Source organism: Streptomyces sp. NPDC029159, assembly GCF_055564055.1.
Genome location: NZ_JBVHWT010000003.1, coordinates 505,469 through 562,226, shown reverse-complemented (window position 1 = coordinate 562,226; position 56,758 = coordinate 505,469). Strand labels below are relative to the sequence as shown.

The window sequence follows — 56,758 nt, the reverse complement described above, 5'->3', positions numbered from 1 at the left end:
GTTCCTCGGTGCCGATCTGGATCCGCTCCTCGGAGAGCACGATCTCGGGGACCTGTTCGCGGGTCTTCCCGGCCTCCGGGGTCTCGCCCTCCGCACGGCCGCGGGACATACCGGCCCCGGCCATCGGCCGGCCGGTGTGCTCGGTGCGGGCGGCGTGCTCGCCCTCGGCCATCGTGCGGTCGCGCTCCCCGGCCCGGGTGCGGTGCCCGGCGGCGGCCGTTCCGGCGGCGCCGGCGGCGGTCCCGGCGGCCACGCCCCCCGCCATATCTGTGCCCTTCATCGTCCCCGGCGTACCGGTCGTGGTGCCGGCCGGACCGCCGGTGCCGGCGCTCCGGGGACCGCCGGTCGTCCCCGGCCGGGTCAGCCCGTAGTGGCGGTAGAGCTCATCCTCCTCGGAGGGGTCGAGGTGCCCGTCCGCGTCGATCCGCGGCGCCTCCTTGATCGTTTCCTTCGTGTGCGGAACATGCAGTTCGTCGTCGACCCGCCGGGCCCCGGCGAGCGGGATGAAGGTCTCCTTCATGCCGAACAGCCCGGTCCGCACCGTGATCCACTCCGGGACGTTGGTGGCGTCGTCCCGGTAGACCTGCTGGACCGAGCCCACCTTGGCGCCCTCCGCATCGACCACGTTCAGGCCGGTGAGGTCCTGAGGGGTGTCACCCAGGGGTGCATTCATGGCGTCTTCTCCTTCCGCACGCGCCGGAGGGGGCACGCGCACTTCCCATTGCGCGTCGCCCCGACCCGCGCAGCGACTCGGGAACGGGCCCGCCGGGCGGCTCCGAGGCCCCCGGGACGGTCCTGACGGCGCTCCCGCCCACCCCGGTCGCTACTCCATACGGGTGAACGCGGGGGCCGGGAGCCGCCGGGCCGCTCACCCGGCCGGACGCGCACCGTTCGCGGCCCGCCGGCCGCGCGCCGAGGAGACGCCCGGGTACGCGAACGGGCCCGGACCCCGCCGCAGCGGAATCCGGGCCCGTCGGGGACGGTGCGGCTCAGCCGAGGTTCACGGCGCGCGCCGAGGAGGCCCCGATCTCGTCCGCGATCTCCGCGAGCACGCTCGCCGGGATGGTGTCGTCGACGGTCAGCGCGACCAGCGCCTCGCCGCCCACGTCCGCCCGCGAGACCTGCATCCCGCCGATGTTGATCCCGGCCTCACCGAGGATCCGGCCGACGGTGCCGACGACGCCGGGACGGTCGCCGTAGCGCAGGAACGCCATGTGGTCGGCGAGCGCCAGGTCGATGGAGTGCTCGCCGACGGCGACGATCTTCTGGGTGTTGCGGTGGCCGGAGAGCGTGCCGGAGATCGACACCTCCTGGCCGTCCGCGAGGGTGCCGCGCACGGTGACGACGTTGCGGTGCTCGGCCGACTCGCTGCTGGTCGTCAGCCGCACCTCGACGCCACGCTCCTGCGCGAACAGCGGGGCGTTGACGTACGAGACGGTCTCGTCGACGACGTCCTCGAACACGCCCTTGAGCGCGGAGAGTTCGAGCACCTTGACGTCGTGCTGGGTGATCTCGCCGTAGACCTCGACGTCGAGGCGGACCGCGACCTCACCGGCGAGCGCGGTGAAGATCCGGCCCAGCCGCTCGGCCAGCGGCAGGCCCGGCTTGACGTCCTCCGCGATGACCCCGCCCTGGACGTTGACGGCGTCCGGCACCAGCTCACCGGCGAGCGCGAGGCGCACCGAGCGGGCCACCGCGATACCGGCCTTCTCCTGCGCCTCACCCGTCGAGGCACCGAGGTGCGGGGTCGCCACGACCTGGTCGAACTCGAACAGCGGCGAGTCGGTGCAGGGCTCGGAGGCGTAGACGTCGAGACCGGCGCCGGCCACCCGACCCTCCTTGAGGGCGGCGGCGAGGGCCGTCTCGTCGACGATGCCGCCGCGCGCAGCGTTGACGATCCGGACCGACGGCTTGACCTTGTGCAGCGCGTCGTCGCCGATCAGACCGACCGTCTCGGGGGTCTTGGGCAGGTGGACCGTGATGAAGTCGGAGACCTCGAGCAGCTCGTCCAGCGAGAGGAGCTTGACGCCCATCTGCGCGGCGCGGGCCGGCTGGACGTAGGGGTCGTAGGCGACGACCTTCATGCCGAACGCGGACATCCGCTGGGCGACCAGCACGCCGATCCGGCCGAGGCCGACCACGCCGAGGGTCTTCTCGCTCAGCTCGACACCGGTGTACTTGCTCCGCTTCCACTCGCCGTTCTTCAGGGCGGTGTTGGCCTGCGGGATGTTGCGCGCGGTGGCCACCAGCAGACCGCAGGCCAGCTCGGCGGCGGTGACGATGTTGGAGGTCGGGGCGTTGACGACCATCACACCGGCCTTGGTGGCGGCGGAGACGTCGACGTTGTCCAGGCCCACGCCCGCGCGGGCGACGACCTTCAGCTTCTTCGCGGCGGCGATCGCCTCGGCGTCGACCTTCGTCGCGGAGCGCACGAGGATCGCGTCGACCTCGGCGATGGCGGGCAGCAGCTCGGCGCGGTCGGCGCCGTTGCAGTGCCGGATCTCGAAGTCGGGGCCGAGCGCGTCGACGGTCGCGGGCGACAGTTCCTCGGCGATGAGTACGACGGGTTTGCTCACGTGGTCTTCAGTCCTCACTAGTCCTTCGCGGACGGCCGTCCCGACGGCCGAAGGCGGTGGAGGGGGGCAGCCGCGTGAAGACGCACGACGTTGTGAGCCTGACGCGCTTGTGCCTGGCAGTGTAGTGGCGGCCCGGGGCTTCTCCTGCGCCGGAGCGTAAGGATCACCCGTGCGGGGTTCTACGCGGTGGACAAGGCGGCCGCGGCCCGCTCGTGCGGGCCCGCGGCCGCACGGGTGACGGGGGCCGCGGGCGGTGCCGCGACCCCCGTCACCCGGATGCTCACGCCTCGTCGTCGACCCAGCTCATGAGCTTGCGCAGCTCCTTGCCGGTGGTCTCCAGGAGGTGGTTCTCGTCGGCCTTCTTGTACTCGTTGTACTTCGGCAGACCGGCGTTGTACTCCGCCATCCAGTTGTTGGCGAAGGTGCCGTCCTGGATCTCGCCCAGGACCTTCTTCATCTCGGCCTTGGTCTGGTCGGTGATGATCCGCGGGCCGGTGACGTAGTCGCCCCACTCGGCGGTCTCGGAGATCGACCAGCGCATCTTCTCCAGGCCGCCCTCGTACATGAGGTCCACGATGAGCTTCAGCTCGTGCAGGCACTCGAAGTACGCGATCTCGGGCTGGTAGCCCGCCTCGACCAGCGTCTCGAAACCGGCCTTGACCAGCGCGGCGGCGCCGCCGCACAGCACGGCCTGCTCGCCGAAGAGGTCGGTCTCGGTCTCCTCGGTGAAGGTGGTCTTGATGACACCGGCGCGGGTGCCGCCGATGGCCTTGGCGTACGAGAGGGCCAGCGCGAAGGCGTTGCCGGAGGCGTCCTGCTCGACGGCGGCGATGCAGGGCACGCCGCGGCCTTCCTCGTACTGACGGCGGACCAGGTGGCCGGGGCCCTTGGGGGCGACCATGCAGACGTCCACGCCGGCCGGGGCCTTGATGAAGCCGTAGCGGATGTTGAGGCCGTGGCCGAAGAACAGGGCGTCGCCGTCCTTGAGGTGGTCCTTGACGGACTCCTCGTAGACCTTCGCCTGGATCGGGTCCGGCACCAGGATCATGATGACGTCGGCCTCGGCCGCCGCCTCGGCGGGGGAGACGACGCGCAGGCCCTGCTCCTCGGCCTTGGCCTTGGACTTGGAGCCCTCGTGGAGGCCGACGCGCACGTCGACACCCGAGTCACGCAGCGACAGCGCGTGGGCGTGGCCCTGGCTGCCGTAACCGAGGACCGCAACCTTGCGGCTCTGGATGAGGGACAGGTCGGCATCGGCGTCGTAGAACAGCTCGGCCACTTCGGGTATCTCCTTGGGATCTAGCTGGTTGCCCACACAGTACGTCGGGCAGTGCGCGGAAGGTTGCGGGGTCTCGCGATGCGAGCGGGGCGGGCGGCGTCCGCGCAGGTCGGACGGTGCCCGCGCGGGTCAGGCCGTGCGGTCCAGGGCGCGCAGCGAGCGGTCGGTGATGGACCGGGCGCCGCGCCCTATGGCGATGGTGCCGGACTGGACCAGCTCCTTGATGCCGAAGGGTTCGAGCATCTTGAGCATCGCCTCCAGCTTGTCGCTGGAGCCGGTGGCCTCGACCGTGACGGCGTCGGGTGAGACGTCGACGGTCTTGGCGCGGAAGAGCTGGACGATCTCGACGATCTGCGAACGGGTCTCGTTGTCGGCGCGGACCTTCACGAGGACGAGCTCACGCTGGATGGCGTGGCCCGGCTCCAACTCGACGATCTTCAGGACGTTGACGAGCTTGTTGAGCTGCTTGGTGACCTGTTCGAGGGGGAGCGACTCGACACTCACCACGATGGTGACGCGGGAGATGTCGGGGTGTTCGGTGACACCGACCGCGAGGGAGTCGATGTTGAAGCCGCGGCGGGAGAACAGCGCGGCGATCCGGGCGAGGATGCCGGGGGTGTTCTCCACCAGGACGGAGAGCGTGTGCTTGGACATGTCGTCTTCTCTCTATCTTCCGTGACGTCCTGGGCTCAGTCGTCCGCGCCGTCGCCGAAGTCGGGGCGCACCCCGCGGGCGGCCATGACCTCGTCGTTGGAGGTGCCGGCGGCCACCATCGGCCAGACCTGCGCGTCCTCGTGGACGATGAAGTCGATCACGACCGGGCGGTCGTTGACGGCGTTGGCCTTGGCGATGACGGCGTCCAGCTCGGCCGGGTCCTCGCAGCGCAGGGCGACGCAGCCCATCGCCTCGGACAGCTTGACGAAGTCCGGGACGCGGGTGCCGCGCGGCTTGCCGTCGGCGGGCTCGGCGTCGGGACCGCTGTGCAGCACGGTGTTGGAGTAGCGCTGGTTGTAGAAGAGGGTCTGCCACTGGCGGACCATGCCGAGCGCGCCGTTGTTGATGATCGCAACCTTGATCGGGATGTTGTTCAGCGCGCAGGTGGTCAGTTCCTGATTGGTCATCTGGAAGCAGCCGTCGCCGTCGATCGCCCAGACGGTGCGGTCGGGCATGCCCGCCTTGGCGCCCATCGCGGCGGGGACGGCGTACCCCATCGTCCCGGCGCCGCCGGAGTTGAGCCAGGTGGAGGGCTGGTCGTAGTCGATGAAGTGGGCGGCCCACATCTGGTGCTGGCCGACGCCCGCGGCGTAGATGGTGCCCTCCGGGGCGAGCTTGCCGATGCGCTCGATGACCTGCTGCGGGGAGAGGCTGCCGTCCTCGGGGAGTTCGTAGCCGAGCGGGTACGTCTCGCGCCAGCGGTTGAGGTCCGTCCACCAGGCGGCGTGGTCGCCGCGGTGACCGGCCTCGTGCTCCGCCTGGACGGCGACGATCAGATCGGCGATGACCTCGCGGGCGTCACCGACGATCGGCACGTCCGCGACGCGGTTCTTGCCGATCTCCGCCGGGTCGATGTCGGCGTGGATGACCTTGGCGTACGGGGCGAAGGAGTCCAGCTTGCCGGTGACGCGGTCGTCGAAGCGGGCGCCGAGGGTGATCAGCAGGTCGGACTTCTGGAGCGCGGTGACGGCGGTGACCGCGCCGTGCATCCCGGGCATGCCGACGTGCTGCGGGTGGGCGTCGGGGAACGAACCGAGCGCCATCAGCGTGGTGGCGACGGGCGCGCCGGTCAGCTCGGCCAGCACCTTCAGCTCGGCGGTGGCGCCCGCCTTCATCACGCCGCCGCCGACGTAGAGCACCGGGCGCTTCGACTCGACGATCAGCCGGGCCGCCTCGCGGATCTGCTTGGCGTGCGGCTTGGTCACCGGGCGGTAGCCGGGGAGTTCGGTGTGGGGCGGCCAGGCGAAGACGGTCTGCGCCTGCATCGCGTCCTTGGCGATGTCGACGAGGACCGGACCGGGGCGGCCGGTGGCGGCGATGTGGAACGCCTCGGCGATCGTCCGCGGGATCTCGGCGGGGTCGGTGACCAGGAAGTTGTGCTTGGTGATCGGCATCGTGATGCCGCAGATGTCCGCCTCCTGGAAGGCGTCCGTGCCGATGGCGCCGGAGGCGACCTGACCGGTGATCGCGACCAGCGGGACGGAGTCCATGTGGGCGTCGGCGATCGGCGTGACGAGGTTGGTGGCACCGGGGCCCGAAGTGGCCATGCAGACCCCGACCTTGCCGGTGGCCTGGGCGTATCCGACGGCGGCGTGGCCCGCGCCCTGCTCGTGCCGCACCAGCACGTGCCGGACCTTCGCGGAGTCCATCATCGGGTCGTACGCCGGAAGGATCGCGCCACCGGGAATGCCGAAGACCGTGTCGGCCCCCACCTCCTCCAGGGAGCGGATGAGGGACTGCGCACCCGTGACGTGCTCGACGGCGGCGGTGCGCTGCGCTCCTTGGGCGTGACGGGTCCGCGGCTGCGGATGGTGGGCCCCGGTGGCCTGCTCGGTCATCTGCGTCTCTTCTCGAAGCTGAGGGTTTTGGCGGGGTTTGGGGGGTCTGGTGCAACAAAAAACCCCTCGTGCCGGGAGGCAAGCGAGGGGAGCGCGTCGGTGCGGTCAGTTGGGTCGTTGCCCAGCTTCAGCCGACGCGCTGTCCAAGTACGAGAATTCGGGTGCGCATGGCACCGACCCTCCCCCCGGCGCGCCATGGGTGTCAAGTGGGTGGGACGGAGGTCTCACTATGTGAGCGGAGCGGAGGATGGACGATGGCGTCGGGACCCGACCCGCCGTGCCGAACGGGCAGGCCACTGCCGGTCAGCACCACCGCTCGGCTCGCTCCGGCCTGGCTCGGCAGCGGGGTCGAACCGGCCGTCAGTACGCGGCGCAGCCGGTGCTCGTCGAGCGGCCCGGAGAAGGCGGCGCCCTGCCCGTGGGTGCACCCCATCGCGCGCAGCGCGAGCACCTGCTCGGGCAGATCGACGCCCTCGGCGACCGACTGCATCCCGAGATCGGAGGCGATCCGCAACAGGCCGGAAGTGATCTTGTGCAACCGGGCGGACTCCGCCACGCCGTCGATCAGCCCGCGATCCAGCCGCAGGACGTCGATGGGGAGCCGGCGCAGCGCACCGATCGCGGCGTATCCGCTGCCGAAGCCGTCGAGGGCGATCCGGACCCCCAGCCGGCGCAGCGCGACCAGGCGGCGCTCCAGCTCGTCCAGCGGGGTCCGGGCGTCGCTCTCGGACAGCTCCAGGACGAGCGCGCCGGGGGGCAGGCCGTGCCGGGAGAGCAGCGTCTCGATGATCTTGGGCGGCAGGGAGCGGTCGAGGAGGCGGCGGGCGGAGAGCTGGACGGCGACCGGCACCCGGTGGCCCGCCCGGTGCCGGGCGGCGGCCTGCTCGACGGCGGCCTCCAGATGCCAGCGGCACAGCTCCGCGGTGCGGTCGCCGCTCTCGTCGGCGAGCCGCCCGCGCTCACCGACCCGCAGGAACTCCGCCGGGGTGAACAGGATGCCCTGGGCGGAGCGCCACCGGGCGTGTGCGGCGACGGCGGTGACCCGGCCGGTGGCCAGCTCGATCACCGGCTGGTGCAGCAGCAGGAACTCGCCGTCGTGCAGCGCGCTGCGCAGCCGGGTGGCCAGCTCGGCACGGCGGGCCACCTCGGCCTGCAGCTGCGGGGCGTACAGCTCGACGCGCCCCTTTCCGGCCTGCTTGGCGCGGTACATCGCGAGGTCGGCGTTGCGCATCAGCCCGGCCGGGGTGATGCCGGGCTCGGCGAAGGCCACGCCGATGCTGGCGGCGACCCGTACGTCACGCCCCTCGATGCGGTACGGCTCGGAGAGCGTGATGCGCAGCCGGTCGGCGATCTCGTGGATGCGGAACTCCCGGGTGGCGGGGTCGCAGGCGGCGTCGCCGGTGATCAGAGCGGCGAATTCATCACCGCCCAGTCGGGCCGCTATGTCGCCGGAGCGCACCGACTCGGCCAGCCGCCTGGCCGCCTGGATGAGGAGTTCGTCGCCCGCCTGGTGGCCGATGGTGTCGTTGACCTGCTTGAAGCCGTCGAGGTCGATGTAGAGCACGGCGGTGCCGTGGTCGCCGGCGCGGCGGCCTGCCAGCGCCTTGCTGACGCGTTCGGTGAACAGGGCGCGGTTGGGCAGGTCGGTGAGGGCGTCGTGGGAGGCGTTGTGCTGGAGCTGCGCCTGGAGGCGGACCCGCTCGGTGACGTCCCGGGAGTTGAAGATCAGGCCGCCGTGGTGGCGGTTGACGGTGGATTCGACGTTGAGCCAGCCTCCCCCACTCTCGGCTTCGCTCGAGCGGGAGGTGCCCCCTCCGCCCGGCCGCCGGTCACCGGCGCGGAAGCGGCATTCGATACGGGTGGTGGGCTCGTCCTTGGGCGAGGCGGCGAGGAAGCGGCGGACCTCGTGGAGGACCCGGCCGAGGTCCTCGGGATGGATGAGCGCGGAGAGTTCGGAGCCGACCAGCTCCTCCGCGTCGCGGCCGTAGACCCCGGCGGCGGCGGGGCTGACGTAGCGCAGCACACCGCTGGGCGCGGCGATCATGATGACGTCGCTGGAGCCCTGCACCAGGGAGCGGAAGTGGTTCTCCTTCTGCGCCAGCTCCTGGGTGAGGGTGAGATTGTCGAACAGCACGATGCCCTGGCGGATGACCAGGGCGAGGACGACGGTGCAGCCGGTGAAGAGGACGACGCGGTCCAACCGCTGTCCGTCGAGGACGTTGGTGAGGATGCCGAGGGTGCACACCCCGGCGGCGAGATACGGCGCGAGCGCGCCGAGCGAGCCCGCGAGCGGCCGGGCCCCGGCGTACAGGGGGCGGCGCGGCGCCCGTACGGCGTCCTCGGCGGCCTCCCCCACCCGGCGGGTGAACCAGGGGGCGTAGGCGAGGAGGATCGACCCGGCGAACCAGCCGGCGTCGAGGATCTGGCCGGAGCGGTAGTGCTCGCGCAGCAGCGGTGAGGTGAACAGCGCGTCGCACAGCACCGTCAGGGCGAGGGCGGCGATGGCGGTGTTGACCGCCGAGCGCTGGGCGCAGCCGCGCCGGAAGTGCAGCGCGAGGACCATGCTGACCAGCACGATGTCCAGCAGCGGATAGGCCAGCGCCAGCGCACACCGGGCGACCGAACGGCCTTGGAAATGGGCGGCGTTGGCGAGGGCGAGGCTCCAGGAGAGGGTGAGCAGGGAGCCGCCGATCAGCCAGGAGTCCAGCCCCAGGCAGACCCAGCCGGCGCGGGTGACCGGTCGTTTGGCGAGGACCAGCAGTCCGACGATGGCGGGCGGTGCGAAGAGCAGGAAGCAGAAATCGGCCGGGGAGGGGCTGGGCACCGGGGCGCCCTCGACGACCTCGTACCAGCCCCAGATGCCGTTGCCGAGTGCGGCCATCGCCGAGGAGAGGGCGAAGAGCGTCCAGGCGGGGCGGGTGTGGGAGCCGGTGGCACGGGCGTACAGTGCGCAGGAGACGGCGGCCACCAGCGCGGCGAAGCTGAGCCCGAAGTCCCCCATGACCAGCGCGACTTCGGGGGATCCCCAGCCGAGGGCGGAGCCCACGGCGTACCCGCCGCAGACCACCGCGAGCAGGATCTGCGGCAGCAGGCTCGGCGGCCGGTCGGCGGGGAGCCGCGGACGGGAGAGCACGGCGCCCGGCGCGCTCACCGGACCCTCCCGCAGGTCGCGGTCCGGCTGTGACGCGGTCGGCGCACCGGAGGCTGCTGCCCTATTCCCCCCGGTGCTCGTGGATCGCGTGTCTCGCGGTGTGCCCATCGGCCGTACATCGCCCGTCGCCCCCCTCGCGTTCCGGATGCTTCACGGGCGCCGCTTGCCTCGTCGGCGCCGTCCCCGCTCGGGACGATACACCAGATCGGTCACTCAGGGATATAGGTTCTCTACAGAGCGTAACTATGCGTGAAGTGCAGACACGCAGCGCATTCATACGGCCCCGTAGCGCTACTCCCGGGCATTCCGCTCCGCCGTGGCGACGGTGTTCCGCAGCGGCCGGCCGGCGGCGAAAAGGGTCAGCTGGTCACGGAGGAGCCGCTTAGCACGGGGCAGAAAAGCAGAACTGGGGCCACCGACGTGTGGAGTGATGAGCACACCGGGGGCGCGCCAGAGGGGGTGCGTGGCCGGGAGCGGTTCCGGATCGGTGACGTCGAGTGCCGCCCGCAGCCGCCCGGACGTCACCTCGGTGAGCAGCGCGGCGGTGTCCACGACCTTGCCGCGCGCGACGTTCACCAGCAGGGCGCCGTCCTTCATCCGGGCCAGGAAATCGCGTCCTACCAGGCCACGGGTGTCTTCGGTGAGCGGTGTGGCCAGTACGACGACATCGGCGTCCGGCAGGAGGTCACCGAGCGCGGGGAGTGGATGCACAGGGCCGCGCACGGTCTCACGCGCGGTGCGCGCGAGGCGCGTCACCCGCGCGCACTCGAAAGGAGTGAGCCGGTCCTCGATGGCACTGCCGATCGACCCGTACCCCACGATGAGAACGGATTTGTCGGCCAGCGCGGGCCGGAATGCGGGGGACCACTTGCCCGCGTCCTGGGCGCGGACGAAGTCGGGGACGCCGCGGAGTGCGGCCAGGATGAGCGTCAGTGCCAACTCGGCGGTGCTGGCGTCGTGCAGCCCGCGGGCGTTGCAGAGCCGGGTGCCGGGCGGGAGTTGGCCGAGGGCGGGCAGAATGTGCTCGACGCCGGCGGTCAGCGTCTGCACCACCCGCAGTCCGCTCATCCGGGCGAGCGGCCGCAGCGATGCCGATACGTCCTTCATGTACGGCACGGCGTAGAACACGCAGTGGGCGGGGTCGGCGGGGTACTCGGGGCCCGCGTCCCAGTGGACGTAGTTCAGGCCCGTGGGGAGACCGTCGATCTCTTCCGGGGGAATCGGGAGCCAGACGTCGTGCGGGCTGCCGTGCGGGTCTGCGGTTGCCATGGTCCGAGGCTATGCGAAGGACCGTTCCTCCAGACGTTAGTTTGGTCTGGCCCTTGACCGGGGGCGAGGGGACGGAGGCACGACCAGGTGGAGCGCAGGACAATCGGCGCGGCAACGCTCGAAGTAGGCGCAATCGGGCTCGGTTGTATGCCGATGAGCTGGGGGTACACCGAGTCGCAGCGGGACTTCGAGAGCTCGCTGCGGGCCGTGCACACCGCGCTCGACCGGGGGTGCACCCTGCTGGACACCGCCGACATGTACGGGCCGTTCACCAACGAGCTGCTGGTGGGCCGGGTGCTCAAGGAGCGGCGGGCGGACGCGTTCGTCTCGACCAAGGGCGGGCTGCTCGTGGGTGAGCAGCACATCGTCGCCAACGGGCGGCCCGGCTATGTGAAGCGCGCCTGTGATGCCTCGCTGCGGCGGCTGCGGACCGACCACATCGATCTGTACCAGCTGCACCGCGCGGACCCGGAGGTGCCGATCGAGGAGACCTGGGGGGCGATGGCCCAGCTGGTGGCCGCGGGCAAGGTGCGGTCGCTGGGCCTGTGTGCGGTGGGCGCGCGGGCGCTGCGGCCGACGCGGACGGACCGGCCGGTGCCCGGGGGCGGGCGGCTCCCCGGGGCGCGCACCCACCAGTTGACGCTGCGTCAGCTGGAGCGGATCCAGCAGATCTTCCCGGTCAGCAGCGTGCAGGCGGAGCTGTCGGTGTGGTCGCCGGAGGCGCTGGACGAGCTGGTGCCGTGGTGCGAGTCGCGCGGGGTCGGCTTCCTGGCGGCGATGCCGCTGGGCAACGGCTATCTGACCGGCACCCTCACACCGGGCCAGGGCTTCGAGCCGGAGGACATCCGGGCCCGCCATCCGCGCTTCACCGCCGAGATGATGGCGGCGAACCAGCCGGTGGTGGCCGGGCTGCGCCGGGTCGGCGCCCGGTACGGCGCGACGCCGGGACAGGTCGCGCTGGCCTGGGTGCTGGCGCAGGGCCGCCATGTGGTGCCGGTCCCGGGGACGAAGAAGGAGCGCTGGGCGGTCCAGAACGCCAAGGCCGCCGACCTGGTCCTGGACCGCGCGGACCTGGCGGAGATCGCATCCCTGCCGCCGGCCCGGCGCTCCTGGTACTGACGCGGGAGCGGGGCCTGCCGGCGGCTGCCGGGCACCGGTCGGGCGGAAGCCCCGTCCCTCGGTGCGGGCCTGACGCCGCCTCACCGCACGACGAACCCTGACGTCACGCCGTCCGCCCCGCGCGGCGCCCCCCGTACCGCCGCCGTGGTGGGCGTCCGTGCGTCGGCGGAGGGAATCGCGGTGTGGGCCGCCGCGTGGTGCGGTGCGGGTGTGGTGTCCTGGGGCGGGGCCGGGCTGCCGGGCGTTCCGGGTATCCGCGCAGCCGTACGGGCGGCCCCGCCGGCCTGGTGGCCGACCGGCCGGCTGCGGTCCGCCTCCCGACATCGCCGGGCCCGGCGCCTTGGGAGCGTTCGGTGGCCGGACGGCGCGCGGGCCCGGCGTGCGCGCCGCCCCGGTTCGGGCCGGGGCCGCCCGTGCACCGCTCCCCCGACGAGAGGAACCCGCCGTGCCACACCGCCCTTCGACCGCCGTGACGGCCGCCGCCGTGCTGCTCCTCGTGGCGGGCTGCTCCGCCGAGGGGGCCCGTCCCGTCCCGGGCGCGCCGTCCCCGGAGCGGTCCGCCGCCGCGGTCACCGGGCCGGGGCAGGCCGCCTCCCCGCCGCCCGCCAAGGGGTCGGCCGAGGTGACCCGCACCCTGGCCACCGGGCTCGACACCCCCTGGGGCGTCGCCGCGCTGCCCGGCGGCGATCTGCTGGTGGGCTCCCGCGACAAGGGCACGATCACCCGTGTCTCGGCCCGCGACGGGCACAAGACCGAGGTGGGGTCGGTGCCCGGTGTCGCCCCGGGCGGCGAGGGCGGACTGCTGGGGCTCGCCGTCTCCCCGTCCTTCCGCGGCGACCACCTCGTCTACGCGTACTTCACCACCGCCTCCGACAACCGCATCGCCCGGCTGCACTACGACGACACCCGGCACACCGGTGATCAGCTGGGGGCGCCGAGCGTGGTGCTCCGGTCCATCCCCAAGGGCCAGTTCCACAACGGCGGCCGGCTCGCCTTCGGGCCGGACCGGATGCTCTACGCGACGACCGGGGAGACCGGCCGCAAGGAGCTGTCGCAGGACAAGAAGTCCAAGGCGGGCAAGATCCTGCGGATGACGCCGGACGGCGCGCCCGCCCGCGGCAACCCCGATCCCCAGTCGGTGGTGTACTCCTACGGCCACCGCAACGTGGAAGGTCTCGCCTGGGACCGTGGAAGGCGGCTGTGGGCCTCGGAGTTCGGCGAGGACACCTGGGACGAGCTGAACCTCATCGAACCGGGCCGCAACTACGGCTGGCCGGCCCGCGAGGGCAAGGGCTCGACCCACGGCGGTTACGTCAACCCGGTGCTCCAGTGGAAGCCCGCCGACGCCTCGCCCAGCGGGCTGGCGTACGCCAAGGGGTCCCTGTGGATGGCCGCGCTCCGCGGTGAGCGGCTCTGGCGCATCCCGCTGAACGGGGCGAAGCCGGAGGCGGCCCCGCAGGCGTTCTTCACCAAGCGTTACGGGCGGCTGCGGACCGTCCTGCCGGCGGACCACGGGGCGCTGTGGCTGGTGACGAGCAACACGGACGGCCGGGGGCACCCGCGGAAGGGCGACGACCGGATCCTGCGGGTGGAGGTCGGCTGACGGCCCTCCCCCGGCACGCCCGAAGGCCCACCGGAGCGGACCGGTGGGCCTTCGGGGCGTCCGCAGCGGCTGGGCGCGTCAGCCCGCGGGGGCCTGCTGCATCGGGGCCTTGGGGATGGTGGGCAGGCTCGCCAACAGGTCGAAGTACATGCCCGCGGAGATGAGCAGCCCGAGGACGCCGAGCGCCAGACCGCCCCAGGCGACGGCGCGGGTCCAGGTGGCGCGCGGCCGGTTGACGAGGACCGCGGCGCCGATGGCCACGGCGAGCAGCGCGAAGACGCCGTTGATCAGTGCGGTGGTGTGCCAGGGCGCCCCGTAGACGGTGGCGATCTGGTCGGTGGCCTTGCCGGACTGGAGCTTGATCTGCCCCAGCAGGGTCTGCCGCTCGGCGAGCAGCGTGCCGAGCCAGGTGCCGGTCACGGAGGCGAGGCCGAGCCCCGCGGCGACGACGGCGCCCGCGCCCCGCTTCACCCCGGTCGGGGCGGGGGCGGCGCCGTCCTGGTCGGCGGCGTCCGCGGTGTCCCCGGCGTCCTCCGTGTCCGCGGCGTCCGCGCCGGTGCCCTCGGCCGGGTCCGCACCGCCCTGCTCCTCGGTGGCGGACGTGGTCGACGTGGCGGTCGCCGCGTCGTCGCGGTCTCCGGCCGGGGTCTCGGCGTCCTTCCCCTCCGTCCGCGGGGTCTCCGTGGCGGTGTCCCCCGTCACGGACGGGTCGTCGGTTCGCGTCGCGTCGCGCTCATCGGTCGTCGTCCTGGTCGTTCCCATGGGCGCGACCGTAGGGGCCGCGTCTGAGAGCGGGATGAGAGTCGGATGAACGCGGGGACAGCGAGGGGCGTGGGAGCGGGACGGGAGCCCGGTCGCACGGGGCCGCGCCGTGCGACCGGGCCCCCGTTGACGTCCCGTCAGCCCGTCACCGACTCCGCCCCGTTCTCGATGTGCCCCATCAGCCGCCGGCGGAACGATGTGTCCTCCGCCGCCGTCAGCTCCAGGTCGTACCAGCCGTGGGCGGCGGCCGCCGCATGGGCGACGGTGCGGGTGGATCCCGCCCGCACCGTCAGCGTGCGCGGGGCGGCGTCGCCGTAGGCGAGCGGGGCCAGGGTGAGGGTGAGGTCGGCGGAGCCGCCGTTGACGACGGTCAGATGCAGTTCGCGGCGGTCCGCGTCGAGGCGGGTGCGGACGGCCACCGCTGCGGCGGCGCCCCGGGCGCTCCCGGCGAACTCCCGGCGGAAGCCGTTCGGCCCGGTGACGGTGAAGCGGTACGCGCCGTCCTTGACCGGCACGTCCCAGGTGCCCTTGCCCGCCACGTCGCGGTGCTGGGGCGTGGCGTACTCCTTCGCGTACGGGTACAGCGCCAGATGGGCGGAGGCCGCGCCGTCGTTGCGGACGGCCAGCCGGAAGAGGCCGGCGTCCGCGTCCAGCGCGCCGTCGGCGTCCGGCTGGTAGGGCAGCGGGCGGGCCGGGCGGACACCGGGCTCCTGCGCCGGGAGGGCCTGGTGGGCGGGGGGCTGCGGCGCCCAGCGGCCGCTGAACGGCGGGATCGCGCCGGGCTGCGCGACCGACGGCTGCCTGCGGCCGCGGCGGAAGTCGAACGCGCCGGTCAGATCGCCGCAGACGGTCCGCCGCCAGGCGCTGATGTTGGGCTCGCGCACCCCCGTCCACTTCTCCAGGAACCGGGTGATCGAGGTGTGGTCGAACACCTGCGAGCAGGCGTAACCGCCCACCGTCCACGGCGAGATGACGAGCATCGGCACCCGTATGCCCAGGCCCGTCGGCTTGCCGTCCCAGAACTCCCCGTCGGTCCCGGGCGGCGGCACCGGCGGCGGGACGTGGTCGAAGAACCCGTCGTTCTCGTCGTACGTCAGGAAGAGCGCGGTGTGCCGCCAGACGTCGGGGTTGCGGCCGAGGGCGTCGAGGATCTTGTAGACGATGGTGGCGCTGGCGACCGGCGAGGAGGAGCCGGGGTGCTCGGAGTCGGCGGCCGACGGGACGATGTACGACACCTCGGGCAGCTTCCCGCTCGCCACGTCGGCGGCGAACGCGGTGGCGGTGGAGTCCGGCTCCCCGCGGCGCAGCGCCCGCTCGAAGAGGCTGCGGTCGGCCGCGCCGAGCGTCTGGACGCCCTTCTCCAGCCGGGCCAGCAGCTCCTTGCGTCCGGCGGCGTCGGCGGCGGCCACCTTCGCGTAGAAGGCGGTCATGTTCGCCGCGCCGTCCACCTCGGCCAGCGCCTTCCTCGCCACCGCCTTGAAGCGCGCGTAGAACTCCAGGTTGTTGTCGGTGAAGTTGTCCCACTCCTGGTAGATCCGCCAGCTGTGCCCGGCCTTCTCCAGCCGCTCCGGGTACGTCGTCCAGGTGTAGCCGGGGTGGTTGTCCTCGTCGTAGGCGTCGTTGCCGACGGCCCGCTTGCCGCTGCCCGGCTCGAAGCCCGTCCAGCCGCTTACCAGGTGGTTGCGGTTGGGGCTGGTGGAGGAGTGGATGGCGGAGTGGTACGCGTCGCAGACGGTGAAGGTGTCGGCCAGCTCGTGGTGGAGCGGTACGTCGCGGCGGTCGTAGTGGGCCATGGTGGCGGCGGTCTTGGCGGTGACCCAGTTGTTCATCCAGCCGTCGTTCCACGCCTTGGCGCCGCCGTCCCACTCGTGGTTCAGCGCGCCGATGTACTGGAGGTCCTTGTGCTGGGCGGCGGCCGCCTCGCGCACCGAGAAGGGCAGGACGGTGCCGACGCCGAGCAGCCCCGGCTGCTCGAAGACGGAGCGGCCGCCGGGGAGTTCGACGGCGTTGCGGTCGGCGTAGCCGCGGACGCCGCGCAGGGTGCCGAAGTAGTGGTCGAAGGATGGGCGAAGCCTCCTGTAGGTCCCGCCTGAGCTGGGAGAACGGCTGTCACGGCCCCCAGTGCAAGGCCGGGAACGCACTTTCCGGAGGAGCACCCGACCATGAGCACGGCCACCGCCACGCCCCCGGCCGACCCGGCGAAGCTGGTTGACCTGTACTGCCGCAAGTCCAAGGACCTGGGAGAGGACGACCCCCGCCGGGAGCTGTCCACCGACTCCCAGGAGATGCAGGGGCGACGGTGGGCCGCGCGGGAAGGGCTGACCGTCCGCAAGGTCTGGACGGACATCGCCTCCGGCTTTGACGAACGGGCCAAGCGCACCGACTTCGACGGCGCGCTGTCGGCGCTGGCGGACGGTGAGGCGGGCGCGCTGTGGTGCTTCACCCTGGACCGCTTCAGCCGCAAGGGCGCCGAGGACCTGCTGAAGGTCATCGGCAAGTCCCGCGTGTTCTTCGACCTGGAGCACCTGGACTCGATGAATCCGTTCGACCGGGAACGGATCATCACGGAGGCGGAGCGCGCCCGCTCGTTCTCCATACGCTTGTCCGCCAACGTCCGTCGGACCAAAAATCTCCAGCGCGAACGAGGACAGTGGGTATCCGGTCGACCGCCCTACGGCCTCAAGGTCGGGGAAGGCCGGAAACTCTGTGCCGACGACGCCCCGGCGGGCGGCGGCTTCACCAAGGGCGAGGCCGCGACCCTGACCCTTGAGAAACTGGCCGTCGGTACCTCCGGTCCGGACGTGGTGCGGTTGCTGGACGGGCACGGTATCGCCGGGCCTACAGGAGGCGGCTGGGCCCTCTCCACCCTGTACGCCATGGCCAGGCATGTCGCGTACGCCGGGTGGCAGGTAGCCAAGGTGGACCAGCCGTCCGGCCGGGTGCGTGTCCCCTATATGGGCAAGGACGGCAAGCGGGTCCGTGTAGGCGTGGCGCTGGTCTCGGATGACATGCTTCGCAACGCCCAGGCATCCCTGGCGGGCAAGACCGTGTTCCCGGCCCCGGCGGGCAGCACCACGGCACAGCACCTGTTGACCGATCTCCTGCGGTGCGCGGGCTGCGGCCGCTCCATGTCCCGGGTCGGCCGGTCGTACGCGTGCTGGGCCCGGTCGCAAGGATCGATCTGCAATGCCCCGGCGTCGGTATCCATGGCCGCCGTGGAGCGTTACGTGTGCTTCCTATGGGTGGAGCGCATCAGCGCGGCACGCATGGATGATCCGGTGTTGCACGCCGTGGCACAGCGCTGGGCGGCCCTGTCGGCACCGGAGATCACCCAGGAGGGGCAAGAGGCCAGGGCGGCCCTGGCCGCTGCGGAGAAGCGGCTTCGGCGCCTCCAGCAAGACCGTCAGAACGGCCTTTACGACGATCCGGAAATGGCCCGCCTGTACCCGTCGGCGCTGCGGGAGGAGTCAGCCCGTGTGGCGGAGGCTCGCAAGCGTGCGGAGCCGTTCGCCGCGCGGACGTTCGACATCGGGATCGCGACGGACTGGGACGCGCTGAACGACTCGTTCAGGGATGCGAACGTGGCGGTGAAGCGCGACCTTATCCGGCTGGCCATCGACCGCGTGACCGTCACCCGCGCTCCCTACCAGGGCGCCAAGTTCAACGGTGAGGCCCGTTGCCGCATCACTTGGGCCACGTCGGAGGCCAGCAACGACGCCAGGGCCCTGGCAGCGTAGGCAGCACTCGATTCTCTTCAAGGCCCCGGTGAGGCCACGACCCGCCGGGGCCTTTCGTATGCCCGCCCGGTCTCGCCGGGGGCCGTGAAGCACGACGGTGCACCGGGGTGTCACGCCTCCCAGTGCATGGCGAGTGATACCAACGCCGTCCCAGAAAGGGAATACCGCATGGGAGCCACGGCGCCGCCGAGTCGCGTGGAACAAGCACACGCGCGGATCACCGCAGTGATCACGTGGCTGGAAGACGCGCTAGGGGATATCGATGACCTTCTCTACGAGCAGACGGTTTTCAAGGACCCGTACCCAGATCCTGCTATCGGAAATAATCCCCACACCAGCCCCCGAAGCAGAAAGAATTCGGGAAGCCGCCGCAAGGTGATCGAAGCCTACAAGGGAAATCAGGGAGAGCAGTGGTGAAAACCGATCCCAAATGGCAAGACCGCCTCTCAAACAAGGAAGGAATTCGACACGTTGACTACGCACACTTCTGCGCGGATCGATTCAACGGACGCTTGCGTTTCTCCCCACAACTGGGCTGGATGCAGTGGAACGGAAACGTCTGGGAAATAGGCCACAAGCAGGCCCCCGCCATGGACGGCATGACCAAGGTGAGTAACGGCCTACTTGCCGAAGCGGGAAACGGCGGCGCTGAATGGCTGGCAGAAGCGGCAATGAACCTGCGCAGGGCGCACCACCGTAAGGCAATTGCCACGGAGTTGGAATCCCTATCAGAACTACACGTGAAAGCCTCAGAGGTAGACGCGCACCCGCATCTGCTCACATTCGCCAACGGTATCGTGAATCTTGATACTGGAGAATTCCAGTCGCCATACCCTGAGTGCCTACTCACGCAGGCCGCACCGACGAATTATGCCCCGGAAGCCGAGTGCCCGCGATGGCTTCAGTTTCTGAACGACGTGTTCCCCGGGCAGCCGGAAGTCATCGACTACATGCAAAAATTGATCGGGTACGGGATAACAGGCCACAACCGTGAGCACGCATTCGCGGTATGGTTCGGCGACAAGGGACGCAACGGTAAAGGCACCATCATACGCGCACTGAAGAATGTTTTCGGCCCCAGCATTGTCAAAGACGTGGATTTCAGCGTCTTCGAACGCGGCGGAAATTCGCACACCGAAGACATCGCCCGAATGCGGACGGCTCGCATCGTCACGGCATCTGAAGGTAGCGAGGGCACGCCGATGAACGACGAACTCCTCAAGCGCCACGCGGGTGGAGACTCCATACAAGCCCGGCACCTGTATCGGGAGACGTTCGAGTACGTCCCCCGGTACTTGATTGTGCTGCTGTCCAACTACCTCCCCCAGTTCCAAAGCCAGGGTGCAGCCATCTGGTCGCGTGTGCGGGCCGTGGAGTTCACCGAATCGTTCGCCGGGCGAGAAGACAGAAACCTGGACGACAGGCTGGCAGAAGAAGCAGAAGGGATCGCGGCGTGGTGCGTCCAGGGCGCCGTCCGCTACTTCCGTGAGGGACTTGACTCCCCGGAAGCCGTCAGCGCGACCACGCGAAAGCACAAGGAATCCGTGAACCCCCTGGCTTCCATGATCGACGACCTTTTCATCTTCGACCCAGACTCCAAGGTCCGCCGGGCGGAATTCAACCAGGCACTCAAGGAGTGGAAGGACGCGAACGGCATTGCGCGAAACCGCTTCACGCCGCAGTTCACCAAGTTCCGACTTGGCGAATCCGGTGTTCGTGAGACCAAGGTCGATGGCGTCTGGTATCTCGCCGGTATCCGACTGACGAAGGAGTACGGCGGGGTGTCGCCCCTGCCCGGCTCCCCGGCCGCGCCGCCCGACGGCCCCCGCATCTTCGCCGCGGCTTGACCTCGCTACAGGGCAAAAAAGTAACCCATCTCAAAACCCCTATATACGTGTAAGGGGGTTTGCGATCGGGATACTTTTTTGCCCTGCCTGAGGTAGAGAAGGCGCGGCATCCCGGCAAAAGCTCCTTGGCGGGTCGGGGTGTTCGTGCTGTCACGGCCCCCAGTAAATGGATATGGGACGAACTCCGCGCCACTTAGGGGTTCTCCCGCCCGGCGGCGACCGGGTGCGCTCCGCGCAATCAACCGGCCACCCAACCTCGCGCCCCGGTACCCCGGGGCGTGGGGTTTTCCCATACCCGGAAGCACTCTTGGAGGTTCCCTTGATCCTTGATCGAATCAACCTGTCGCGTCAGCTTATTGGTGCCCTTGGTGACGCCTGCTGGCTGGCGGCGGAATCCGGTATGCGCGATCGGTTCTCCGATTTCTCCAAGCTGCGGGAGAAGGCCGCCAAGGACCTTGGCGAAGTGGTCCGCAATGCCTACAACAACGGCGGTATTACGGAGCAGCAGGCCAAGGACTTCATGCGCCCGATCTACTCCGCCGCGAACGAGGTGCAGCACGCCAGTGCCTGAGCACGCCGAGAAGGCCATTAACGTCCACGCGGCAGCTTCGGAAGCCGAGGTAATCCCGGAGGCGTCCGAGACGGGCCCTGGCCCTACAGAGGAAGACACGGGGCCCAACACGGAAACGCTCCAGGCGCGCGTCCGTGAACTGGAGGAGGAGCGAGACCGCCTCGCAGCCGAGAGGGCCGAACGGGACCGCGCGGACGCCATGGCGGCCGTCGTGAGTCGCTACGAGCACATCACGGCGGAGATCGTCCAGGCCCTTCCTGACGACCTGCCCACGGATCGCCTGGAGGTCGTCGCGGGCGCCGTGAACCGGGCCATGCACGCGGCCTTGAACCCGCCCGGCATCGGGCACGGGGGCCTCACCCCATTCGAGGAACGCCGGGCCACCTGGGACGGCCTGTTCCGCACCGCCCTCTGAACCCCGAACTACCAAGCAAGGAAGCTCATTTGTCGCTCCTCACCACCACCCCCGGCGTCTCCGGCATCACCCCCGACGACTACGGCCCGCTGATCGTCCAGCCCGTAGAGCGGCAGAGCGTCGCGCTCCAGGTCGCCAACAAGCTCAAGACGGACCGCACCAAGGTCCACATCCCCATCGTCCACACCGACGCGGGCGCGTCCTTCGTGGCGGAGGGCGAAGAGATCGCCGCCACCGATGCCGTCATGGGGGAACTGGAGGTCGTCCCGGCCAAGTGCGCGGGCCTGTCCATCGTGTCGAACGAACTCGCCGAGGACAGCGACCCGGACGCCCAGAAGCTCGTAGGCGACGGCTTGGCCCGTTCCATCGCGGGGGCCCTGGACCGCTCATTCTTCGGCGCCCTCTCCGCCCCCAACCCGGCGGGCCTGGAGGCCGTGGACGGCGTGGGCACCGTGAACGCCGGGACGAAGTTCACCAACCTGGACGCCTTCCAGGAGGCCATCAACCGCGCGGAGGACGTGGGCGCCACGATCACGGCGTTCGCCGCGAACCCCGTGGACGCGCTGGCCCTGGCCCAGCTCAAGCAGGCCAAGGACAGCAACGTTCCGCTTCTGGGCTCCGACCCGACCACACCGACCCGGCGAACCATCCTCGGCGTGCCGCTGTACGTCTCCAACGCCGTGACCGCCGGGACCGTGTGGGGCATCCCGCGCGACCGCGTGATGGTCGTCATGCGGCGGGACGTGGCTCTGGACGTCTCCAAGCACGTCCGGTTCACCCGCGACCAGGTAGCCATCAAGGCCACAATGCGGGCAGCGCACGCGTTCCCGCATCCGGAGGCAATCCAGCGGATCAGCCTGACCAAGGCGGCGTAACGCCGACGGCGGCTCGGCGGAGGTGGGTGTCCAGGCGACGGCCGGTCGGTCGGCATCCAGGCGAGCTGGGTTAAGCGCTCCCTACTTGTCGGCCATCCATACCTAGGAGTGGATGGCCGATAGGTAGCCCGCAGTGTGCATCAGGGCACCCGTTCGACCTGGGGGATACCCCCACCCACAGCGACAGAAAGACCGAAGCGTGATAGCGCCTCGGAATCTGTACGGGTTCCAAGGTCCGCGAGAGCCGGTAGCCCGCTGCCTGGCGGCCGCCTGAACTGGGGAAACATGCTTGTTGCCGTTCCGCGGAAACGGACTTAACCAGGATTTCAGCCACTCCCCCGCCGACTGGGCCCCTTGCCGCTTCATGAGCGGTAGGGGCCCTCCAGCGCTTCAGGAGCCTTCGGATCGAAGGCCCGACCCACGCCGGCTGGAGCGTTCACCCATGCGTGCCACGGGATTTGGCGCCTACGATTCGCAGGCTCCGTAAGGCGCGGACCGGCCTCGGTAGCCGCCCACCATGGGCGCGCCGGGGCTTTTCCGCGCCATGAGGTCCTTGACGTGCCGCGCCGTGCCGGGTGAGCCTCGTAGAACCTTGTGGAAGCGACTACGCATCGGAGGCAGGCATGGCCTTACTGTTCATCGCCAAGGACCCGGAGACTGACGGGGCGAACTGCCCCACGGTGTGGGTGGATGACGAAAAGCAAGAGATCGTGGTGCAGGGGTGGCAGGCCGAGGCCGAGACGCTGGCGAAGTGCCTGGAGACCGGCCCGATCCCTGACAGTGAAGACGTAGTTCGGCTCCCCCTTCGCATGGTGGCCGCGATCAGGGAGGCATGTGATGTGGCAGAGCGCGCCGCCGTTCGGTGAGTTGCTGGCTAGCTGCCAGCGGTCAGCGGTTCACCTGGAGATGCGGGACCACTACGACGACCCGGACGAAGCGCCGCGTGTCGCCGCCTGGAAGGCAGGCCACCGACCGGACCCTGACGACCGGGAGTCGTGGTGGCGTCCGTGGCTCGACCTGGTGTCGGAAACCGCCGCCCGTGGGGTTGTCATCCGCCGGGCCCGGATCGTGTCGGAGCCGGTGAGCGAGTACACCCGGTACCTGTACGACGGCACGTTCACCAACGTTGCCGCCGGTGAACAAATCCGCTGGCTGTCGCGCCGGAACGCGTCGGACATCGCGCTGCCGGGGAACGACTTCTGGCTGTTCGATGACCGGCTGGTGAGGTTCGGCTACTTCTCCGGGGAGGGCGCCTACCTGGGGGATGACGTCACCGACGAGCCCGACGTGGCGAAACTGTGCGCGTCGGCGTTCGAGGCCGTGTGGGAGCGGGCCACGCCCCACGACCAGTACAAGATCTGAGGTCCCGACCAGCACATGCCCGCGTCCCCCTCTTCCAGCGTTCAGGATGCCCGAAAGGCGGTCGCCGCCCGGCTGCGGGAGATGCGCCGGGACGCGGGCCTCAGTGCCAGGGAGGTGGCGAACAGGACGGGCTGGTACCCGTCGAAGGTGTCGCGCCTTGAGAATGCGGTCACCCCGCCGTCCGACGCCGACGTATACGCGTGGTGCCGGGCCTGCGGCACGGAGGACCAGGCCGCCGACCTCATCGCCGCTACCCGGACCGCTGAGGACGCGTACGTCGAGTGGCGGCGGTTGCAACGGACCGGGATGCGCCACTTGCAGGAGTCGTACGTGCCGTTGTTCGAGCGCACGCGGGTATTCCGCGTGTACTGCTCCAACGTCGTGCCGGGGCTGCTCCAGACCGATGCGTACGCCCATGCGCTGCTGTCGTCCATCGCTCGCTTCCGAGGAACACGCAACGACATCTCCGAGGCCGTGAGCGCCCGCATGGAGCGCTCCCACGTCATCCGTGAGGGAAACCACCGCTTCGCGCTGCTCGTCGAGGAGGGAGTTCTACGGCATCGCGTAGGCGACGCTGCGGCGATGGCCGGTCAACTGGGCTACCTGCTGTCGGTCATGGCGCTTCCGTCCGTCTCGCTCGGCGTGATCCCGTTCACCGCCGAACGGAGCATGTGGATGACGGAGACGTTCAGCGTTTACGACGAGGAACAGGCTCAGGTCGAGTTGTTGACCGCTCAGGTGAATGTGACCGCGCCGTCCGAGGTGCGGCAGTACCTCAAGGCTTTCGGAGAGTTCGCCGGACTCGCCGTCTACGGGGCCGCAGCACGGGCCCGTATCACTGCCGCGATCGACGCGCTGGAGTGAAGGCGTAGAACTTTATAGAACTTCCTAGGTTCTGACTGCCGCCGGTCCTTAGCGTCGTCTCGCAGGCGACAGGAGGGCCGGGGCCATGAAGCAGCCGATCACGTATGCACAACCACCGGTAGAACTCCCGATGTTGGAGTGGGAGGAACCGCAGGGCGACCACGAGTGTGGCGTGTGCCGGGCCTTGGTCAGGCAGCGTGAGGAAGCACGGGGTCGGGGTGACATGTCCCGGGTGTCCGACTGCAACGTGGAGATCCGTCAGCACCCCCACGGAAGGACGACCGGGGCATGACTGCGACCGACGAACTGGAAGGCGTGGTGGCAGGCACCGTCGGAGACGACGTGCTCACCGTGCACAAGCTCATCCGGGACGGTGGCAGCCTCCGCCCTCGGTGCGATGGCGGACAGTCCAAGGGCCAGGCCGTCCAATGGCTGCGCGCCGTGAACTGTCCTGCCTGCCTGACGGATGGCGAATGACGTTCAAGGCGTGGAGAGGAAGGGCAATGAGTAAGCCGCTTCACCAGCGTCGGCCCAAGGGCACTGGGCGCGGCACCAGCATCGTGGACAAAGACCGCCAGGCGGAGACCGCCCAAAGGGCGCGCCAGGACGACCTGTTGACCCGGATGCAGGAGCGCATCAACAACAAGACGGCTCCCGTCGGAATGCCCCAGGAGTCAAGCGGAGCGTTCCGGCGGGACGGGCGCCGCGCCCACCTCGGTGGCGGAGCCCTGGACTGATCAAGCGGCCGGGGCGGGCCGCAGATGCTCGACACGACGATGCAGCTTCATACCGGAAGGAGCGAAAGAATGGGTAGGAAGGACTTCGAGAACGCGGGTGAGCCGTGGGATCCCCAGGCGAGCCAGGGACAGTCGACTGACCCGGACAGCCGTGTCTCCCAGAACGGCGACGTGCACAGCGCCATGGCGGACGACAAGGACCGCGAACAGGAGTAGCAAGGATGATCCACGGTGAGCACCTGGCGGACGACCTCAAGCGCGATCACGGGTTCATGCGGTGCGAACTGATCCAGGACGGCAAAGCCGTCGTCATGCGGAAGCCCGGCAGCGACCGCTGGACCGTCGTACCGCTCCGGTGGCTCACCACTGACGCCGTGGACGTCATCAAGACTCAGGCCGGAATCACGCTGGTCTGAGTCGCCCCCACGATTGCCCCGTCCGTACGTCTCCCCCGTGGCGTACAGGCGGGGCGTTTCTGCTGGTCAACGTAGACTTACAGGAGGCTTCAACCGTCCAACGACCGGTTCTCCTGCATCAGCACGACGACGTGCCGGATGTCGCCCAGCTCCCCGCCGCGCCGTCCGGGCCGCGCCGCATCGGCGGCCAGCGCCTGCTGCAGCGACGGCGGCAGCAGCGACCCCACGGCCGCCACGCCCGCCGCCGCGGCGCCCGCGCCCAGGACCCGCCTACGAGATACCTCCGGTGCCACGCCCGACCTCCCAGTCGACAGTCGACGGCCTTCGGCCGGGCCGTCGAGAGGGTGCGACGGGGACGCTAGTGGCACGGTGTGACGTGCGACAGGTATCGAGGTGACAACTTGGGGAACACGTGACCGAAACCGGTCGGCGCGGGCCCGCCGCGGACCGGTCGGCCGTACGGGCCCGTGGCGGCTCAGTCGGCGAGCAGCGCCGGTGCCAGCTCCTGGAGCTGGCCGAGCCCCGGGTCCGCGTCCGCCGTCAGCGGCTGGACGGCGACATGGTCGGCGCCCGCGTCGAGGTGGTCACGGACCCGGCGCCGGATCGCGTCCGCATCGCCCCAGGCCACCAGCGCGTCGACCAGCCGGTCGCTGCCGCCGCCCGCGAAGTCCTCGTCGTCGAAGCCGAACCGGCGCAGATTCCCCACGTAGTTCGGCAGCGTCAGATAGCGGCTCACGTAGTGCTCGCGGGCCAGGGCGCGGGCCGTCGCCGGGTCGCTCTCCAGCAGCACCGCCTGCTCGGGCGCGAGCAGCGGGCCGTCGCCGAGGACCTCACGGGCGTGGACGGTGTGCGCCACCGGCACGAAGTACGGGTGGGCGCCGGACGCCCGGTCCCGGGCCAGCTCCAGCATCTTCGGGCCGAGCGCCGCCAGCACCCGGTCGGGCTCCGCCGCGGGCGCCGGGCCCTCGTACGCCGCACCGTCCATCGCGTCGAGGTAACCGCGCATCGCGGCCAGCGGCTTGGCGTAGGTGTGGCCGCGCGCGCCGACGAGCGGGGCGTGGCTCGCGCCGAGGCCCAGCAGGAAGCGGCCGTCGTACGCCTCCGCCAGGGTGCGGGTGGCGGCGTGGGCCGCGGCGGCGTCGCGGGCCCAGATGTTGGCGATGCCGGTGGCGACGGTGAGCCGTCCGGTGGCGCCGAGCAGCAGCCCGGCGTGGGTGAACGCCTCCTTGGAGGTGGACCCCTCCCCCACCCACAGAGCGCCGTAGCCGAGGCGTTCGATCTCGGCGGCGGCCTGCCGGCCGATCACCGCCGGCAGGCGGCCGAGACCGCCGTGCCAGACACCGACGCGGCCGATCCGGGTGGCGAGAGCGTGCTGGGACACCGTTCCTCCAGAGGGTCAGGGGACGTCCGCGTCCCGTTCCGTGCGCTCTACAGCGTCCCCGGCCCGCCCGGCATTCCTTGATCGGCAGAGGAGTTCGTGGAGAGGCCGTACGCGAACGGCGGCCGCCCTCCCGGAAGTTCCGGGGAGGCGGCCGCCGCTCGCGTGCCGGGAGGCGTCAGCCCTCGACGCCCAGCTTCTCCAGGATCAACTCCCGGACCCGGGCCGCGTCGGCCTGGCCGCGGGTGGCCTTCATGACCGCGCCGACCAGGGCGCCCGCCGCGGCGACCTTGCCGCCGCGGATCTTGTCGGCGATGGCGGCGTTGCCCGCGATGGCCTCGTCGACGGCGGCGCCGAGCGCGCCCTCGTCCGAGACGACCTTCAGACCGCGCTTCTCGACGACGGTGTCCGGGTCGCCCTCACCGGCGAGCACACCCTCGATGGCCTGCCGGGCCAGCTTGTCGTTGAGGGAACCCTCGTCGACCAGCGCGGCGACCCGGGCGACCTGCGCCGGGGTGATCGCCAGCGCGGACAGCTCGACGCCGTCCTCGTTGGCGCGGCGGGCCAGCTCGCCCATCCACCATTTACGGGCGGCGGCGGAGCCCGCGCCCGCCTCGATGGTGGCGACGATCAGGTCGACCGCACCGGCGTTGAGGATCGACTGCATGTCGTGGGCGCTCACGCCCCACTCCTCGCGCAGCCGGTTGCGGCGCACCCGCGGCAGCTCCGGCAGGGCCGCCCGCAGCTCCTCGACCCACTCGCGCGCGGGGGCCACCGGCACCAGGTCCGGCTCGGGGAAGTAGCGGTAGTCCTCGGCGTTGTCCTTGATGCGGCCGGCCGTGGTGGAGCCGTCCTCCTCGTGGAAGTGCCGGGTCTCCTGGACGACGGTGCCGCCCGAGGAGAGGACCGCGGCGTGCCGCTGGATCTCGAAGCGCGCCGCCCGCTCCACGGAGCGCAGCGAGTTGACGTTCTTCGTCTCCGAGCGGGTGCCGAAGGTCTCGGTGCCGTTCGGGCGCAGCGAGAGGTTGACGTCGCAGCGCATCTGGCCCATCTCCATGCGCGCCTCGGAGACGCCCAGGGCCTTGATCAGCTCACGCAGCTCGGCGACGTACGCCTTGGCGACCTCGGGGGCCCGCTCGCCGGCGCCCTCGATCGGCTTGGTGACGATCTCGATGAGGGGGATGCCGGCGCGGTTGTAGTCCAGCAGGGAGTGGGACGCGCCGTGGATACGGCCGGTGGCGCCGCCGACGTGCGTCGACTTGCCGGTGTCCTCCTCCATGTGGGCGCGCTCGATCTGGACGCGGAAGACCTCGCCGTCCTCCAGCTGTACGTCGAGGTAGCCGTCGTAGGCGATCGGCTCGTCGTACTGGGAGGTCTGGAAGTTCTTCGGCATGTCCGGATAGAAGTAGTTCTTCCGGGCGAAGCGGCACCACTCGGCGATGGAGCAGTTCAGCGCCAGGCCGATCTTGATCGCCGACTCGACACCGATCGCGTTGACGACCGGGAGGGAGCCGGGCAGGCCCAGGCAGGTGGGGCAGGTCTGCGCGTTGGCGTCGGCACCCAGTGTGGTGGCGCACCCGCAGAACATCTTGGTCTTGGTGCCGAGCTCGACATGGACCTCCAGGCCCATGACGGGGTCGTAGGACGCGAGGGCGTCCTCGTACGACACCAGGTCAGTGACTGTCACGGTGAAACTTTCCCTCTCAGCCCAGCAGGACGTCGCCGTCGCCCAGGCGCTTCAGTTCGCGGTAGAGGATCGCCAGGCCGGTGACGATCGCCGCGGCGGAGACGCCGGCGTCGATCAGCCGCAGTGTGTCGTGCTCGCTGCGGGCCTCGCGGGCCTGCCTGAGCACGCCGAGGGCACCGAACGCGGTGGTGCCGATCGACAGGTACACACCGGACTTCGACTTCTTGAAGTTCTTCGCCTTCTTGCCGATCTTGCTCACAGTGACGGTGCCTCCTCCAGCAGCGGGTGGCCCCACTTTTCCACGAAGGCGGCCTCGACGGCGGCTCCGACCTGGTACAGCCGGTCGTCCTTCATGGCGGGGGCGATGATCTGCAATCCGACGGGCAGGCCGTCCTCGGGCGCCAGGCCGCAGGGCAGCGACATGGCGGCGTTGCCGGCGAGGTTCGTCGGGATGGTGCACAGGTCGGCGAGGTACATCGCCATCGGGTCGTCGGCGCGCTCACCGATCGGGAAGGCGGTGGTGGGCGTCGTCGGGGAGACGATGACGTCGACCTTCTCGAAGGACGTGGCGAAGTCCTGGGTGATCAGCGTGCGGACCTTCTGCGCCGAGCCGTAGTAGGCGTCGTAGTAGCCGGAGCTGAGCGCGTAGGTGCCGAGGATGACGCGGCGCTTGACCTCGTCGCCGAAGCCGGCCTCACGGGTGAGGGCGGTGACCTCCTCGGCGGACTTCGTACCGTCGTCGCCGACGCGCAGGCCGTAGCGCATGGCGTCGAACCGGGCGAGGTTCGAGGAGCACTCGGACGGTGCGATCAGGTAGTACGCGGAGAGTGCCAGGTCGAAGGAGGGGCAGTCCAGCTCGACGATCTCGGCGCCGAGGCTCTTGAGCAGCTCGACGGACTCGTCGAAGCGCTGCAGGACACCGGCCTGGTAGCCCTCGCCGCGGAACTGCTTGACGACGCCGACGCGCAGGCCCTGGACGGTGCCGTTGCGGGCCGCCTCGACGACCGGCGGGACCGGCGCGTCGATGGAGGTGGAGTCCAGCTCGTCGTGGCCGGCGATCGCCTCGTGCAGCAGCGCCGCGTCCAGGACCGTACGGGCGCAGGGGCCGCCCTGGTCGAGGGAGGAGGAGAAGGCCACCATGCCGTAGCGGGAGACCGCGCCGTAGGTGGGCTTGACGCCGACGGTGCCGGTGACGGCGGCGGGCTGGCGGATGGAGCCGCCGGTGTCCGTGCCGATGGCGAGCGGCGCCTGGAAGGAGGCGAGAGCGGCGGAGGAACCGCCGCCGGAGCCGCCGGGGATCTTGGTGAGGTCCCAGGGGTTGCCGGTCGGGCCGTAGGCGCTGTTCTCGGTGGAGGACCCCATGGCGAACTCGTCCATGTTGGTCTTGCCGAGGATGACGACGTCGGCGTCCTTGAGGCGCTTGGTGAGCGTCGCGTCGTACGGCGGGATCCAGCCTTCGAGGATCTTGGAGCCGACGGTGGTGGGCATGGACTGCGTGGTGAAGATGTCCTTCAGCGCGAGCGGGACACCGGCCAGCGGGCCGAGCTTCTCGCCGCGGGCGCGCTTCTCGTCGACGGCGCGGGCCTGGGCCAGCGCGCCTTCGCGGTCGACGTGGAGGTAGGCGTGCACCTTCTCGTCCACGGCCTCGATACGGGCCAGGTGGGCCTCGGTCACCTCGACGGCGGTGACCTCGCCGGACGCGATCTTCGCCGCGGTCTCGGCGGCGGTGAGCTTGATCAGGTCTGCCATGTCGGTCACTCCTCCCCCAGGATCTGCGGCACCTTGAAACGCTGCTGCTCCTGGGCGGGGGCGCCGGAGAGCGCCTGCTCGGGAGTGAGCGACGGACGGACCTCGTCCGCCCGCATGACGTTGGTCAGGGGCAGCGGGTGGGAGGTCGGCGGTACGTCTTGGTCGGCGACCTCGGAGACGCGGGCGACCGCGCCGATGATGTCGTCGAGCTGTCCGGCGAAGTGGTCGAGCTCTTCGTCCTTCAGCTCCAGACGTGCCAGCCGGGCGAGGTGAGAGACCTCCTCGCGCGTGATGCCAGGCATGCAGCGTTCCTCTGCTGGTTCTCGGAGTTCTTCGGGAGCGTGGATCTGTAGGAGATCTACTGGAATCTGTACGGCCCAATCCTATGGCCCCGGCGTACGGAGCCGCGCCTGCGTTCCCGCGGGGCGGGCGGGCGGCACCGCCGGGCCGGGCCGCGGTGGCGTACCGGCGCGGGTCAGCGGCGCCCGGAGGGCGGGACCTCGGGGTCACCGGGCACGGGCGGTTCGCCGGACGGGGCGGGCCCGCCGGGCCCGGCGGCCGCGGGGTCGACGGACGGCCGCGGTGTGCCGGACGCGTCCGGCGCGGAGGCGTCCCCGGGCGCGGGGGACGCGTCCGGCGCCGGGCGGGCGGTGTGGTCGGAGCGGGGAGGTGGGACGGCCGGTGGCCGGGTCCTCAGTTCAGGACCTGTCCCGAAGGGCGGTCTGCCGCCTTCTCCGCCGCCAGGGCGGCCGTCTCCGATTCACGGTGCCACCCGCTCTTGCCGCGGGCGCGCAGCCAGGCGGTGGTCTCGTCCGGTGGCATCGCCGCCGCCACCAGCCAGCCCTGCACGGCGTCGCACCCGAGGTCGCGCAGGCGCTCCCAGGTCTCGTCGTCCTCCACACCCTCGGCGACGACCAGCAGCCCGAGGGAGTGGGCGAGGTCGAGGGTGCAGCGGACGATCTCGGCGTCCTCGTTGTCGACCGCGAGCCGGGCGACGAAGGAACGGTCGATCTTCAGCTCGCTGACCGGCAGCCGCCGCAGATGGACCAGGGAGGAGTAGCCGGTGCCGAAGTCGTCGAGGGACATCTTGACGCCGTGGCCGGTCAGCCCGGCGAGGGTGTCGGCGGCCCGCTGCGGGTCCTCCAGCAGCACATGCTCGGTGATCTCCAGCTGGAGCGCGCCGGGCGGGACGCGGTGCCGGGCGAGGCGGGCGGCGACCGCGCCCGCGAAGCCCGGGGAGTGGACGTCGCGCGGCGAGACGTTGACCGCGACCGGCACCTCCAGACCCATCGCCCGCCACCGCGCCACCTGGGCGAGCGCGGTCTCCAGGACGTACTCCGTCAGCCGGGGCATCAGGCCGGAGGTCTCGGCGATGGCGATGAACTCGTCGGGAGGGACCCGCCCGCGGTCCGGGTGCACCCAGCGCACCAGCGCCTCCAGGCCCGCGACCTGACCGTCGAAGCCGACCTTCGGCTGGTAGTGCAGCTCGACGTCCCCGGCGTCGAGGGCGCGGCGCAGATCGCCGAGGAGGCCGAGGCGGTCGGGGGTGTTGCCGTCGCGCCGGGCCTCGTAGACCTCGACGCCGCTGCGGTCCCGCTTGGCCTGGTACATCGCGACATCGGCGCGGCGCAGCAGCCCCTCGGCGTCCAGTGCGTGGTCCGGGAAGACGGCGACCCCCGCACTCGCTTCGAGTACGAGGGTCAGACCGTCGAGGTCGAGGGGGGATCCCAGGGCGGCGACGAGGTTGCGGGCCACCCGCTGGGCACTGGTGAGGGAGTCCGCGGTGGGGAGCAGGACGGCGAATTCGTCCCCGCCGAGCCGGGCCGCCTCGGCGCCGCGCGGCAGGGCGTCGCGCAGCCGGTCGGCGATCTGCAACAGCAGGCGGTCACCGGCGAGGTGCCCGAGCGTGTCGTTGACCGAGCGGAAACGGTCGAGGTCGATCAGGACCAGGGCGCACCGGGCCTCGATCCGCTCGGCCTCGTCCAGCGCGGACCAGGTGCGCTCCAGCAGCCACTGGCGGTTGGGGAGCCCGGTGAGCGGATCGCGCAGCTGCTCCTCGGCGCGGGCGCGGGCGATCCAGAGGGTGGAGTCGAGGGCGATGAGCGGGACGGCGTAGAACGGCAGCAGCAGCGGGGCGTGGGCGGCGGTGACGGCGATCAGCGGGGCGATGCCGAACAGCGCCACACCGACGAGCATCTGACGGGTCAGTGCCGTACGGGTGACGGTGGGCAGGCCGCCGCCGCGCGGCAGCAGGGTGCACCACAACAGGCCGCGGGTGACGAGGAGATAGCAGGCGGCGGCCGCGACGACCTGCGGCAGCACGGAGAGGTCCCACACCTCGGGGTGCCAGGGACGGCGGACCGTGGCGGTGCTGCCGAGGGCCGTACTGCCGAGGGCGGCGGCCCCCACGCCCAGCAGGTCGACCGCGCCGTGCAGGACCGCCTGCCGCCAGCGGTGGCGCCGGGCCGCGCCGACGAGGACGACGACCGAGAGGCTGACCAGGACCGCGGGCATCCAGCCGTAGAGCAGGACGACGGCGAGGGCGAGGGCGGCGCCGGAGCCGGTGCCGCCCCACCAGCGGTCCCGGCCGAGGGCGACGAGATGGCCGACGATGATGCCGGTGAGCACCGCCAGCGACCAGCCGACGGTGCCGGAGGGGAACAGCGCCCGCCGCTCGCCGAGCGTCCAGAACACCCCGGTGAGGAGGGTGAGAGCCGCGAGAACGGTGAAGGCGGCGGGCAGCGCCGGCACGACAAGCCGGCGGAGCCGCGGCGCCGGAGCGGCGCTGTCGGTCGGTTTCATTCCGATCCCTCTCACAGCCGGCTGTGCCCGCGCCACGGCAGGCGCATCTCTCAACAGTAGGACGCGAAGGGCCCCTACGGGCAGCGATCGGCAGCGGTTGCCCGAATGCGACCCGGCCATCCTGATCACTCTGGTATGCGCCGAAGGGGTCGGCTGTCACTCCTCCTCGGGCGGCGTGACCGCCACCTCACGTGCCGCGTCGGGACCTTGCTCCAGCAGTACCGCGAAGCCGTCGTCGTCCAGAACGGGCACCTTCAGCTGCATCGCCTTGTCGTACTTGGAACCGGGGTTGTCACCCACGACGACGAATCCGGTCTTCTTGGAAACGGAACCGGTCACCTTCGCGCCGAGACTCTGCAGGGCCTCTTTCGCGCCATCTCTGGTGTGGGACGCCAGGGTGCCGGTGACGACGACGGTGATGCCTTCGAGGGGACGCGGGCCCTCGTCGTCCTGCTGCTCCTCCTCCATCCGGACACCGGCCGCGCGCCAGCTCTCGATGATCTGGCGGTGCCAGTCGACCTCGAACCACCGCTTGAGGGAGGCGGCGATGGTGGGCCCGACGCCCTCCACGGCGGCCAGCTCCGCCTCGTCGGCCTCGCGGATGCGGTCGATGGAGCGGAATTCACGGGCCAGCGCCTCGGCGGCCACCGGGCCGACATGACGGATGGACAGGCCGGTGAGGATCCGGGCCAGCGGGCGTTCCTTGGCCGCCTGGATGTTCTCCAGCATGGCCAGGGCGTTCTTCTTCGGCTCGCCCTTCTGGTTGGCGAAGAACGTCACGATCTTCTCTTCGCCGGTCTTCGGGTCCCGCTTGGGGAGGCCGGAATCCGGGTCCAGGACGTAGGACTTGATGGGCAGCAGCTGCTCGATGGAGAGGCCGAAAAGGTCCCCTTCGTCCTTGAGCGGCGGCTCGGCGGGCTCCAGCGGCTGGCTGAGCGCGGTGGCGGCGACATAGCCGAAGTTCTCGATGTCGAGGCACTTGCGCCCGGCGAGGTAGAAGAGCCGCTCGCGGATCTGGGCGGGGCAGGAGCGGGCGTTGGGGCACCGCAGGTCGATGTCGCCCTCCTTGGCCGGCTGCAGCGGCGTACCGCACTCGGGGCAGTCGGCGGGCATGACGAACTCCCGCTCACCGCCGTCGCGCAGATCGACGACCGGGCCGAGGATCTCCGGGATGACGTCGCCCGCCTTGCGGATGACGACGGTGTCGCCGATGAGAACGCCCTTGGCCTTGACGACGTCCTGGTTGTGGAGCGTGGCGAACTCGACCTCGGATCCGGCGACGGTCACCGGCTCGACGACGGCGTACGGCGTGACCCGGCCGGTGCGGCCGACGCCGACGCGGATGTCGACGAGCTTGGTGTTGACCTCCTCCGGCGGGTACTTCCAGGCGATGGCCCAGCGCGGGGCGCGGGAGGTGGAGCCCAGCCGCCCCTGGAGCGGGATCTCGTCGAGCTTGACGACCACACCGTCGATCTCGTGCTCGACGGCGGTGCGGCGGGTCTCGGCGTCGCCGTAGCGGGCGATGAACTCGCGGACGGCGGCGAGGGAGTCGACCACGCGGTTGTGCGCGGCGGTGGGCAGGCCCCACTCACGCAGCAGGTCGTAGGCGTGCGACTGGCAGTCGATGTCGAGGCCCTGCCGGGCGCCGATGCCGTGGACGACCATGTGCAGCGGCCGGGTGGCGGTGACCTTGGGGTCCTTCTGGCGGAGCGAACCGGCGGCGGCGTTGCGCGGATTGGCGAACGGGGGCTTGCCGTCGGCGACGAGGCGTGCGTTGAGCTCCAGGAACTTCTCCATGGGGAAGTACACCTCCCCGCGGACCTCGACCAGCTCCGGGATCCGCTCGCCGGTCAGGCGGTGCGGGATCTCGGCGATGGTGCGGACGTTGGGCGTGATGTCCTCGCCGGTGCGGCCGTCGCCGCGGGTGGCGGCGCGGGTGAGGCGGCCGTGCTCGTAGGTGAGGTTGACGGCAAGGCCGTCCACCTTCAGCTCGCACAGGAAGTGGTAGCCGGCGCTCTTCGGATCGCCGCCCAGCTCCCCGGCGAGCCGCTCGGCCCAGGCGGCCAACTCCTCGTCGTCGAAGGCGTTGTCGAGGGAGAGCATCCGCTCGCGGTGCTCGACCTCGGTGAATTCCGTGGCGTACGCACCGGCGACCTTCTGGGTCGGGGAATCCGGGGTGCGCAGCTCGGGGTACTGCTCCTCCAGCGCCTCCAGGGAGCGCAGCAGCCGGTCGAACTCCGCGTCGCTGACGACCGGTGCGTCCTTCACGTAGTACCGGAAGCGGTGCTCCTCGATCTGCTCAGCGAGCTGCGCGTGCTCCTCCCGCGCCGCCGAGGGCACCTCTGATGCCGCTGCGTGCTGTTCGCCAGCCACCGTGTTGTCCTCCCGTGATCCGTGAGTGGTCGTCACTCAGGGTTGTCTGCGAGCGAGGTCGCGGCCCGGACGACGTGGGCGAGCACGGAGCGGGCGTATGCGGGCGAAGCGCCCGCGAGCCCGCACGACGGGGTGACGACCACGGACTCGGCGAGAGTCCCCGGCGTCAGCCCCAGCCTGCGCCACAGCGTCCTGACCCCCATGACGCTACCGGCAGGGTCTGACAATCGGCCGTCCATGCCGGGCACCACCCCGGCGAAGAGCGTGGTGCCGCCCTCCACGGCCTCGCCGATCGCCTCCTCCTCACGCTCGGTGAGCAGGGAGAAATCGAACGAGACGCCCGCGGCACCGGCCCGGCGCAGCAGCGCGAACGGGACGGCGGGCGCACACGAATGGACGACGACGGGGACGCCGTCCGCCGCCTCGACGAGGCTCCGCAGCGCGCCCTCGACGTCGGCGCGGTCGACGGCCGGGTGGGTGCGGTAGCCGCTGGCGGACTTGATGCGGCCCTGGAGCACGGCGGTGAGCGAGGGCTCGTCGAGCTGGAGGACCGGCTGCGCGCCGGGCACCCGGCGCCGCAGGTCGGCGAGGTGGGCACGGACGCCCTCGGCCAGGGAGGCGGTCAGGTCGCGGCAGGCGCCGGGGTCGCTGACCGCCGCCTCGCCGCCGCGCAGTTCCAAGGAGGCGGCGAGGGTCCACGGTCCGACGGCGGAGACCTTCAGCGGGCCCTCGTACCCCTGGGTGAACTCCTCCAGGGCGTCGAGGTCCTCGCCGAGCCAGGCGCGGGCGCGGCGGGTGTCACGCCCGGGACGGTCGCTGACCCGCCAGCCGCTGGGCTCCACATGGGCATAGAGCTCGACGAGGAGGCCGCAGGTCCGGCCGATCATGTCGGCGCCCGGGCCGCGGGCGGGCAGCTCCGGCAGGTGCGGGAAGGTCTCCAGCGAACCGGTGACGGTCTTGACCGCCTCGCGCGCGTCGCCGCCGGGCATCGAGCCCACGGCGGTCGCCGTCCCCGCGCCCCAGGGGCGCGCGCCGCCCCGCCCGTCCGTGCCGCTGTGCTCACTCGTGCTGTTCTCGCTCACCCCGGAAGCGTATGACGCGGCGCGCCTCCCGGTGGCGGGCGGCCCGCCCGGGGCGCACGGGAGCGCCCCGGGCGCGGGGATCAGCGCCCCGGGCGGACCGAGAGGTCGTTGATCTCGGCGTCCCGCGGCAGGTCGATGGCGGTGAGGATGGCCGTCGCGACCGACTCGGGGTCGATCCAGCGCGCCGGGTCGTACTCCTTGCCCTCCTGCTGGTGCGTGCTGGCCTGCATCGGCGTGGCGGTGCGCCCCGGGTAGACGGAGGTGACCCGTACGCCGTTGCCGTGCTCCTCGCCGCGCAGCGCGTCGGCGAGCGCCTTCAGACCGTGCTTGCTGGCCGCGTACGCGCCCCACTCCGGGTTGGCGCGCAGCCCGGCGCCGGAGTTGACGAAGACCACATGGCCCTGGGCGACGCGGACCAGCGGCAGCAGCAGCCGGGTCAGCTCGGCGGGCGAGACGAGGTTGGCGGCGAGTGTGCGCTGCCACGCCTTGGCGCCGAGGTCACCGATCGCGCCCAGTTCGACGACGCCGGCGATGTGCATCAGCGAGTCGAGGCGTTCGGGCAGCGGCTGCTTGCCCAGCGCCCAGTCCAGCTTCTCCGGGGTGGCGAGGTCGCCGACGAGCGTCCGGGCGCCCGGGTACTGCGCGGCCAGTTCCTTGGCGCGCCCGGCGTCCCGGGCCAGCAGCCACAGGTCCTCCCCGCGCTCCGCCAGCCGCCGTGCGACCGCCGCTCCGATGCCCGACCCTGCGCCCGTGATCAAGTGCGTACCCATACCCCGATCCTAACGAGCCACCGAGGGCACTCGCCCCATACCCCCGCAAGAGCCGCATCTCGCCGGACTGCCGGTGACCTGGGCGTATGGCGGGGCGGGCCGGGTCAGGCGGTGATGCCCGCCTGCTCCTCCAGATAGGCCAGGGCGCCCACGCCGTCCTCGGCGAAGAAGACCAGTTCGGTCAGGGGCAGCGGCAGGAAGCCCTCGGTCTCCATGCGCTGGAACTGCTCCTTGAGGCCGTCGTAGAAGCCCGCGGTGTTCAGCAGGACGACCGGCTTGGTGTGCATCCCGTGCTTGCGCAGCTCCAGGATCTCGGTGGCCTCGTCGAGCGTGCCGGTGCCGCCGACCATGATCACGATCGCGTCGGCCCGCTCCAGCAGCTGCGCCTTGCGTTCGGCGAGGTCCCGGGTGACGATCATCTCGTCGGCGCCGGCGCGCGCCTTGTGTGCCAGGAACTCCACGGAGACGCCGATCAGCCGTCCGCCGGTCTCCTCCACGCCGTCCGCCATGACCTTCATCAGGCCAGTGTCGGAGCCACCCCACACGAGGGAGTGGCCGCCCTTGCCGATCAGCTGGGCGAACTGGCGGGCGGGGGTGGTGTAGCGGTCGTCGAGGTCGGCGGCGGAGCAGAAGACGCAGATGTTCATACGCGCCAGCTTACGAGCCGGGGCGCGGCGTTCCCGGATGGCCGCGGTGCGGGCGCCGGGTGCGGACCGGCACCGCCGGCCCCGCACGTCGTTGGGCGGGGCCGCCGGGCGCGTCAGATCAGGCCCTGGGCGAGCATCGCGTCCGCGACCCGCTCGAAGCCCGCGATGTTCGCGCCCGCGACATAGTCGCCCGGCAGGCCGAAGCGCTCGGCCGTCTCGTAGCAGGTGTCGTGGATGTTCCGCATGATCGCGGCGAGTTCCCCCTCGGCCCGCTCGAAGCTCCACGCCTCGCGCGCGGAGTTCTGCCGCATCTCCAGCGCGCTGGTGGCGACGCCCCCCGCGTTGGCCGCCTTGCCGGGACCGAACGCGACGCCCGCCTCCTTCAGCAGCGTCACCGCCTCCGGGGTGGCCGGCATGTTCGCGCCCTCCGAGACGGCCTTGACGCCGTTGCGGATCAGCGTCCGGGCGGCGTCCGCGTCCAGCTCGTTCTGGGTCGCCGACGGGAGCGCCACGTCACAGGGGACGTCCCAGACGCTGCCGCCCGCGACGTACCGGGCCGAACTGCCGCGCCGCTCGGCGTACTCGGAGATCCGGCCGCGCTCGACCTCCTTGATCTCCTGGAGCAGCGCCAGGTCGATGCCCTTCTCGTCGACGACGTAGCCGCCGGAGTCCGAGCAGGTCAGGACGTGTGCTCCGAGCGCCTGGGCCTTCTCGATCGTGTAGATCGCGACATTGCCGGAGCCGGAGACGGTGACCTGCCGGCCGTCGAACTCCTCGCCGCGCCGCTTGAGCATCTCCTCGGTGAAGAGGACGTTGCCGTACCCGGTGGCCTCCGTACGCGCCTTGGAGCCGCCCCAGTCGAGGCCCTTGCCGGTGAGCACCCCGGCCTCCCAGCGGTTGGTGATCCGCCGGTACTGGCCGAAGAGGTAGCCGATCTCGCGGCCGCCGACGCCGATGTCGCCGGCCGGTACGTCGGTGTACTCGCCCAGATGCCGGTACAGCTCCGTCATGAACGACTGACAGAACCGCATGACCTCGGCGTCGGACCGGCCGTGCGTATCGAAGTCGCTGCCGCCCTTACCGCCCCCGATATTGAGGCCGGTGAGGGAATTCTTGAAGATCTGCTCGAAACCGAGGAACTTCACGATCCCGAGATTGACCGAGGAATGAAACCGCAGTCCGCCCTTGTACGGACCGAGTGCGCTGTTGAATTCCACCCGGAAGCCCCGGTTGACGCGGATCGCCCCGGAATCGTCCTGCCACGGCACCCGGAAGATGATCTGCCGCTCGGGCTCACAGATCCGCTCCACGATCCTGGCCTCGGCGAACTCCGGCCGCGCCGCGAGCACCGGGGCCAGTGTCTCCAGCACCTCCAGCGCCGCCTGGTGGAATTCCGGCTCCCCGGGATTCCGCCGGACCAGCTCCGCGTGCAGGGCCTCGTGCCACCCCGGGTGAACCCCGGAACGGCCCTCGGACTGAACAATCGACATGCTTTCGGATCCCTTCTGACCGACGAAAAGCCGCCCGCGCCCCGATTCCATCCGAAATCGAAAGGGGCGGCGGCTTACTGAACGTCCTGTCGCGGTACCGAGAGTATGGCCGGGTCTCGCCTCATCGACAGTGGGGCCCGCGAAGATTCGCGTCACAACGCCCCACGGAGCCTGCTTTCGGCCATCCGAGAGCACGATCGGCACGGAGTCGGACGGATGCCCCGTCGGTTCGGGGCTACCCATTACGCGCCGAACGCGCCTGTTCAATCCCGGGCACCCGACCCGGCTCCCGAGTGGCCGCTCCGCCTCCGGGGGCGGTGCCGGCCCACCCCCTCACCGGACACCCGGCACTGCGCCGCTCCGGCCGGCCACGAGCTGGGCGAGCATGGCCCACGAGCCGGAAGTCAGCTCATGGCCGGTGCCCCCTGAGGAAGGGAAGCGGCTTCCTTACACGCCTGCCCTTCGCCGCCGGCGACGTACCGCAGCGCATCTGCCGCAGCCTCACCGAAGTGCAATCTCTTACCAGGCGGAACAGCCTCGGCCGCGTCGCCGTAGTAATTAACCCAGACCCCTATCACATTTTTCCCGCTCAAGGAGCTGGTGCAGTCCATGTAGAGCTTGGAGAAATCACTCCCCATATATCCGACTGAATTACCGAGCTTTACAGGCACTCGCTGATGACCGGCAGACCAGTCCGTATCATTTTCAGCCCTCTTGACCGCCGAAGGAGAAGGGAGATAGTAATAAAGTCTGAGTTCCACCTCTCGCCCGCCTGCCGAAAAATAACACGTTTCAGCGTTCCCTGATTTGCCGAAAGATTTCCGACTGTCCGAGAAATCCGCCCCTTCCGCCGGAAAGAGAGGCGCGACGTCGGAGCCCTTCAGCGCTCCACCACACACCGCATCAGGAAATGCTATGTCATCCTTCTGCTCATCGGTTTCCCTCATGAGCCACCAACACAACGCCGCTGCCAGCAGCGCCAAAGGCGCCGCCATCAGGAAGGCCCTCTTCCCTGTCCACTTCATCCACATCACGCTCCTCAGTCGCGGCCGATGCCGTGTTCACGGTTCCGTCCGTCACCGTAGGCCAGGTTCGCCTGGTTGTAAGCAGAAAGCGCCAGCCGCTCGCTCTCCCCCTTGGAAAGCCCGGCCTGCCGGGCCGCGTTGAGGGCAGCTCGGCGAGCCGCCTGAGCAGAGTTCTCTCGATTCTCCTCGACGTAGGAGTCAGCAGTCTCCTTGGCTGCATTCTTTGAGTCATGCGTAAAGTTGTCGACGGCCGCCCCGCGACAGTCCTCGATGGCCCACTGAAGCGCATCACCACCTACCGGGATCTTCGAGGTCGCCATACCGATGATCCGACCTGCCCACTTGTCGCCGGTCTTCAACCCGTCATTGAATGCCTTGTCATCTGCAATCTTCTCGTCATACGTGGCAGTAGCGCGCGACTCGGCGAGAATTCCATCCACGACGGCTCCTGGCTGCACAACATCACCCGTGCGCTTTACCACTTCTCCTCCGCCTTCAGCAATAACATGCTTAATGGCTTCCGAAGTAGCTGCCTGCTGTGCCTGAGAAATCGCACCGTAAGCGTGAGGGTCCTTACCGACGGCGCCGATGAAGTCGGTGAGCTTGCCGTTGTTCAGCTCGGAAAGGTGTGCATCCGCTCCGGTCGAGGGGAAAACTCCTCCGCTTCCCGATTCGCCGCCCATCGCGCGCTGGACATCCAGCATGTAATCAGCGGTCATATTCCCGAGACTGTCAGCCATAGGCGCCAGGCTCGCATGCTTTTTGGCGTCGATGAGTTCGGGATGACTCCCAAACTTCTCAACCACCTTGTGCATGAGACCTGCCTGCTCCTCCGTGTGCTTGACGTGCCCGGCGCCCTCGTCGTCGTATGCACGTCCGGAGACCGCGGCCTCCAGAGCATGCCCCAGCGCATCAGGCCCCTTAGCCATCTCTTTTTCCAGCGCCTTGTCATGCTTGTCCCAGTCACCGAAGGCAGTGTCCGGGGTTTCCGGAGTGGACTCAGGGACCCACTCATAGCCCTTATCGGTGAAGTAGTCCAGATAGCTGTGTATCGGCTTTCCGTTGGACCCCTTACCGAGTTCAGGCTTACCGTGAATCTCCTGACCATTTTCGCTGTATGCGTGCATCGGCCCGTTGAAGAAACCTGCGGATGCTTCGGGGCTGTGCCCCAACGCTTCCAGGACTCCAGTGTTCGGGATGACCCCAGGATGCTTTTCCTGCAACTGAGTGACATGTTCGGCAACTGGTACCAGAAAATGGGGATCATACTCCCCGTTCTTCAGGATTTCACCGAGCGCCTGATAGCCATAATTGGAAACCTCCTCACCGTCCACCTGTCCCCCGATACGCTCCGACCCCGCTTTACGGAGCTGAGAATTCCATTCATCGCTCAGATGCGGCTTGTTGCCGGGATCTGTCGCAGTGGCCAGCGATACACCCATTTCCTTCTTGAGATTCTTGTAGATACTCCGCCGATGTTCATCGGACTCAGGCATTTCGCGCGAGAGCTTGGTGACGGTTTCCAGCGTGGCCTTCGGCCCGAGCTTCTTGTAGAAGTCTGTGGCGAACTCCGGATCGTTCCGATTACGGTGCATTATGTGCTGCAGTTCATCCATCTGCCGATCCGTCATCTTCCCACCATGACGCATGAGGTCTACTGCATGTTGCGCATCGGCGGACTCCAGACTTGTTGTCACCTCCTTCCCGTTGAACCCAAGCGCATTCTTGCCGCCTACGTCCTTCCGCAGTGCCCAGCAAGCAGATTGATCAGCCTCCCACGCACGCGTCAAGACTTTCTTGATGCTCTCTTCGAGCTCAGAAATCTGCCGGTCCTGCTCAATCGCCTTTTTTCCTTCGGGCGATGCTTGCGGGTCTATGGGGGAAGTCCCCTCTGATCGTGCCGGGTGGCGGGCCGACACCACCCCTGAATCACTCACATGAAGCCCTTGAGACGGCGCAGTGACATCAGCTAGGCGGTGCAGTTCTTCCTTGGCATCCTTCAGCTCGGAGTACACATCAGCCAGGATTCCGTGAATCCCCTTGGCTTCGACTGCTGCATCGCCATACCCCTTCTTGCAGGACCCCAACCTCGCGCGCGCCGATTGAACTGTAATCACTGGGCCAACCCAGCCGGAAGAGTTGAATGGCCGCTCCACGGTATCGCCGTACATTTCAAGCAGCCCGGAGAAATCTCCAGGTACACCAGCCCATGCCTCTACCGCGGCTTTGAGGATTGAGAGATTAATGTGGTAGAGGCTGCGGTACGCCAGCAAGAGAACCCCCCATAGATTTAACTAACCCAACATGTCCTGATCGCCGATCGGTGAGACATCTCATCCGAAAGGCGAGTCCATCCCCTGATCAACGTGACCCATGAGGGAGGAGTTCTTGGACTCAACCGAGGAGTACGCGTTGCCCGTATCGACGCACTGCGCCCCCAGTAGCACGCATTCCGCCTGCAGTGAACCGACCTGCCGACTCCAGGTTTCGGAAAGTTCGCTCAGCGCTTTCCCCAGCCCTCCGTCCCAATCAGCGCTCGAGAACCCCTTGGCCGCAGTACGTGTCTCGTCGAGCGGGCGGTTGCCCGCCTTCTTCGTTTCCCCCGCAAGATCGAGGGACCCTTGCCCCGCCTTACGCAACATCGATGGATCATCGATCTCCGTGTCCGTGAATGACAAAACCCTCTCCCCCATACGAAGCGTCGCTGCTGACTACTCTCTGTGGCAGACCTTACAAAGATCAGTTCAAGTTCTGGCATATTTCGGCCAGCATCAAGCGGCTCCGGTATCGACTGCTACGAGCGGTCTGTCCGTTGTCTCGCAAGGTCTCGCAGCCCGCGGCCGGCCTGCGGTAGCCCGCTGAACTCACGTGCATAAGACGCCGTCCCAGAACAGACAAGCAATCGGAATGTGTAGGCATGGCGTACGCCCTCACTCCAACTGAGGGCCGCCGTCATCTCACAAACGTGGCCTGTCCGAAGTCAGTACGCGCGCGGTTCATGCGATGCCTGATGCTTCGCTCGGCTTCCGGTGACCGGCCCCGGCAGGGCGGCAGGGCGGCAGGGCGGCAGGGCGGCAGGGCGGCAGGGCGGCAGGGCGGCAGGGCGGGGAAGTATCACCAGGAAGGCCAGGGCGGCTACCCGCGAAGCCGCAAGGGCAGCCCCCGAGGGAGGAGGAGGGCGCCCCCGCCGGGGGGCCTCCCTACCTGGGCCCCTACGCCTCCGCCCCCGCCCGGCGGCGGGTCGTGGCGATGGTGGCGGAGCCGACGACGCGGGTGCCGTCGTAGAGGACGATGGCCTGGCCGGGGGCGACACCGCGGACCGGCTCGGTGAAGGTGACGTGCAGCTCCTCGGCGTCGGTCAGCTCGGCGCGGACCTCCGTCTCGCCGCCGTGGGCGCGCAGCTGTGCGGTGTACGTGGCCGGGCCGCCGGCCGGCGGGCGGCCGCACCAGCGGGGGCGTATCGCGGTGAGCGCGGTGACGTCGAGGGAGGCGGCGGGGCCGACGGTGACGGTGTTGTCGACCGGGGAGATGTCGAGGACGTAGCGCGGCTTGCCGTCGGCGGCGGGGGTGCCGATGCGCAGGCCCTTGCGCTGGCCGATGGTGAAACCGTAGGCGCCGTCGTGGCTGCCGAGGCGGGTGCCGGACTCGTCGACGATGGCGCCCTCGGCGGTGCCCAGCCGCTTGGCGAGGAAGCCCTGGGTGTCGCCGTCGGCGATGAAGCAGATGTCGTGGCTGTCCGGCTTCTTGGCGACGAACAGGCCGCGCCGGGCGGCCTCCTCGCGGATCTCCGCCTTGGTGGTGCGGGTGTCGCCCAGCGGGAACATCGCGTGCGCCAGCTGCCGGTCGTCGAGCACGCCGAGGACGTACGACTGGTCCTTGGCCATGTCGGAGGCGCGGTGCAGCTCGCGGCTGCCGTCCTCGCGCAGCACGACGGTGGCGTAGTGGCCGGTGCAGACGGCGTCGAAGCCGAGGGCGAGGGCCTTGTCGAGCAGCGCGGCGAACTTGATCTTCTCGTTGCAGCGCAGGCAGGGGTTGGGGGTGCGGCCCGCCTCGTACTCGGCGACGAAGTCCTCGACGACGTCCTCGCGGAAGCGCTCGGCGAGATCCCAGACGTAGAAGGGGATGCCGATGACGTCGGCGGCGCGGCGGGCGTCGTGGGAGTCCTCGATGGTGCAGCAGCCGCGGGCGCCGGTCCGGAACGACTTGGGATTCTCGGACAGCGCGAGGTGCACGCCGGTCACATCGTGGCCGGCCTCGGCGGCGCGGGCGGCGGCGACGGCGGAGTCGACACCGCCGGACATGGCGGCGAGTACGCGCAGGCGGGGTGCGTCAGTCATAACTTCTCCAGAGTAGACGGAACCACCGACAGTCCCGTACGCGTTGTCCAGCGCATGGGGAAGACGGAGCGGACCGGGTCCGCCATCAGCAGGCGGCGTGCGCTGTGGATCGGCGGCGCCGCGGTGGTGGCCGTCGGTTCCGGGGCCGTCGCCTCCCGCGGCGGGCTGGCGGGCACCGTGAAGCCGCGGACACCCGGCGCCGTCGATCAGCACGGTGCGGAGTGGGTGGCGGCGTCCCCGGCGAACTGGCGGCAGGCCGACCGCCCGGACGACTACCCCATAGACCGGGTGGTGATCCACGTCGTCCAGGGCAGCTTCACGACGGCCCTGAAGGTCTTCCAGGACCCGTCCCACGCGGCCGCCTCGCACTACGTGGTGGGCAAGGACGGTCACATAGCCCAGGTCGTGCGGGAGCTGGACGTCGCGTTCCACGCGGGCAACCGCGCGTACAACGAGCGCAGCGTCGGCATCGAGCACGAGGGGTTCGTGGACCGCCCGGAGTCCTTCACGACGGCGATGTACGCCGCCTCGGCGCGGCTGACCGCCGGGATATGCCGCCGCTACGGATTCCCCGCCGACCGCGCGCACATAGTGGGCCACTCCGAGGTGCCGGGCGCCGACCACACCGATCCGGGGCCGCACTGGGGCTGGGACGGCTATCTGCGGCTGGTCCGCGGGGAGCTGCGGAAGAAGACCCCTCCCAAGGGCGCCGCGTAGCGGGGCGTCCCGGGCGCGCGGCCCGGGACGGCTCCGGTTCAGCTCAGGCCGGCCTGCCGGGCGCGTTCGACCACCGGGCCGATGGCCTCGGCGAGCGCCGCGACGTCCTCGGCGGTGGAGGTGTGGCCCAGGGAGAAGCGGAGCGTGCCGCGGGCCAGCTCGGGCGAGGTGCCGGTGGCGAGCACGACGTGGCTGGGCTGGGCGACCCCGGCGGTGCAGGCCGAGCCGGTGGAGCAGGCGATGCCCCGGGCGTCGAGGAGGAGCAGCAGGGAGTCGCCCTCGCAACCGGGGAAGGAGAAGTGCGCGTTGGCGGGGAGCCGGCCGGCCGGGTCCGGGTCGCCGCCGAGGACGGCGTCGGGCACGGCGGCCCGTACCGCCTTGACCAGGTCGTCGCGGAGGGAGCCGATCTCGCGGGCGAACTGCTCGCGGTGGTCCACCGCGTGGCGGGCGGCGGCGGCGAACGCCACGATCGCGGGGGTGTCGAGGGTGCCGGAGCGGACCTGGCGCTCCTGGCCGCCGCCGTGCAGCACGGGCACCGGCGCCCACTCCCGGCCCAGCACCAGCGCGCCGATGCCGTACGGGCCGCCGAGCTTGTGGCCGGAGACGGTCATGGCGGCGAGCCCGGACGCGGCGAAGTCGACCTCGGTCTGGCCGACCGCCTGCACCGCGTCGGAGTGCAGCGGAATGCCGAACTCCCGGGCCACGGCGGCGAGTTCACGGACCGGCTGGAGGGTGCCGATCTCGTTGTTGGCCCACATGACGGTGGCCAGCGCGACATCGGCGGGGTTGCGGACGACGGCCTCGCGCAGCGCGTCGGGGTGCACCCGCCCGTAGGAGTCGACCGGCAGCCACTCGACGCGGGCGCCCTCGTGGGTGGCGAGCCACTCCACGGCGTCCAGCACGGCGTGGTGCTCGACGGGGCTGGCCAGCACGCGGGTGCGGGCCGGGTCGGCGGCCCGGCGGGACCAGTAGAGGCCCTTGACCGCGAGGTTGTCGGCCTCCGTGCCGCCGGCCGTGAAGACGATCTCGCTGGGGCGGGCGCCGAGGGCGGCGGCGAGCGATTCGCGGGCCTCCTCGACGGTGCGCCGGGCCCGCCGCCCGGCGGCGTGCAGCGAGGACGCGTTACCGGTGACGGTCAGCTGAGCGGTCATCGCCTGCACCGCTTCGGGGAGCATCGGCGTGGTGGCCGCGTGGTCGAGGTAAACCATGGTGCCCCGATTCTACGGGCGGCCGTCCGGGCCCTCGGGGGCGCATGTCCGGCGCGCGGGGGCGCCGCCGCGGCGGGGCGCCCGAAGAGCCGCCGTCGGACCTCTCGACGCCCCCGTAAGGAGTCACTAGCCTGACACTCATGACATCGACGACGCACGAGGCGCCCTGGCGCCTGGACCGGACGTTCGCCGCCTCGGCCGACGAGGTGCGCTGGGCCGCGCTCGGCCCGGAGGACAGCGCAGAGCCGCCGGTCGTCCTGTTGCACGGGACGCCGTTCTCCTCGTACGTCTGGCGCTCGGTGGCCCGGGCGCTGGCGGGGCGGCGGCGGGTCTTCGTCTGGGACATGCCGGGGTACGGCGCCTCGGAGATGCGCGCCGGGCAGGACGTCTCGCTGGCCGCGCAGGCAGTGGTCCTCACCGAGCTGCTGGACCACTGGGCGCTGACCGAACCGGCCGTGGTGGCCCACGACTTCGGGGGCTGCGTGGCGCTGCGGGCGCATCTGCTGCACGGTGCGCGGTATTCCCGGCTGGCACTGGTGGACCCGGTGGCGGTGGCGCCCTGGGGTTCCCCGGCATACCGGCTGCTCGGGCGGCACGCGGAGGTCTTCACACAGCTGCCGCCCGCGCTGCACCGGGCGCTGGTGCGCGAGTACATCGCCTCGGCGAGCGCCACCGGGCTGCGCCCCGAGGTCCTGGAGCGCCTGGTGGAGCCGTGGTGCACGGCCGAGGGGCGGGCCGCGTTCCACCGGCAGATCGCGGCGAACGACCAGCGGATGACGGACGCGGTCGAGGGCCGGTACGGCGAGATCACGCTGCCGACGCTGGTGTGCTGGGGTGCGCGCGACATCTGGATCCCGCCGGAGCGCGGCCGTGACCTCGCGGCCCGCATCCCCGGCGCCCGGCTCCGGCTGATCGAGGGCGCGGGCCATCTCGTCCAGGAGGACGCCCCGGCCGAGCTGACCGCGGAGCTGATGGATTTCCTCGCCGCGGGGGCGGGCACCGGGGCGTGAGCGGCCCGCCCCGGTGCGGACGGTCAGCCGCCGAGCGGTGCGCGGGCGAGCTGGCGGGACTGGGCGACGAGGCGGTCGGCGGAGTCCCAGACCTCGGCGTCCTCCTCCAGGAAGCCGCCGGCGAGGTTACGGGTGGCGATGGCGACACGCAGCGGGCCCGGCGCCGGGCGGCAGCGGATGTGGCAGGTCAGCTCGACGGTCGGTACCCAGCCGGCCAGGCCCAGGTCGAAGGCGGTGGGCGGCATGGCGTCGACGGTCAGCAGCAGGGAGAGCGGGTCCGGGTCGCGGCCGTCGGCGAGGCCGAACCAGCCGCGCATCTCGCCCTTGCCGGAGGGCGCGCCGACGGCCCAGCCCGCGGTGGCCGGGTCGAGGCGGATGTCGAGACGGTCGGCGATGGCGGTGCTGCCCGGTATCGCCGAGCCGCCGTCGGGGGCACTGTCGGTGCCCAGGCAGTGGGCGTACGGGGGCAGCGCCGGGGGCTTGGCGCTGGTGCGGACGTCGTCGGGGAGCGCGCCGAGGTCGCCGTAGGAGGCGAGCACCCGCATCCGCTCGACCTCGGTGCCGTCCGGTGCGGTCTGGACGAGGGTGGCGGTGCCGGTCGACATGGTGCGGCCGGTGCGGACCACCTCGGTGCGGATGGTGGCCGGGCCGGGGGCGGATGCCGTCAGGTAGTGCGCGGTGACCGAGAACGGGTCGGGGTGCGGCAGCGCGTCACCGAGGGCGCGGCCCATGAGGGCGAGGAGGTAGCCGCCGTTGACGGCCTGGATGATCGTCCAGCCGGCGGAGAGTTCCGCGTCGTAGTGCCCCGGGGCGCGGCGCACCACGGCCGTGTCCCGGTCGAACTCGCTGTTACCAAGGGTCACCTGTGCCATGGCTGGAACGCTACACCGAAAAGTTACCGACCGGTAGTGTCAGTTCGGGGCGCCCGGCGGACCGCCGGACCGCTGCGGCCTGGGATGATTCCGGGATGCTCCACGTGCTCTACCTGTTCGGCGTCGCCGCGTTCGCCGCGAGCGGCGTGCTCGCCGCGTACCGCGCCAACATGGACCCCTTCGGCGGTCTGGTGCTCGCCTTCGCCGCCTCGATCTCCGGCGGCACGCTGCGCGATCTGATCCTCAACCGGCACCCGCTGTACTGGACGCACGACTGGGTCCTGCTGACGGTGATCATCTGCGTCGGCGTGGCCACCATGGCCTATCTCCGTTTCTGGACGCTGCCGCGGAAATCCTTGCTGGTCGTCGACGCGGTCGGACTCGCCGTCGTCACCGTGATCGGGGCGCGCGCCGCCATCGACGCGGGCGCCACCCCGCTCGCGGTGCTCATCCTGGCGGTGCTGACGGGCGTCGCCGGTGAGGTCATCCGCGATGTGCTGTGCGGGGAGTTCCCGCCGCTGCTGCTGCGCGAGGACGTCTACGCCATCGCCGCGCTGGCCGGCGCCGTCCTGCTGCTGGTCCTGCACCACCTCGGCATCGGCGGCACCGCGGCCACCGCCGCCTCCGCCGGGCTGGTCTTCGCACTGCGGATGGGCGCGGTCTACTTCGGGCTGCACCTGCCCCGGCCGCACCGGTCGCCGAGCCGGGAGGGCACGGACGGCTGACACGGCCGGGGAGACACCCCCTACGACTTCGGCAGCGGCGGGCGGGAGCCGGTGTTCAGCCAGGCGTCGAAGAGGTCGCCCAGCCGCTGGCCGGATATCTTCTCGGCCAGCGCGATGAACTGCGAGGTCTCGGCGTTGCCGTAGCGGTGGGCCGTGGTCCAGGCGGGCAGCAGCTTGAAGAACGCGGTGTCACCGATGCGTTCGCGCAGCGCCTGGAGGGTCATCGCGCCCCGGTCGTAGACCGCGTCGGAGAACATCGTGTCCCGCTGCGGATCGGCGACCTTGATCTTCCAGAACGGGTCGTCGGCGGGCTTCGACGCGTACGCCTCGCGGAACGCGTCGTGGGCGCTCTTGGTGCCCTTGTGCTCGGCCCACAGCCACTGCGCATAGCTCGCGAAGCCCTCGTTGAGCCAGATGTGCTGCCAGTCCTTGACGGAGACGGAGTCGCCGAACCACTGGTGGGCCAGCTCGTGGACGATGGTGGACTCGTTGCGGACCGCCGAGTAGGCGGGCTTGGACTGCACCTCCAGGGAGAAGCCCGCCTGCGGCATGTCGTCGACGATGGCGCCGGTCTCCTCGAAGGGGTACGGCCCGAACACCTTCGACCAGTAGTCCGTGGCCTGTGCGGTGACGCCGTAGACGTCGACCTTCCCGGTGGGCAGCGTCGGGTCGGTGGCGACGTAGATCGGGGTGCCGCCGGGGGTGGTGCCGGTGCGGACGTCGAACTTCCCGATGGTGGCGGTGGCCAGGTACGTCGCCATCGGGCGGCTCTCGCGCCAGTGGGCGTACGAGCGACCGCCGCGCTCGCCGGAGTCGATCAGCCGCCCGTTGGAGACGCCGGTCAGCCCCTTGGGCGCGTCGATGCGGATGTCGTACGTCGCCTTGTCGCCGGGGTGGTCGCTGGAGGGGAACCATGTGGAGGCGGCGTTCGGCTCGCACGCCACGAAGACGCCGTCCTTCGTCTTCATCCAGCCGTACGGGGAGCCGAAGATGATCGGCCCACCGAGCGGCTGGGGCACCCCGCTGTAGGTGACGGTCACCTTGAACGTGCGGCCGTCGCGCAGCATCCGGGCGGGCCGGACGGTGATCTCGTCGCCGGATCTGCTGAAGCGCGCCGGCCGGCCGTCGACCCGGACGGCGGCGACGTCGAGCTTCTGGAGGTCGAGGTCGAAGGCGCTGAGGTTCTGGGTGGCACGGGCGGTCAGCGTGGTGCGGCCGTCGAGGCGGCCGGAGGAGGGGTGGTAGCTGACGCCCAGGTCGTAGTGGAGGGCGTCGTAGCCGCCGTTGCCGAGGTTCGGGAAGTAGGTGTCGCCGGCGCCGGGCGCGCCCGGGGTGCCGACGGGCGCCGCGGCGACACCGCCGGGGGCGGCCACACCGCAGACCGTGGCGACGACGGTGCAGGCGGCGGCCAGGGTGAGCAGCCGGGGGCGGCGGAGTGCGGATACGGAGAGTGCCATGGTGAGCCCATCTCTTCGAACACACGGATGCTGGGGTTCCAGCGGGCCGACTCTGCACGGCGCCGCCGGTCCTGGCGGGGGACTTTGCCAACTCGTCATGCGGGAGGGTCACTTGTCGGGCAGCGGGCGACGGGCGGACAGTGACGGCCCGCCGACCGCGCGGGCTCGGAGCTGCCCGCCCGCGCGACGGCGGTCGGCTCAGGAGGCGAGCGGCCGGCAGGACCGGCACGGCCGGTATCCGGCCCGGCGGGCGTCGTGGGCGGACCGGAAGGGGACTTGGTGCCGTGGGGTGATGCGCCGGGCGTGCGCGCAGAGCGGATGGCAGTAGATATGGGTGGTGTCGCTGCCGAGGAAGACGGTGTGCGTCCGCACCAGGGCACGGACCCGCTCCGGGCCGATCCCCTCGGCCTCCCGCAGCACCGCACCGACCACCCCGCCGTACGCCGCGTCCTGCGGCACCCCCGCGTCGTCGGTGACACGGTGACAGGGGATCAGCAGCTGTGCCGGGTTACGGGCCAGGGCCGCGGTGACCTGGGCGACGCCGTCCCGCGGTGCGTCAGGGGACGGCTCGTCGTGGCCCACACCGTCGTGACGCGGCGCGCCGCCCTGAAGCCCGCCCTCCCGGCTCCCGGGGGCCGGGGCCTCCGGGCCGTGCAGTCCGGCCTCCCGCAACACCCAGGATATGGGCCGCAGTTGTCCGTACGGGATCGAGCGGACCGCGCCCAGGACCGCGGACTCGGCATCCGTCAGCCCCGCCCCCGCCAGATCGATCCGCAGCTGCCGGGCGCGACCGGTCCGCACCGCGGGGCGGACCCCGGGGGCGGGAGCGGTGCCCGCGACCGCGGTGCGGCCGGTGACCGCCAGATGCCGCTCCTCGAAATCGCGTGCCGCGCCGACCGCCGCGGCCAGGGCGGCTCCCGTCACCACCGGGCCGCGCTGCGCGACGTACAGGCCCCCTGCGGGTGTCTCGACACGGACATAGGTGTCGTAGCGGTCCTCGGGGATGCCCACGTACCGCAGCACCTTCAGTTCGAAGGGGGTCGGGCCGGTGTCCGCCAGCTCCGCCAGCGCCCGTGCGAGCGCCGGCTCGGCGGGACTCCGCCCGTGCACTCCTCCACTCACGTCCTCGCCTCCCTCATCAGTTCCGCTTCCGGCTCCAGTAACTTCCGTAACGTCAGCAGTCCCCGTGACACCTGCGCCTTGACCGTGCCGACCGGGCAGCCCTGCACCTCGGCGACTTCTGCATAGCTCATGCCCAGTACGTGCCGCATCACGACCGCGGTGCGGGAGCGCTCGGGCAGCTTGCCGAGGGCGGCGCCCAGCAGCTCCCGCTCCGCGGTCCGCGAGGCCCACTCCTCCGGGCCGGGTCCGGTATCCGCCCAGCTGTCGGAGTACTCCTCCACGGGAGCCGCCGAGACCGGGCGCCGGACCTTGGACCGGATGTCGTTGCGCCACACGTTGGTGGCGATGCTCAGCAGCCAGGCCCGCGGATGCAGTTCCCGGCGGCGCTCCGGCGGATAGTCCAGCAGGGCTTTGTAGGCCCGCAGGAAGGTCTCCTGGCCCAGATCGTCCGCCTCGGTCGGCGACCCGGTCACGCGGTGGAGATAGGTGCGCACGGCCGAGCCGTGGACCCGCACCAGCTCCGAGAAGCCGCCGTCCAGATCCCGGGCCAGCTGCTCGGTCAGTCGCTCAGCCATCTCGTCCTTCACCCCATGGGCGCCGTTGGCCCGTCACCCGCTCCGTGGAATGCGGGGAGTGCGGTGGCATCCGCGCCGGTGTCCGGCACGGGTCAGTGCTCCTTCCAGAACTCGCGCAGCAGGGCGTGGACCGTCTCCGGCTCCTCGACATGACCGAACGAGCCGCTGCGCTCCAGTATTTCGAAGCGGGCGCGCGGCGCCCGGAGGGCGAACTCCCGCTGCAGGGCCGGGTAGAGCGCCCGGTCGTACCGTCCGGCCAGCACCATCAGGGGCGCCTCGATCTCCGCCAGCTGCGGCCGGAAGTCGGGGATGCGGAGGATTTCGCCGCCGACGGTGAAGTCGACGTCGGCGCCGCAGAAGAGGGGGTGGAGCGCGAGGTTGCGGGCGCCCGGTCGGGGGCGTCGGAGCGGCCGCGTCCGTGCAGGTCGACGTGGAGGACGCGGTGGTCGGAGGCGAGTGCGTCGAAGTGCGGGTGGAAGACGACATGGGATCCGGCCGGGCCGAGCCCGGCGAGCAGCAGGACGGGGTCGCCGCGCCCTTCGCTCTCCACCCAGAGGCGGTGGCCGTTGACTTCGTGGTACGCGCCGTCGGGGTGCCGGACGGCCGGTGCGTCGTGGGACATGGTTCGGCTTCCTTCCCTTGCGTGATCGGGGCGCCCGGCAGGCAGGCCGGCCGGGGCGCCGCGGGAGCGTCCGCCGTCCCGTCTCACAGAAGAAACACCGGCCGGACGCCGCGGGTTGCAGGGAATGCACAGAGATTTCGGGGCGCCGGCATCCGCTGCCGACGCCCCGAAGTACGTCCGTCTCCCGTGCCCCGGCCACCACCGGGGCACGGCCGTCACGCCGTCCCGGGCCCCGGGGCGTTCTCCGGGTGGTGGCAGGCCACCTTGTGTCCGTCCTTGAGCGAGACCAGCGGCGGTTCGGTCGTCGTGCAGGTCTCGGTCGCCTTCCAGCAGCGGGTACGGAACCGGCAGCCGGAGGGCGGGTTGATGGGGGACGGTACGTCGCCCTTGAGCAGGATGCGGTCGCGTTCGGTGCGCCGCTTCGGGTCGGGGACCGGCACCGCCGACATCAGCGCCTTGGTGTAGGGGTGCATCGGCGTGGCGTAGAGGGAGGTGCGGTCGGCCAGTTCGACGATCTTGCCGAGGTACATGACCACGATCCGGTCCGAGACGTGCCGGATGACGGACAGGTCGTGCGCGATGATCACATACGTCAGGCCCAGTTCGTCCTGGAGGTCGTCCATGAGGTTGACGACCTGCGCCTGGATGGAGACGTCCAGCGCGGAGACCGGCTCGTCCGCGACGACCAGCTTCGGCTTGAGGGCGAGGGCGCGGGCGATGCCGATGCGCTGGCGCTGGCCGCCGGAGAACTCGTGCGGGTAGCGGTTGTAGTGCTCCGGGCTCAGGCCCACCAGCTCCAGCAGCCGCTGCACCTCCTTCTTGACGCCGCCCTCGGGCTCGACGCCCTGGAGGCGGAAGGGGGTGGAGACGATGGCGCCGATGGTGTGCCGGGGGTTCAGCGACCCGTACGGGTCCTGGAAGATCATCTGGACGTCGCGGCGCATCGGGCGGAGCTTCCCCGGGGAGAGGTGGGTGATGTCCTTCCCCTCGAACTCGACGGTGCCGCCGGTGGGTTCGTCGAGCCGGGTGATGAGCCGTCCCATGGTCGACTTGCCGCAGCCGGACTCGCCGACCACGCCCAGCGTCTCGCCCGGGTAGACGTCGAAGTCGATGCCGTCGACCGCCTGGACTGCCCCGACCTGCCGCTTGAGCAGCCCCTTGGTGATCGGGAAGTGCCGGGTCAGCCCGCGCACCCGCAGCAGCGGGGTACGCACCTCGTCGGTCTCCGACCGGGGCGCGGGCACGGTCGCGCCGGACTTCGCGGGCTCGGCGGGCTTCTCGTCGACGGCCTCGGCAGGCCGCTCGGGCTCCGCCTCCTCGACGGGCTCGGCGGGGGCGGCGGAATCGGCGGGCCCAGCAGGCTCGGAGGCCTCCTCAGCCTTACCGGCCGCCGCAGGCTCCTGGACCTCAGCGACCTCCGCAGCCTCAGCAGGCCCAACGGGCCCAGCAGCCCCATCGACCTTCTCGGCCTCCGCCGGTTCCTCGGCCTTCCCGGCCTTCTTCTTCGTGTTCTCGCTCACAGCTTCGGCGCAATCTCTTCGGTCCAGATCCGCTTCCGCTCCGCCGGTGCCATGTGACACGCGGAGAAGTGGCCGGTCGTGGCCTCGGTGAGTTCGGGGCGGACCGTACGGGTGAGGTCGTCCTTGGGCACGTCCGCGTACGGGCAGCGCGGGTTGAAGGCGCACCCGGAGGGGACGTTGATCAGGCTGGGCGGCGAGCCCTTGACCGGGATGAGCCGGTCGGCGTGGTCCCGGTCGATGCGCGGCATGGAGCCCAGCAGGCCCCAGGTGTAGGGGTGCTGCGGCGCCTCGAAGATCTTGTCGGCGGGGCCGCGCTCGACGCACCGGCCGCCGTACATGACCAGCAGGTCGTCGGCGAGTTCGGCGACCACGCCCAGATCGTGGGTGATCACGATGACGGCGGAGCCGAACTCCTTCTGCAGATCGCGGATCAGGTCGAGGATCTGCGCCTGGACGGTGACGTCCAGCGCGGTGGTCGGCTCGTCCGCGATGAGCAGTTCGGGGTTGTTGACCAGCGCCATCGCGATCATCGCGCGCTGGCGCATGCCGCCGGAGAACTGGTGCGGATGGTCGTCCACCCGCTTGTCCGGCTGCGGGATGCCGACCCGGTCCAGCATCTCGATCGCCCGCCTGCGCGCCGTCTTCTTGTCGACGTCGTGGTGGACGCGGTACGCCTCCACGATCTGCTTGCCGACCGTGTAATAGGGGTGCAGCGCGGAGAGCGGGTCCTGGAAGATCATCGCCATCCGGCGGCCGCGCAGCCGGCGTACCTCGTCCGGGTCGGCGCCGATCAGCTCCTGGCCGTCCAGCCGGATCTCGCCGGACATCCGGACCGTGGCGCGCTGCCGCCGCGAGGCGCGGTGCAGGCCCATGACGGCGAGCGAGGTGACGGACTTGCCCGAGCCGGACTCGCCGACGATGCCGAGGGTCTTGCCCTTCTCCAGCGTGAAGGAGAGGCCGTCGACGGACTTGACCAGGCCGTCGTCGGTCGGAAAGTGCACCTTCAGATCGCGGACGTCGAGGAACGGTGCCCCCTCGCCGGACGGCTTCGGGGCGCCGGATGCGGTGTCGTCGGAGTCGGTCACGAGAGCCTCACGCGCGGGTCGACGGCGGCGTACAGGACGTCCACCACCAGGTTGCACAGGACGATGAAGAACGCGGCGAGCAGGGTGACGCCGAGGATGTTGGGCAGGTCGTTGGCGGTGATCGCCTGGACGGCGAAGGCGCCCACACCCTGGAGCGAGAAGACCTGTTCGGTGATGAGCGCACCGCCCAGCAGCAGCCCCAGGTCCATGCCGAACACGGTGATGAGCGGGGTCAGGGCGGCGCGCAGCCCGTGCCGGACGACGACGGTGCGCTCCCCCAGCCCCTTGGCACGCGCGGTGCGGATGTAGTCCTCACTCAGCGTCTCCAGCATGCCCGCCCTGGTCAGCCGGGCGTAGAGCGCCGAGTAGAGGAACGCCAGCGTCACCCAGGGCAGGACCAGCGTTCTGGCCCACAGGAGCGGGTTGTCGAAGAGCGGGACGTAGTCGCTGCGTTCGAAGATCGGCCACTGGTAGGTGAAGAGCGCCAGCGCGACGGCTCCGGTGAAGAACATCGGCAGCGACACCCCGGCCAGGGCGACGCCCATCGACAGCCGGTCGAAGAGCGAGCCGGGGCGCAGCGCGGAGATGACGCCGGTGGTGATGCCGGAGACGAGCCAGACGACGGCCGCACCGGAGGCGAGGGACAGGGTGACCGGCAGCCGCGACTGGATCTCCGGCCAGACCTCGATATGGGTCTTGAAGGAGTAGCCGAAGCACGGGACGTGGCACCGCGCCGCCTCGGGGCCGAACTTGTAGTCGACGCCGGCGAAGATGCCCCTGAGGAACTCCCAGTACTGTTCGTACACGGGCTTGTCCAGGCCGAGGTTCCGCTTCACCGCCGCGATGTCGGCGGGCGTCGGCGACTTGCCGATGTACTGCTGCGCGAGCTGGTCGGTGGTCTGCCCGGCGATCTTCGGCAGCAGGAAGAAGATGCCGAAGGTGACCGCGCTGACGATCAGCAGCAGGATCACCGCGCTGATCACCCTGCGGATGAGGTACGAGAACACGGGGATGCGGCGTCGGTGCCCGCGGGGCCGAGGGGGCCGGCCGCGGGCACCAATGCCTTCACCTGCCTTCCGGGACTTACTTCTTGACGCCGATGTTGAGGTAGTCGTACTGCCCGCTGTAGGCCGAGGTCGCCACCATGTTCGTGGCCTCCGGGGAGCGGTAGTTCAGGACCTTGAAGTAGGTGAGCGGGACCATCAGGGCCTGGCTCATCGCCTTCTTGTCGATCTCGGCGTACGCCTTCTCGCGCCCGGCCTTGTCGGGGTTGGCGACGGCCGAGTCGAGGAGCTTGTTGATCTCCGGGTCGTCCGTCTCGGAGAGGTTGACGTTGCCGGAGCTGGAGATCGCCTTGCCGTTGAGGATCT

The 56,758-nt window shown here is 70.6% G+C and carries 53 protein-coding genes and 1 pseudogene (2 of these 54 cut by a window edge); 18 read left to right on the top strand and 36 right to left on the bottom strand.

Annotated features, from left to right (window positions below; genetic code table 11):
- The 7 genes from ACZ4U4_RS09510 to ACZ4U4_RS09480 form a co-directional block, all read right to left on the bottom strand.
- A protein-coding gene (locus ACZ4U4_RS09510; RefSeq protein WP_467870837.1) for a PRC and DUF2382 domain-containing protein crosses the window boundary here: on the bottom strand, positions 1-673 show its 5' portion. It extends 359 nt beyond the left edge of the window; only the first 673 of its 1,032 coding nucleotides appear in the window; the start codon lies at positions 671-673; the stop codon falls past the left edge of the window.
- A gap of 316 nt (positions 674-989) precedes the next feature.
- The gene (serA, locus tag ACZ4U4_RS09505) at positions 990-2,576 is read right to left on the bottom strand and encodes a phosphoglycerate dehydrogenase (protein ID WP_467870834.1); all 1,587 of its coding nucleotides are present in this window, start codon (positions 2,574-2,576) and stop codon (positions 990-992) included.
- A 280-nt stretch (positions 2,577-2,856) separates the two neighbouring features.
- A complete protein-coding gene (ilvC, locus tag ACZ4U4_RS09500; RefSeq protein ID WP_467870831.1) occupies positions 2,857-3,855 on the bottom strand; it encodes a ketol-acid reductoisomerase in 999 nt (332 codons plus the stop codon).
- A 129-nt stretch (positions 3,856-3,984) separates the two neighbouring features.
- Positions 3,985-4,509 carry an acetolactate synthase small subunit gene (gene ilvN, locus ACZ4U4_RS09495; protein WP_467870829.1) on the bottom strand — a complete coding sequence of 175 codons (525 nt, stop codon included), beginning with the start codon at positions 4,507-4,509 and terminating at the stop codon, positions 3,985-3,987.
- 35 nt (positions 4,510-4,544) lie between these two features.
- Entirely contained in the window at positions 4,545-6,407 is a 1,863-nt protein-coding gene (locus ACZ4U4_RS09490) for an acetolactate synthase large subunit (protein ID WP_467870826.1), read from the bottom strand.
- Between the two features lie 202 nt (positions 6,408-6,609).
- Positions 6,610-9,558 carry a putative bifunctional diguanylate cyclase/phosphodiesterase gene (locus ACZ4U4_RS09485; RefSeq protein ID WP_467870823.1) on the bottom strand — a complete coding sequence of 983 codons (2,949 nt, stop codon included), beginning with the start codon at positions 9,556-9,558 and terminating at the stop codon, positions 6,610-6,612.
- A 291-nt stretch (positions 9,559-9,849) separates the two neighbouring features.
- Entirely contained in the window at positions 9,850-10,827 is a 978-nt protein-coding gene (locus tag ACZ4U4_RS09480; protein ID WP_467870821.1) for a 2-hydroxyacid dehydrogenase, read from the bottom strand.
- Positions 10,828-10,914: 87 nt separating this feature from the next.
- Here ACZ4U4_RS09480 and ACZ4U4_RS09475 point away from each other — a divergent pair, with 87 nt between their 5' ends.
- Together ACZ4U4_RS09475 and ACZ4U4_RS09470 are read left to right on the top strand one after the other, a co-directional pair.
- Positions 10,915-11,946, top strand: coding sequence for an aldo/keto reductase (locus ACZ4U4_RS09475; RefSeq protein ID WP_467870818.1), 1,032 nt, complete (start codon positions 10,915-10,917; stop codon positions 11,944-11,946).
- Positions 11,947-12,391: 445 nt separating this feature from the next.
- Positions 12,392-13,549, top strand: coding sequence for a PQQ-dependent sugar dehydrogenase (locus ACZ4U4_RS09470; RefSeq protein WP_467870816.1), 1,158 nt, complete (start codon positions 12,392-12,394; stop codon positions 13,547-13,549).
- A 78-nt stretch (positions 13,550-13,627) separates the two neighbouring features.
- On the opposite strand, the gene ACZ4U4_RS09465 is transcribed toward ACZ4U4_RS09470, so the two are convergent.
- Positions 13,628-14,311 carry a hypothetical protein gene (locus ACZ4U4_RS09465; RefSeq protein WP_467870814.1) on the bottom strand — a complete coding sequence of 228 codons (684 nt, stop codon included), beginning with the start codon at positions 14,309-14,311 and terminating at the stop codon, positions 13,628-13,630.
- 137 nt (positions 14,312-14,448) lie between these two features.
- A complete protein-coding gene (locus tag ACZ4U4_RS09460; RefSeq protein WP_467870812.1) occupies positions 14,449-16,452 on the bottom strand; it encodes a phosphocholine-specific phospholipase C in 2,004 nt (667 codons plus the stop codon).
- Positions 16,453-16,473: 21 nt separating this feature from the next.
- Between ACZ4U4_RS09460 and ACZ4U4_RS09455 the strand changes: the two genes are divergently transcribed.
- The 13 genes from ACZ4U4_RS09455 to ACZ4U4_RS09395 all read left to right on the top strand — a co-directional run bounded on the left by ACZ4U4_RS09455 (position 16,474) and on the right by ACZ4U4_RS09395 (position 25,135).
- A complete protein-coding gene (locus ACZ4U4_RS09455) occupies positions 16,474-18,048 on the top strand; it encodes a recombinase family protein (RefSeq protein WP_467870809.1) in 1,575 nt (524 codons plus the stop codon).
- 168 nt (positions 18,049-18,216) lie between these two features.
- On the top strand, positions 18,217-18,465 hold the full coding sequence (locus ACZ4U4_RS09450; protein WP_467870806.1) for a hypothetical protein: 249 nt from the start codon (positions 18,217-18,219) through the stop codon (positions 18,463-18,465).
- Positions 18,462-19,895, top strand: a complete 1,434-nt coding sequence (locus ACZ4U4_RS09445) for a DNA primase family protein (RefSeq protein WP_467870804.1) — start codon at positions 18,462-18,464, stop codon at positions 19,893-19,895. The genes ACZ4U4_RS09450 and ACZ4U4_RS09445 overlap by 4 nt, the downstream gene beginning before the upstream one ends.
- 319 nt (positions 19,896-20,214) lie before the next feature.
- Positions 20,215-20,466, top strand: a complete 252-nt coding sequence (locus tag ACZ4U4_RS09440; protein ID WP_467870802.1) for a hypothetical protein — start codon at positions 20,215-20,217, stop codon at positions 20,464-20,466.
- A complete protein-coding gene (locus ACZ4U4_RS09435; protein WP_467870799.1) occupies positions 20,459-20,881 on the top strand; it encodes a hypothetical protein in 423 nt (140 codons plus the stop codon). The genes ACZ4U4_RS09440 and ACZ4U4_RS09435 overlap by 8 nt, the downstream gene beginning before the upstream one ends.
- Before the next feature lie 29 nt (positions 20,882-20,910).
- The gene (locus tag ACZ4U4_RS09430) at positions 20,911-21,756 is read left to right on the top strand and encodes a phage major capsid protein (RefSeq protein ID WP_467870796.1); all 846 of its coding nucleotides are present in this window, start codon (positions 20,911-20,913) and stop codon (positions 21,754-21,756) included.
- A gap of 623 nt (positions 21,757-22,379) precedes the next feature.
- Positions 22,380-22,622, top strand: a complete 243-nt coding sequence (locus ACZ4U4_RS09425; protein ID WP_467870794.1) for a hypothetical protein — start codon at positions 22,380-22,382, stop codon at positions 22,620-22,622.
- The gene (locus ACZ4U4_RS09420) at positions 22,594-23,118 is read left to right on the top strand and encodes a DUF6879 family protein (protein ID WP_467870791.1); all 525 of its coding nucleotides are present in this window, start codon (positions 22,594-22,596) and stop codon (positions 23,116-23,118) included. The genes ACZ4U4_RS09425 and ACZ4U4_RS09420 overlap by 29 nt, the downstream gene beginning before the upstream one ends.
- A 15-nt stretch (positions 23,119-23,133) precedes the next feature.
- Entirely contained in the window at positions 23,134-23,982 is an 849-nt protein-coding gene (locus tag ACZ4U4_RS09415; protein WP_467870788.1) for a helix-turn-helix domain-containing protein, read from the top strand.
- 288 nt (positions 23,983-24,270) lie between these two features.
- Complete coding sequence (locus ACZ4U4_RS09410) at positions 24,271-24,459, top strand: hypothetical protein (RefSeq protein WP_467870786.1); 189 nt, start codon at positions 24,271-24,273, stop codon at positions 24,457-24,459.
- Positions 24,460-24,485: 26 nt separating this feature from the next.
- Positions 24,486-24,719 carry a hypothetical protein gene (locus tag ACZ4U4_RS09405; RefSeq protein ID WP_467870783.1) on the top strand — a complete coding sequence of 78 codons (234 nt, stop codon included), beginning with the start codon at positions 24,486-24,488 and terminating at the stop codon, positions 24,717-24,719.
- A gap of 69 nt (positions 24,720-24,788) precedes the next feature.
- The gene (locus ACZ4U4_RS09400; RefSeq protein ID WP_467870781.1) at positions 24,789-24,935 is read left to right on the top strand and encodes a hypothetical protein; all 147 of its coding nucleotides are present in this window, start codon (positions 24,789-24,791) and stop codon (positions 24,933-24,935) included.
- Positions 24,936-24,940: 5 nt separating this feature from the next.
- Positions 24,941-25,135 (top strand): hypothetical protein, encoded by a 195-nt coding sequence (locus ACZ4U4_RS09395; RefSeq protein WP_467870778.1) that lies wholly within the window; start codon positions 24,941-24,943, stop codon positions 25,133-25,135.
- A 95-nt stretch (positions 25,136-25,230) separates the two neighbouring features.
- Here ACZ4U4_RS09395 and ACZ4U4_RS09390 read toward each other — a convergent pair.
- From ACZ4U4_RS09390 to mnmA, 16 genes and pseudogenes are all read right to left on the bottom strand, one after another.
- Positions 25,231-25,428 (bottom strand): annotated as a pseudogene (locus ACZ4U4_RS09390) (twin-arginine translocation signal domain-containing protein); the annotation flags it as partial.
- 182 nt (positions 25,429-25,610) lie between these two features.
- The gene (locus ACZ4U4_RS09385) at positions 25,611-26,516 is read right to left on the bottom strand and encodes a TIGR03620 family F420-dependent LLM class oxidoreductase (protein ID WP_467870775.1); all 906 of its coding nucleotides are present in this window, start codon (positions 26,514-26,516) and stop codon (positions 25,611-25,613) included.
- A gap of 175 nt (positions 26,517-26,691) precedes the next feature.
- Positions 26,692-28,200, bottom strand: a complete 1,509-nt coding sequence (gatB, locus tag ACZ4U4_RS09380; protein WP_467870772.1) for an Asp-tRNA(Asn)/Glu-tRNA(Gln) amidotransferase subunit GatB — start codon at positions 28,198-28,200, stop codon at positions 26,692-26,694.
- 16 nt (positions 28,201-28,216) lie between these two features.
- Entirely contained in the window at positions 28,217-28,450 is a 234-nt protein-coding gene (locus ACZ4U4_RS09375) for a hypothetical protein (RefSeq protein WP_467870952.1), read from the bottom strand.
- A 5-nt stretch (positions 28,451-28,455) separates the two neighbouring features.
- Positions 28,456-29,949 (bottom strand): Asp-tRNA(Asn)/Glu-tRNA(Gln) amidotransferase subunit GatA, encoded by a 1,494-nt coding sequence (gene gatA / locus ACZ4U4_RS09370; RefSeq protein WP_467870769.1) that lies wholly within the window; start codon positions 29,947-29,949, stop codon positions 28,456-28,458.
- A gap of 5 nt (positions 29,950-29,954) precedes the next feature.
- Positions 29,955-30,251, bottom strand: coding sequence for an Asp-tRNA(Asn)/Glu-tRNA(Gln) amidotransferase subunit GatC (gene gatC / locus ACZ4U4_RS09365; protein WP_345085978.1), 297 nt, complete (start codon positions 30,249-30,251; stop codon positions 29,955-29,957).
- A gap of 391 nt (positions 30,252-30,642) precedes the next feature.
- Positions 30,643-32,751, bottom strand: coding sequence for a putative bifunctional diguanylate cyclase/phosphodiesterase (locus tag ACZ4U4_RS09360; protein WP_467870765.1), 2,109 nt, complete (start codon positions 32,749-32,751; stop codon positions 30,643-30,645).
- A 156-nt stretch (positions 32,752-32,907) separates the two neighbouring features.
- Positions 32,908-35,124 carry an NAD-dependent DNA ligase LigA gene (gene ligA, locus ACZ4U4_RS09355; protein WP_467870763.1) on the bottom strand — a complete coding sequence of 739 codons (2,217 nt, stop codon included), beginning with the start codon at positions 35,122-35,124 and terminating at the stop codon, positions 32,908-32,910.
- 32 nt (positions 35,125-35,156) lie between these two features.
- The gene (locus ACZ4U4_RS09350; protein WP_467870760.1) at positions 35,157-36,206 is read right to left on the bottom strand and encodes a methionine synthase; all 1,050 of its coding nucleotides are present in this window, start codon (positions 36,204-36,206) and stop codon (positions 35,157-35,159) included.
- A gap of 80 nt (positions 36,207-36,286) precedes the next feature.
- Positions 36,287-36,976 carry an SDR family oxidoreductase gene (locus tag ACZ4U4_RS09345; protein WP_467870758.1) on the bottom strand — a complete coding sequence of 230 codons (690 nt, stop codon included), beginning with the start codon at positions 36,974-36,976 and terminating at the stop codon, positions 36,287-36,289.
- A 104-nt stretch (positions 36,977-37,080) separates the two neighbouring features.
- Positions 37,081-37,623, bottom strand: a complete 543-nt coding sequence (locus tag ACZ4U4_RS09340; protein ID WP_467870755.1) for an LOG family protein — start codon at positions 37,621-37,623, stop codon at positions 37,081-37,083.
- A 113-nt stretch (positions 37,624-37,736) separates the two neighbouring features.
- Positions 37,737-39,113, bottom strand: coding sequence for an NADP-specific glutamate dehydrogenase (gene gdhA / locus ACZ4U4_RS09335; protein WP_467870752.1), 1,377 nt, complete (start codon positions 39,111-39,113; stop codon positions 37,737-37,739).
- Positions 39,114-39,517: 404 nt separating this feature from the next.
- Positions 39,518-40,138 carry a hypothetical protein gene (locus tag ACZ4U4_RS09330; RefSeq protein WP_467870750.1) on the bottom strand — a complete coding sequence of 207 codons (621 nt, stop codon included), beginning with the start codon at positions 40,136-40,138 and terminating at the stop codon, positions 39,518-39,520.
- A 14-nt stretch (positions 40,139-40,152) separates the two neighbouring features.
- A complete protein-coding gene (locus tag ACZ4U4_RS09325) occupies positions 40,153-42,411 on the bottom strand; it encodes a hypothetical protein (protein ID WP_467870747.1) in 2,259 nt (752 codons plus the stop codon).
- Between the two features lie 60 nt (positions 42,412-42,471).
- The gene (locus tag ACZ4U4_RS09320; protein WP_467870745.1) at positions 42,472-42,780 is read right to left on the bottom strand and encodes a hypothetical protein; all 309 of its coding nucleotides are present in this window, start codon (positions 42,778-42,780) and stop codon (positions 42,472-42,474) included.
- 570 nt (positions 42,781-43,350) lie between these two features.
- On the bottom strand, positions 43,351-44,475 hold the full coding sequence (mnmA, locus tag ACZ4U4_RS09315; protein WP_467870743.1) for a tRNA 2-thiouridine(34) synthase MnmA: 1,125 nt from the start codon (positions 44,473-44,475) through the stop codon (positions 43,351-43,353).
- Positions 44,476-44,529: 54 nt separating this feature from the next.
- On the opposite strand from mnmA, the gene ACZ4U4_RS09310 reads away from it, so the two are divergent.
- Entirely contained in the window at positions 44,530-45,192 is a 663-nt protein-coding gene (locus ACZ4U4_RS09310) for an N-acetylmuramoyl-L-alanine amidase (RefSeq protein WP_467870740.1), read from the top strand.
- Positions 45,193-45,230: 38 nt separating this feature from the next.
- Here the strand turns inward: ACZ4U4_RS09310 and ACZ4U4_RS09305 are convergent, their stop codons facing one another.
- Positions 45,231-46,400 carry a cysteine desulfurase family protein gene (locus ACZ4U4_RS09305; RefSeq protein WP_467870737.1) on the bottom strand — a complete coding sequence of 390 codons (1,170 nt, stop codon included), beginning with the start codon at positions 46,398-46,400 and terminating at the stop codon, positions 45,231-45,233.
- 140 nt (positions 46,401-46,540) lie between these two features.
- On the opposite strand from ACZ4U4_RS09305, the gene ACZ4U4_RS09300 reads away from it, so the two are divergent.
- A complete protein-coding gene (locus ACZ4U4_RS09300) occupies positions 46,541-47,410 on the top strand; it encodes an alpha/beta fold hydrolase (protein WP_467870735.1) in 870 nt (289 codons plus the stop codon).
- 23 nt (positions 47,411-47,433) lie between these two features.
- Here the strand turns inward: ACZ4U4_RS09300 and ACZ4U4_RS09295 are convergent, their stop codons facing one another.
- Positions 47,434-48,282, bottom strand: coding sequence for a thioesterase family protein (locus ACZ4U4_RS09295; protein WP_467870732.1), 849 nt, complete (start codon positions 48,280-48,282; stop codon positions 47,434-47,436).
- A 95-nt stretch (positions 48,283-48,377) separates the two neighbouring features.
- Between ACZ4U4_RS09295 and ACZ4U4_RS09290 the strand changes: the two genes are divergently transcribed.
- Entirely contained in the window at positions 48,378-49,007 is a 630-nt protein-coding gene (locus tag ACZ4U4_RS09290; protein ID WP_467870730.1) for a trimeric intracellular cation channel family protein, read from the top strand.
- 20 nt (positions 49,008-49,027) lie between these two features.
- Here ACZ4U4_RS09290 and ACZ4U4_RS09285 read toward each other — a convergent pair whose 3' ends face one another.
- The 9 genes from ACZ4U4_RS09285 to ACZ4U4_RS09245 form a co-directional block, all read right to left on the bottom strand.
- Positions 49,028-50,464: a M1 family metallopeptidase gene (locus tag ACZ4U4_RS09285; protein ID WP_467870727.1), complete on the bottom strand. Its 1,437-nt coding sequence runs from the start codon at positions 50,462-50,464 to the stop codon at positions 49,028-49,030.
- Positions 50,465-50,662: 198 nt separating this feature from the next.
- Positions 50,663-51,586 carry an Ada metal-binding domain-containing protein gene (locus ACZ4U4_RS09280; protein ID WP_467870724.1) on the bottom strand — a complete coding sequence of 308 codons (924 nt, stop codon included), beginning with the start codon at positions 51,584-51,586 and terminating at the stop codon, positions 50,663-50,665.
- A complete protein-coding gene (locus ACZ4U4_RS09275) occupies positions 51,583-52,161 on the bottom strand; it encodes an RNA polymerase sigma factor (RefSeq protein WP_467870721.1) in 579 nt (192 codons plus the stop codon). The genes ACZ4U4_RS09280 and ACZ4U4_RS09275 overlap by 4 nt, the downstream gene beginning before the upstream one ends.
- Positions 52,162-52,253: 92 nt before the next feature.
- Positions 52,254-52,427 (bottom strand): alpha/beta fold hydrolase, encoded by a 174-nt coding sequence (locus ACZ4U4_RS09270; RefSeq protein ID WP_467870719.1) that lies wholly within the window; start codon positions 52,425-52,427, stop codon positions 52,254-52,256.
- On the bottom strand, positions 52,427-52,783 hold the full coding sequence (locus tag ACZ4U4_RS09265; RefSeq protein ID WP_467870716.1) for an alpha/beta fold hydrolase: 357 nt from the start codon (positions 52,781-52,783) through the stop codon (positions 52,427-52,429). Before ACZ4U4_RS09265 ends, ACZ4U4_RS09270 begins: the two co-directional genes overlap by 1 nt.
- Before the next feature lie 215 nt (positions 52,784-52,998).
- Positions 52,999-54,027 (bottom strand): ABC transporter ATP-binding protein, encoded by a 1,029-nt coding sequence (locus tag ACZ4U4_RS09260; protein ID WP_467870950.1) that lies wholly within the window; start codon positions 54,025-54,027, stop codon positions 52,999-53,001.
- Between the two features lie 272 nt (positions 54,028-54,299).
- On the bottom strand, positions 54,300-55,388 hold the full coding sequence (locus ACZ4U4_RS09255; RefSeq protein WP_467870713.1) for an ABC transporter ATP-binding protein: 1,089 nt from the start codon (positions 55,386-55,388) through the stop codon (positions 54,300-54,302).
- Positions 55,385-56,395: an ABC transporter permease gene (locus tag ACZ4U4_RS09250; RefSeq protein ID WP_467870710.1), complete on the bottom strand. Its 1,011-nt coding sequence runs from the start codon at positions 56,393-56,395 to the stop codon at positions 55,385-55,387. The genes ACZ4U4_RS09255 and ACZ4U4_RS09250 overlap by 4 nt, the downstream gene beginning before the upstream one ends.
- Positions 56,396-56,471: 76 nt before the next feature.
- Positions 56,472-56,758, bottom strand: the 3' end of a protein-coding gene (locus ACZ4U4_RS09245) for an ABC transporter substrate-binding protein (protein ID WP_467870708.1). 1,459 nt of this gene lie beyond the right edge of the window; the window shows 287 of its 1,746 coding nt (coding positions 1,460-1,746); its start codon lies beyond the right edge, outside the window; it ends in the stop codon at positions 56,472-56,474.

Coding starts and splice junctions, on each gene's coding strand:
- ilvN (WP_467870829.1), bottom strand. CDS start 4,509: ATGTCCAAGCACACGCTCTCCGTCCTGGTGGAGAACACCCCCGGCATC.
- ACZ4U4_RS09490 (WP_467870826.1), bottom strand. CDS start 6,407: ATGACCGAGCAGGCCACCGGGGCCCACCATCCGCAGCCGCGGACCCGT.
- ACZ4U4_RS09480 (WP_467870821.1), bottom strand. CDS start 10,827: ATGGCAACCGCAGACCCGCACGGCAGCCCGCACGACGTCTGGCTCCCG.
- ACZ4U4_RS09465 (WP_467870814.1), bottom strand. CDS start 14,311: ATGGGAACGACCAGGACGACGACCGATGAGCGCGACGCGACGCGAACC.
- ACZ4U4_RS09455 (WP_467870809.1), top strand. CDS start 16,474: ATGAGCACGGCCACCGCCACGCCCCCGGCCGACCCGGCGAAGCTGGTT.
- ACZ4U4_RS09450 (WP_467870806.1), top strand. CDS start 18,217: ATGGGAGCCACGGCGCCGCCGAGTCGCGTGGAACAAGCACACGCGCGG.
- ACZ4U4_RS09425 (WP_467870794.1), top strand. CDS start 22,380: ATGGCCTTACTGTTCATCGCCAAGGACCCGGAGACTGACGGGGCGAAC.
- ACZ4U4_RS09420 (WP_467870791.1), top strand. CDS start 22,594: ATGTGGCAGAGCGCGCCGCCGTTCGGTGAGTTGCTGGCTAGCTGCCAG.
- ACZ4U4_RS09415 (WP_467870788.1), top strand. CDS start 23,134: ATGCCCGCGTCCCCCTCTTCCAGCGTTCAGGATGCCCGAAAGGCGGTC.
- ACZ4U4_RS09410 (WP_467870786.1), top strand. CDS start 24,271: ATGACTGCGACCGACGAACTGGAAGGCGTGGTGGCAGGCACCGTCGGA.
- ACZ4U4_RS09405 (WP_467870783.1), top strand. CDS start 24,486: ATGAGTAAGCCGCTTCACCAGCGTCGGCCCAAGGGCACTGGGCGCGGC.
- ACZ4U4_RS09400 (WP_467870781.1), top strand. CDS start 24,789: ATGGGTAGGAAGGACTTCGAGAACGCGGGTGAGCCGTGGGATCCCCAG.
- ACZ4U4_RS09395 (WP_467870778.1), top strand. CDS start 24,941: ATGATCCACGGTGAGCACCTGGCGGACGACCTCAAGCGCGATCACGGG.
- gatA (WP_467870769.1), bottom strand. CDS start 29,949: ATGGCAGACCTGATCAAGCTCACCGCCGCCGAGACCGCGGCGAAGATC.
- gatC (WP_345085978.1), bottom strand. CDS start 30,251: ATGCCTGGCATCACGCGCGAGGAGGTCTCTCACCTCGCCCGGCTGGCA.
- ACZ4U4_RS09360 (WP_467870765.1), bottom strand. CDS start 32,751: ATGAAACCGACCGACAGCGCCGCTCCGGCGCCGCGGCTCCGCCGGCTT.
- ACZ4U4_RS09345 (WP_467870758.1), bottom strand. CDS start 36,976: ATGGGTACGCACTTGATCACGGGCGCAGGGTCGGGCATCGGAGCGGCG.
- ACZ4U4_RS09340 (WP_467870755.1), bottom strand. CDS start 37,623: ATGAACATCTGCGTCTTCTGCTCCGCCGCCGACCTCGACGACCGCTAC.
- gdhA (WP_467870752.1), bottom strand. CDS start 39,113: ATGTCGATTGTTCAGTCCGAGGGCCGTTCCGGGGTTCACCCGGGGTGG.
- ACZ4U4_RS09330 (WP_467870750.1), bottom strand. CDS start 40,138: ATGAAGTGGACAGGGAAGAGGGCCTTCCTGATGGCGGCGCCTTTGGCG.
- ACZ4U4_RS09320 (WP_467870745.1), bottom strand. CDS start 42,780: ATGTTGCGTAAGGCGGGGCAAGGGTCCCTCGATCTTGCGGGGGAAACG.
- mnmA (WP_467870743.1), bottom strand. CDS start 44,475: ATGACTGACGCACCCCGCCTGCGCGTACTCGCCGCCATGTCCGGCGGT.
- ACZ4U4_RS09310 (WP_467870740.1), top strand. CDS start 44,530: ATGGGGAAGACGGAGCGGACCGGGTCCGCCATCAGCAGGCGGCGTGCG.
- ACZ4U4_RS09305 (WP_467870737.1), bottom strand. CDS start 46,400: ATGGTTTACCTCGACCACGCGGCCACCACGCCGATGCTCCCCGAAGCG.
- ACZ4U4_RS09300 (WP_467870735.1), top strand. CDS start 46,541: ATGACATCGACGACGCACGAGGCGCCCTGGCGCCTGGACCGGACGTTC.
- ACZ4U4_RS09295 (WP_467870732.1), bottom strand. CDS start 48,282: ATGGCACAGGTGACCCTTGGTAACAGCGAGTTCGACCGGGACACGGCC.
- ACZ4U4_RS09290 (WP_467870730.1), top strand. CDS start 48,378: ATGCTCCACGTGCTCTACCTGTTCGGCGTCGCCGCGTTCGCCGCGAGC.
- ACZ4U4_RS09285 (WP_467870727.1), bottom strand. CDS start 50,464: ATGGCACTCTCCGTATCCGCACTCCGCCGCCCCCGGCTGCTCACCCTG.
- ACZ4U4_RS09275 (WP_467870721.1), bottom strand. CDS start 52,161: ATGGCTGAGCGACTGACCGAGCAGCTGGCCCGGGATCTGGACGGCGGC.
- ACZ4U4_RS09270 (WP_467870719.1), bottom strand. CDS start 52,427: ATGGTGCTGGCCGGACGGTACGACCGGGCGCTCTACCCGGCCCTGCAG.
- ACZ4U4_RS09265 (WP_467870716.1), bottom strand. CDS start 52,783: ATGTCCCACGACGCACCGGCCGTCCGGCACCCCGACGGCGCGTACCAC.